The sequence below is a fragment of the Acinetobacter colistiniresistens genome, assembly GCF_000413935.1.
GTDB classification, from domain to species: Bacteria; Pseudomonadota; Gammaproteobacteria; order Pseudomonadales; family Moraxellaceae; genus Acinetobacter; species Acinetobacter colistiniresistens.
Map to the genome: position 1 here is coordinate 230,687 of NZ_KE340383.1, position 57,671 is coordinate 288,357.

A 57,671-nucleotide genomic window follows, 5' to 3' on the forward strand; every position below is an offset into this window, starting at 1 on the left:
GCGCACCAATATGTAGCACATCTGGGTAAAATACAGGTTTCAAATATTTACATTGACTTGATGCAACCACCGTCAATATCTCTTGATCAAAGATATTCAATGCCATTAAATAACTAATTCGTGCGCTCTCCATATAACGATAATATTGCACATTATTTACATGGCCAAAAGCATCCATATCCCCCCAAGCCACTGTTTGCTTATAGACAACCGGATAGACAGACAGTTCCTTCATATTTACACTCATATCTTAAAATTAAGAAAATTCACATCATTTTCAAATATTAAATTTAACTGCTTGATTAAGTCCTGATTATCACCCAGCGTCGACTTAATTCTTAAATAGCTCATTAATATATTATCAGGATATAAGTTTAATAGTTGTTCCGCCTCTGTCTGACGCTGTGTCGCCATATAAATATGCCACTGTGCAAAGGTCAGCATTGGCACACTGGTATAGCGCTGCTCAAGCTGAATAATACGTTGTTCGACATAACTATAATCTGGAATCTGCTTTAACAATTGTTGCTGGAACCACAGATAAAACACTTCAGGGTCGAATTGATCTTGTAAGAGATGTAAGGCCAAATCCTCATGCTGCACACTCATCTCAGGCATTCGGGCCAGTAACTTAAGCCAAAGTACTTTACTGCTATATGGGCGAGTCTGAATCTCATCCTGTAAAACCAAATAACGTTGCTGCAATGCCGTGAGATCATCTACTGCCGCCTGATCAAATCGAGTCAATAACTGCTGCAACCATAAATCACGATGCTCTGCATCGAGCAAGCCATATTGCGTCGTTTGCAGAAATAGCCATGGTTCTTGTAAAGCAAGTTTGCCCCATAATGCAGTAATACGCTGCTGATACGCCGTTTCAATTTCTATTAACCATGGGGAGAGTTGGTGCTGTGCAAGAAACTCCAAATGGGTCAGTGCTTTTTCGGTTTCTTTCTGCTCAAGAAAAATATCAATACGTTGCAATTCAGCTAATTCAAACGCCATCGGCGCTGATTTTTCCAAGTTCTGCAAGGCAGCTTCATAATCACCATTTTTATAATCAAATTGTGCATCAATAATATTGCTGAGTAATCCAGATTGAGTAAACACACGCTCAATAAAAACCTGCTGATCTTTGGCAGCTTCCAACAACCAGACGATGCCCAGCTGCTCATAAGGATGCAGGTCTTTAAAATGGAGAATGGTTTCTTTTTTCCGTTGCTCACGTGCCCAATATCGCTTACTCATCAGCGCTACGAGCTGTGCCAACAAACTCACGACAATCAATAAAGCAAGTAAGCCCAAGACATTACTTTGGAACTGCCATTCTCGCCAATAGATATAAACGTAGCCGCTCCCAAAGCCATAACTCAAGACTGAAAACAGCGCAAATAATACCAACCCAACAAGTAAATAAATCAACAGTAAATGTTTCATAAGCAATTATCCCAACAAACCCAAGCTGGTTAATTTTGGTGTTGGTACAGCTTGCTGATTTAAGACTTTCTCTAAACGTAGTTTCATTTGCTGGCTATTTTGATCAGGTAATTCAGCAAGTAACTGGATGACTTCTTGAACCGATTTCTGATATTCCGCAAATTGCCCTTGCTGTAATGCTTGTGATGCGAGTAACAAACGCAACTGTGCCTCTTTTAAGATAATTTTACGACTCATTAAATCTGGGCTAGACCGTTGTACTTTTTCCAACTTAAACCACTGCCACCATTCAGCTCCTGCACTCTTTTCAGGACGCACTTTCGGGTTTTGAATATCTTGCTGAATCTTTTGATCCAGTTGTTGCAATAAATGATCCAGTTGTTGCTGCTGTTGCGTCCGGCTTAACACAAATTGCTGAATCGCCTGTTTATCCTGCTCAATAGCCTTGATCAAACTGTCTTGCAAGGCAGGAGAAACGGCATATTGCAATACATGCTGCTGGATCTGATTTAATTGCTCCAAGGCATAAATAACCTGTTGCTGATCCAAGGCAAATTGAACCAGCTGCATCTGTTGTTTAATTAGCAGAATAGGAGAAATTCCTTCAACGGCCATCGGCATGGAAGCCTTGTCGGCAGGTTCAACTACATGGTTATTTTGCAGTTGGCGTTGTAGTGCTACAAACTGATCATTTAATAAAGCATAGCGCTGTTCAGTTTGGGCCAATTGCTGTTGAAGCTGGGGAAGCGTTTGAGAATATTGTGCAACATCGTAACTGAGCTTAGCCAACCACAGTAAACTCAATCCTAATATTAGATAACCAATTTTTCTCATACATGTCCTTGCCAGTCACTCATGCGTTGAATGATCTCTGATGCGGATAAATTTTCAAGCTGAATAATGTTAAAGCTTGCTGTAGTCTGCGGTTGTGAGCGACGTACCAACTGAAACAAACGTGTTCCTAAAACCAAATAGATCCACTGGGCAGTCAGTTGATACTGAGTGCATAATTGCTGCCAATAGTTCCAGCTGGCCTCACTACTGATCAGCACCACAACAGGTTGATTTAAAATTATTTTTTTTACAATTTCAGGAAATGTAGCAAAACTTTGCTTCGGACATTGCCGATGATAGAGTACAAAATTCAGGATCTCGACGCCTTGTTGCTGCAATTGCTGCATCATAAACTGTCGGCCGCCCAAGCCTCGCCAAAATGCGATTTTCTTTAGATCTGTTTGCTGCTTTAAAATTGGCAGTTGCAACATCCCCTCTGAAGTTTCTACCTCGGGCACAAAGCTCTGTATGTCAAATCGAGTCAATGCTTGTGCGGTCGCTTTCCCAACCGCAATCCATTGAATATGTTTAAGTTGATCCAGAACTATACCCGCTTGCTGTAAATAGCGCATCCCAACATCAACAGCTGTCGGGCTCACCACAACAATCGCCTGAACCTGTCTCAGCTCCAGATAAAGTTGTTGTAAAACATTAGAAAAAGGTTCAGCCACCAATTCCAGTAAAGGTAAGGCTTCAACCTGATACCCCGCTTGATCCAGCGCCTGAGTTAAAGCAGATGCACGCTCATCAGGTCGTGTATTAATAAACAGCATTAATACAGCGCTTTGAGCAATTCCCCTGCACCCTGCGCCAATAAGCGTTGTGCAAGTTGCTCACCCAATTGCTCAGCATCTGCTGTTGTACCGACCAATTGTTCTTTCAGCAAAGTCTTACCATCAACACTGCCGACACGCCCTTCGATCTGCAACTGATCATTGGCCAAAGTCGCATAACCCGCAATCGGAACCTGGCAACCCCCTTCCAGATAGGCATTAAAGGCACGTTCTGCACGGACACAAATCGACGTTTCTTCATGCTGTAAGGGCTGGATCAATTTTAATAAGTCCACATCATCTGCACGGCACTCTAGGCCAAGTGCGCCTTGACCCACCGCAGGCAAGCTCAATACGGGCGCCAAACAATGACGAATACGATCTGCCAAACCTAAACGTTTTAGGCCTGCGCTGGCTAAAATAATGGCATCATACAAACCATCATCCAGCTTGGATAAACGCGTCCCTACATTGCCGCGTAAATCGATAATCTCTAAATCTGGACGCTGCTGTAAAATCTGACATTTACGGCGCAGGCTTGAAGTGCCGACCTTAGCTCCTTGCGGCAGTTCATCAAAATGCTGATAGTGATTGGAAACAAACGCATCCAATGGATCTTCTCGTTCACAGATCACAGCCAACGTTAGCCCTTCTGGCAAGTGCATGGGTACATCTTTCATCGAATGCACCGCCAAATCCGCACGACCGTCCAGCAACGCAGCTTCTAGTTCTTTAACAAACAATCCCTTACCACCAATTTTTGCCAATGGTGTATCCAGAATCTTGTCACCCTGTGTTACAAACTTAACCAACTCTACCGTTAACTCTGGATAAAGCGCATTTAAACGAGCGCGAATATGCTCAGCCTGCCACAATGCAAGCGGACTTTGACGGGTCGCAATTTTTAAGGTTTTCATAAATTCAAGTGAGGTCTGGATCAAAGCAATTGCTCCCAACTTAACTTGCTCGCCTAAAATTGCAAGTAAAAAATCATAATGTGCTCATTCATTCAACGGAATAACACGATTTACAATTGGTGCATACATTCTCTTAAACTTGGCAAATGGCGACGGCTGACCGACAAGCGCTCTTCCAGTTCACGTAACCGTACCTGATACTGTCCTGCTGCAACCAGCTCCAATCCTTCCAGATAATCAAGCGAGACCAACGCATTACGATGAATCCGAATAAAGCGATCTGCAAATTCATGCTCTAAATCTTTCAGTGTTTCATCAATCAATACACTGCCATTTTTATGACGCACAGTGACATATTTTTGATCTGCTAAAAAGTAATAGACATTTTCCAATGGAATCAGTTCTACTCCGCGATAAGTTTTCGCAGCAATTTGATGGCGTTGAGTCTTGGTATCGTACATATCGTCTTGTTGTTGTAAACCAGTCATTTGTGCTTGTGTAAGTTGGGTTAAATGATTAAACACCTGCTGTAAGTCTTGTTGTGCAACAGGTTTGAGTAAATATCCTTGTGCTTGAAATTTAAATGCTTCCAATGCATGTTGATCATATGCCGTACAAAAAATAATGGCAGGACGAGGGTTCAGCTGACTGAGGTGTTCAGCGCATTCCAACCCATTCATTCCAGGCATTTGAATATCTAATAAAACGACATCAGGTGAATCATTTTCAATATGATTTAGCACATCCTGACCATGATGCGCCGTCGCAATGACTTCATGTCCCATTTGAGTCACCAAACGTGACAACCGCTCTACTGCGAGAGGCTCATCATCAGCAATCAGAACTCTCATCCTCTTCTCCTTGTCACCGTTAACTTCATCCATCATTTTTATGGTTAACCGGACTTATTATTTTACTTGATAGTGGTAATTCACCACCGTCGTATATAACGACACTCCCCCGTAAATCTGAAACTTGACCGTTTGCCCATAATAGGCCTTCAAGCGCTGCTCCACATTCTCGATCGCAATACCATTTCCTTTTCTCGATTTTATTGTATCGTGAGAATAAGGGTTAGTAATGACTATACTGACTTGATTTTGCAATATTTCAACCAATACACTAATGGTTGAAGGCTGCAAAACTTTTTCCACTCCATGAAAAATACTATTCTCAAGCAAAGGTTGCAACGTTAATAGTGGGATCGTCACCCGTTTTAATTCGATGGGAGTCGCCTGTATGTTCCATTCTACATTTAAACGCGCGCCTAAACGCATTTTTTCTATACTTAAATATTGCTGACACAAGTCAATTTCCTCTGCCAGACTCACCAGTTTCAGTTCCTGAAAACTGGCTCTAAACAGTCGGGACAAGTTGATCAGCATATTTTCGGCTTTATCAGGGTCAATCGTGATTAAACTCACCACACTATTTAAACTATTAAACAAAAAATGTGGATGAATGCGCGCCTGCATCGCCTGAATCCGGGCATTCAACTCACTATATTGCTGATTCATCCACTGCTCGCGCATATACAGATAACGCAGACAGAAAGCACCCAATAACACCCCATAACCTAAATGCAAGCTGGTGCCCTGAAATAAAATCTCTTGAGAAAATGAATTTGACCGTGTCGCCCAATACTGGATGAGATTGACCGCACACGTTGTCACGACAACAATCAGTTGCAGCAGAATAAAGCCAAGGCTTAGTGCAACTTTTTGACTAAACTTGGCAAAGAAGCCCTGAAAATAATCCACCAATGCCGAAAAAGACAAAATCACCCAGTTAATAAAAAACATATATTGCAAGACACGAACACCCTCCAAAGCCTGCCACGACCTTGCTTCCGCCAATGCCAACACCATCGCCAGAACATTGCTGGCAACAATTAATTCTAATAAGTGTTGCCATTGCCCAATTTTCGTAAAAAAATAGGAGCTTGATGGATTTCCCCCCTGACGAGTTTGCGATAACTTCTTATGTCGAGTTTCGGCAACTACGTTTGGATTTGCTATACTCTTTTTTATTTTGCTGAGCCGCCATGACCACATCTTCTCAATCCTCTTCTTCAGCCAGCCCAAATCAAACCTCTGGAATGTGGGGCGGTCGCTTCTCTGAAGCAACTGATGCTTTTGTTGCAGAATTTACCGCATCTGTGCAATTTGACCAACGTTTTTATAAACAAGATATTGCAGGGTCAATTGCGCATGCCACCATGCTTGCCAAAGTGGGTGTCCTGACTGAAGCTGAACGTGATGACATTATCCAAGGTTTAAGCACGATTGAAGCAGAAATTGAAGCAGGCAACTTTGAGTGGCGCATTGATTTAGAAGATGTACATATGAATATTGAGTCACGTTTGACTCAACGGATCGGCATTACAGGTAAAAAATTACATACGGGCCGTAGCCGTAATGACCAAGTTGCCACTGATATCCGTTTATATTTGCGTGATGAGATTGATGACATCCTTGGGTTATTACTGCGCTTACAAAAAGGTTTACTCGGCTTAGCAAGCAACAATACCAACACCATTATGCCCGGCTTTACGCATTTGCAAACCGCCCAACCCGTGACCTTTGGTCATCACTTATTGGCATGGTTTGAAATGTTAGTGCGCGACACTGAGCGTTTGCAAGATTGCCGTAAACGTGTCAATCGCATGCCACTTGGTTCAGCAGCGCTGGCAGGCACAACCTACCCGATTGATCGCGCCTATACTGCAGAATTACTCGGTTTTGAAGCCGTTTCAGAAAACTCGCTGGATGCGGTTTCAGATCGTGACTTTGCCATTGAATTTAACGCAGCCGCGTCTTTGATCATGATGCATTTATCACGCATGTCAGAAGAACTGATTTTATGGACTTCAGCTCAATTCAAGTTTGTAAACATTCCTGATCGCTTCTGCACTGGCTCATCGATCATGCCACAGAAGAAAAATCCAGATGTTCCAGAACTGGTTCGTGGTAAGTCAGGCCGTGTATTTGGTGACTTAATTAGCCTATTGACCCTCATGAAAGGTCAACCATTGGCATACAATAAAGACAATCAGGAAGACAAAGAACCTTTGTTTGATGCGATTGATACCGTTCGTGGCTCATTGATGGCCTTTGCAGACATGGTGCCTGCTTTGGTTCCAAATATCGAAATCATGCGTGAAGCCGCATTGCGTGGCTTCTCAACCGCAACTGATCTTGCCGACTACCTTGTGAAAAAAGGTGTGGCATTCCGTGATGCGCATGAAATTGTCGGTAAAGCAGTGGCTTTAGGCGTGGCAGAAGAAAAAGATCTATCTGAACTCACCCTCGAACAACTCCAACAATTCTCTGATTTAATTACAGCAGATGTTTTTGATAAAGCGCTCACGCTAGAAGCTTCTGTCAACGCCCGTGATCACATTGGTGGCACCTCACCAAAACAAGTCGAAGCTGCGATTGCCCGTGCGCATACTCGCCTAGAACAGTTATACGTTTAAGGATCTACAATGACTAGACAAGTATTTTGCCGTAAATACAAACAAGAACTTGAAGGTTTAGACTTTGCCCCGTTCCCGGGAGCCAAGGGCCAAGAGTTCTTTGAAACGGTTTCGAAACAGGCATGGCAGGAATGGTTAAAACACCAAACTACGCTAATTAATGAAAAACGCTTAAACGTGTTTGAACCGGATGCGAAAAAGTTTCTTGAAGAACAGCGTGAGAAGTTTTTCAACAACGATGAAAGCGTAGAAAAAGCGGAAGGCTGGACTGAAGAGAAATAAGCAGTCCCATCTAAGCTTACGATAAAAAAGAGAGCTGTTTTCAGCTCTCTTTTTACGTGATATTTACATAAGTAATAAAGCCTTACAGAGTATACACAGTTGTCTACATGACACATCCATCAGCTCGACCTATAGTTGTATCCAGAAGGACAAAGAGATACGTTGATATCTCACGTAACGCATGATATTTCTCTCCCAGACTTTCCCCCGAAGTCTGGGATTTTTTTATTTGTATGGTCTATAAATAAAAAAACCACCCAATCTTGGGTGGTCTAAAGTTATTTTATTTTTACCATTATTTCTGATGTACTTTCTGTTCAATTTCTTCGATGCTGGTATGACGTACATCCATCCCTTTGGCCATATAAATCACTTGCTCTGAAATATTACGGGCATGATCGCCAATACGTTCTAATGAGCGCAACACCCACATGACATTAATCACACGTGAAATATGACGAGGATCCTCAATCATATACGTCATTAAAGTACGTGTCGCCGATTGATATTCACGGTCAATATCGACATCTGCCATTACCACTTTTAACGCTTGTTCAACATCTAAACGGGCAAATGCATCTAATGCATCATGAATCATGACACGAACCTGATTGCCAATATGGCGTGTTTCCATATAACCACGTGGCGACTCACCTTCTTCACATAGGTTTTGTGCGATACGGGCAATTTTTGCAGCTTCATCACCGATACGTTCTAAATCCGTATTGGCTTTACTCATCGCAATCACCATACGCAAATCAATCGCGGCAGGATGACGGCGCGCAAGAATCAAGGTTAAACCTTCATCAATATCACGCTCAAACTGATTGACCGCATTGTCTTTAAACTGGACATCTATCGCTAAATTAGCATCTGTGTCTAATAAAGCATGAATTGAGTTAGCAACTTGCTGCTCTACCAATCCACCCATGGTCATAAACTTGGTATGCACATCTTGCAAGTCCTCATTAAATTGTGAAGAAATATGATGACTTAACACAGGATTGCTTGGGCTCACAGTAGGCCTCCACTAGACACATGGAAAAATGATTGGTGATTAAAACACAGGAATGATGAAAGTTTTATGACAATAGCATGGATTTAGTGCTTGTAGATTGGTGTGAATTGATATCACAAAAAAACAAAAATCTGTTAGTCTAAATACCTAGCTTGACGGAGCGCAGTTAACCAACTGCTGAGATTATCTTAATCACGTGATTTAAAGATGAGTACCGTTGAACCTGATCAGGTTAACACCTGCGTAGGAATCAAGCCCAGCAAAAACTTAGCCTTTATTTATCATAGAGATAAATCCGCCATTGTTTTTGGTCGTGCTTGATTCGTTAATGCCATACATAAGGATCATGCCATGAACCAATTAACGAATCTTTCCCCTGCTGACATTTCTGCTCAACATGAGCAAGCTGCAAAAGATTTAACCCGTATTTTACCTGCATCCCGTAAGGTTTATGTAGAAGGTTCTCGCCCTGATATTCAAGTGCCTTTCCGTGAAATCAGCTTAACCGAAACACCGACAGGCTTAGGTGGTGAGCATAACCCGCCAGTCATGGTCTATGACACTTCAGGGGCGTATACCGATCCGAATGTACAGATTGACTTAAACAACGGCTTGCCTTTAGTTCGTCAAACATGGATTGAAGAACGCCAAGATACCGATGTACTTTCTGGTCTTAGTTCTGCGTTTGGTCAAGCACGTTTGAAAGACATTCGCACTGCTGACATTCGTTTTGCTCATATTCAAAACCCACGCCGCGCACAAGCTGGTAAAAACGTGACGCAAATGCATTATGCCAAGCAAGGCGTCATTACCCCTGAAATGGAATATATTGCCATTCGTGAAAACCAGCGCCAAGGCGAAGGCGTGGATATGCGTCAACATGCAGGTCAAAACTTCGGTGCGCAGAATTTAACCGAAATTACCCCTGAGTTTGTACGTCAGGAAATCGCTGCAGGTCGTGCCATTATCCCTGCCAACATTAATCACCCAGAATGCGAACCCATGATTATTGGCCGTAACTTCCTGGTGAAGATTAATGCCAATATCGGCAACTCTGCGCTCGGTTCATCCATTGATGAAGAAGTGGCAAAAATGACGTGGGCAACCCGTTGGGGGGCTGACACCATCATGGACTTATCCACTGGTAAGAACATCCATGAAACCCGCGAATGGATCATCCGTAACTCCCCTGTGCCGATCGGGACTGTCCCGATCTATCAAGCTTTAGAAAAAGTCGATGGCGTAGCGGAAGACCTCACTTGGGACATCTTTAAAGACACCCTGATTGAACAGGCCGAACAAGGCGTAGATTATTTCACCATTCATGCTGGGGTATTACTGCGTTATGTACCTATGACAGCGAACCGTTTAACAGGGATTGTTTCTCGTGGCGGTTCGATTATGGCGCAATGGTGTTTAGCGCATCATCAAGAAAACTTTCTATACACCCATTTTGATGAAATCTGCGAAATCATGAAAGCCTATGACGTATCCTTCAGTTTAGGTGATGGTCTACGTCCAGGCTGTGTACAAGATGCCAATGATGAAGCGCAGTTTAGTGAACTAAAAACCCTAGGCGAACTCACCCATCGCGCTTGGGAACACGATGTGCAAGTCATGATTGAAGGTCCGGGGCATGTGCCAATGCATATGATTAAGGAAAATATGGATCTGCAACTTGAAGTCTGTAAAGAAGCACCGTTCTATACGCTTGGACCACTGACCACTGATATCGCACCCGGTTATGACCATATTACTTCTGCGATTGGGGCAGCAATGATTGGTTGGTACGGTACGGCGATGCTATGTTACGTCACACCCAAAGAGCATTTAGGCTTACCGAATAAGAAAGACGTGAAAGATGGCATCATCACCTATAAGATTGCTGCGCATGCCGCTGATTTGGCCAAAGGTCATCCGGGTGCACAAGTACGTGATAATGCCTTATCTAAAGCACGTTTTGAATTCCGTTGGGATGATCAGTTCAATTTAAGCCTAGACCCAGATACAGCACGTAGCATGCATGATGAAACGCTGCCGAAAGAAGCCCATAAATCGGCACATTTCTGTTCCATGTGCGGACCAAAATTCTGCTCCATGAAAATCACCCAGAATGTGCGAGATTATGCGCAAAATCAACACAATGCCAAGCAGTCAAATGAAGCTGAAACAGAAGTTGAAGCAGGTCTCAATGCAATGAAAACCGCTTATCAGGAACATGGTCAAAAATTGTACCACAAAGTGTAAATCGACTAAAAAAAGATTTTCCTGCGAATCATTCTCGGTTAGGATGAGATATGTACAATCTCATCCTGATTGAAGATGACTATTCTTGACCACGCCAGCTACTCAGCAACCGACGTTACGATAGAATCTCGAGAGCCTCTATTTCGAGGGTTTATTCAAGTTGAGAAAGTGAGTTTAAAACATCGGTTATTTTACCGAGAAGATTATTCAACCTTAATTCAACGTGAATTGGTTCATCGTCCAGAAGCTGCGGGCGTTTTACTTTATAATGACCAACAACAACGTTTTGCATTGATTGAACAATTTCGTGTCGGCGCGTTGAATGATCCTGTTTCCCCATGGCAACTTGAGATCATTGCAGGGGTACTCGATGGAGATGAATCTCCTGAAAACTGTATCCGTCGTGAAAGTCTCGAAGAATCAGGCTGTGAGATCACGGAATTAAAACATTTATTTAGCTTCTACCCTTCTGCTGGTGCATGCTCTGAATTTTTTCATTTATATGTTGCAGAAGTTAATTTACCAAAGGACGGGGGCATTTTTGGGATGCCAGATGAGGGTGAAAATATTCAACTCCATCTATTTGATTATTCCGCATTAGAAGCATTATTAAATAACGGGCGGTTGAGAAACGCACCTGTAATCATGGCATTGCAGTGGCTGTCTCAACATATACAACAAAGATAAAAATCTGAAGGGGCTAAAGACGGTGACTTTCCAAGTCTCATCATTATCGCAACAAGATTTTGTGATGATACAGATTACTGATACACATTTACTCGAGTATCCCCATTTAGAATTTGTCGGCATGCAGCCCGAACAAAGTTTTCATGCTGTAATCGACTTGATGCGCCAACAACATCCTCATATTGACCTGATTGTACACACGGGTGACTTGGCGCAATCACCAACCCCTTTAACCTATAACCGCTATGTCCAGCATATGCAAAGTTTGGGAATCCCTTTTTTTCAGACGCCAGGCAATCATGACGATGTCACACATTTCCCATTTCATGAAACAGATCAGACCCAACCAACGGTGATTGAATTAGGGCAATGGTGCATTATCTTATTGAATAGTGCACAGCCCAAGCGTATTGACGGTAAAATTGCTGAGCAACAATTACAGCAACTCACCCAATTGTTGATACAGCACCCTGATCGTCATGTGATTATTGCTTGTCACCACCATCCTTTTGCCATGCAGTCAGCATGGATTGATCAGCACAAACTTAAAAATACATCCGACTTGCTGGAAACAATTCAGCCCTTCTGCAATGTCAAAGCAATTGTCTGTGGTCATGTGCATCAAGATTCGATCAATACATGGCAAGGCGTTGAGTTCTTATCAACGCCATCCACCTGCATCCAGTTCAAACCCAAAAGCGACAAGTTCGCACTCGACGAAGAGCACCCAGGCTATCGTTTAATTCGTCTGAAAGCCAATGGTGAACTGGAAACTCAGGTCTATCGCCTGCCGACTTCACAGCGAATGAATAGTTCTGAAGTTTTGGGATATGACTAAACTTTTGATTACAAATTACATTGTCGAATTCTCACAAAATCTGGGCGAGAATGACTACCATCTTGCTCAAAAACTCTATATGATGTCGACCCTTGATGGAAAAAACCATCTCAGGTTTCTATAAAAACACTTGCATATCACCATATTTTTTGCGTATAGATAGTACGTGTAAGATGAGGAATGCCCTATATGGCGAATGACAACCAAAATCAAGTCTTGGACGAACAGACAGAAGTGCTCGACGATTTAAAATCGGCGAAACGTGTACGTAAAACCAAACCGAAGACTTCAGAAGGTGGTACAACTGCGAGCTTATTTGGTATTGCACCATATCAGCCGAAGAAAAATGAAGAATATATGTCTGAAGGACAACTTGTGCATTTCCGCCAAATTTTGAATGCATGGAAAGCAGAGTTAATGTCTGAAGTTGATCGTACTTTGAATACCATGCAAGACGAATCAAGCGCATTGCCTGATGTTAACGACCGAGCAACTCAAGAAGAAGAGTTTGCGATTGAACTCCGTACACGTGACCGTGAGCGTAAACTCATTCGTAAAATCGAACAATCGATTGAAGCCATTCAAAACGAAGACTATGGTTTTTGTGAAACGTGTGGTATCGAGATTGGCTTACGTCGTTTAGAAGCTCGCCCAACTGCGACTTTATGTATCGATTGCAAAACTTTGGCTGAAATCAAAGAAAAGCAAAACAACGGCTAATTTTTGACAACCGTGTTGAGCCATGAAGCGAAGCAAAGCGATGCTTTGCTTAATCGCTGCTCATATGTGGGTCGGTTTGCGCCATCGCCAACCGGCCCCTTGCATTTTGGCTCCCTGCTCACCGCAGTGGCCAGTTATTGCGACGCCAAAGCCAATCTAGGCCAATGGCTGGTTCGGATTGAAGATACCGATATCCCCCGCATTTATCCCAATAGCGAAACGCATATTCTCTCATGTCTCGATGCCTTTCAATTTGAGCCCGATGCAGAGATTATTTTTCAAAAAGATCGTTTTGAGATCTATGAACAGGTGCTTGAGCAACTCAAGCAATTCGATGCGATTTATGCCTGCCAATGTACCCGTAAAATGTTGGGTTCCAATCATATCTATGCCGGAACCTGCCGCGATTTAAATTTAGAGTTTACTGATCAAGCCATTCGTTTAAAAGTTTCCGATCAATTGATTTGCTTCGAAGATCGCTTGCAAGGTCTGCAATGTTCTAATTTACAGCAAGATCTGGGTGATTTCGTCTTGAAACGTCGTGATGGCATTATTAGCTATCAATTGGCCGTGGTGGTCGATGATGATCTGCAAGGTATCACCCACGTCGTACGCGGTGCGGATTTACTCGACAATACCGCTCGGCAAATCTGGCTGGGTTCTTTACTTGGGTATCCAAGTTTGAGCTATATGCATTTACCACTCGCCATGAATGAGCAAGGGCAAAAGCTGTCTAAACAAAATTTGGCACTGGCATTGGATATCAAGCAAGCACCGCAGCTGCTACAACAAGCCATTTTAGCTTTGGGTCAGCCCGCTGTTGAACTTGATCAACCTCGAATCATGCTGCAACAAGCCGTACAACAATGGGATATTCGCTTGATCCCGACTGGGGTGTATCTCTCTGGAACCTATTTATAAACAATAAAAAAGCCCTGTATAACGACAGGGCTTTCTCCATCTTAATTTCCTTAGAAATTCGATTCTTCTTTCACTGGGTTCAACTCTTGCGTTGATGCATCAATTTTTAAAATCAAACTAATCATCGCTGCACACATCATCAGAGACGTCCCTCCATAACTAATGAAAGGCAGAGTCAAACCTTTGGTTGGCATTAAGCCCATGTTCATACCCGCATTAACCAAGATTTGCATGAGGAAAATAATACTAATGCCGTAGGCTAAATAACCAGCACGTAAATAATTATGCTGTAAAGCACGATGACCAATACGAATACAGCAAGCCAGCATGGTAAAGGACAGCAGCATCACCACCGTCACACCAAAGAAACCGAACTCTTCCCCTAAAACCGCCAGCATAAAGTCGGTATGGGCTTCGGGCAAATAAGAAAGCTTCTGTACGCTATGCCCCAAGCCAGTTCCAAACCATTCACCACGACCAAAGGCCATCAAGGCATTGGAAAGCTGATAACCAACCCCCAATGGATCAGCCCATGGGTTGGTAAATGAAATCAAACGCTGGAAACGGAACGGTTCAAAGATAATCAGTGCACTGACACCTGCAAAGATCGCACCCAACATAATCAAGAACTGCGTGGCAGGTGCCCCCGCCAAGAAGAATACCCCCACCATCATTAACACGATAACGACGGTTGCCCCCAAGTCAGGCTCAGCCACGATAAAACCCACGGTTAAAGCCATCACACCACTCAGACGCAATAAACCTTTCCAGTGCGTTCTCACCTCTTTAGCACGGCGTACCACATAATCTGCAGTGAAAATCGCCATCACAATCTTGGCAATTTCAGTCGGCTGCAAGGTAAAACCACCGACCTTGATCCAACGATGCGCCCCGTTCACTTCGGAGCCTACCACCAACACCGCTAATAGCAACACAATGGTAATTAGCCATAATGGAAAGGCATTTTTAAACCACAGATTCAATGACACCCGATACGTCAGGAATGCAACCACCGCTGCCACGACAATTGAAATGCCGTGACGAATCAGGAAATAAAATGGGCTTTCATGAATATATTCCGCATAGGGCATTGAAGCCGATGCCACCATGACCGAACCGAAACACAGTAATGCAATCACACAAAAGATCAGAATATTTCGTGCCGTCATTTCTGCGGGCAGCTTGGGCAAACGATTGAGCAATTGCGAAATCTTTTGCACCGTATTTGGGGCTAAATCCGCCATAATTCTGTTCCTAGTTGTTCTTGTCATTCAACGCATGGACGCATGCCACGAATTGCTGTCCACGATCATTGTAACTTTTAAACATATCAAAGCTGGCACACGCTGGTGAGAGCAATACTACATCTTCAGCTTGCGTATTTTTCTGTGCTAATGCCACCGCTTCTTTTAAACCCTGTGCATGCTGAATGGCTGTCGCACCCTGAATCGCTTGCTCAATCACCGCTGCATCTTCACCAATCAAAATAACAGATTTCACATATTTCTGAATGGCATCACGCAAAGGTTTAAAGTCTTGACCTTTGCCTTGACCACCTAAAATCAAAGCCAGCTTACCTTTTTTCACTTCAATGGCTACCCCCAAGCCATCAATCGCGGCCAGGGTTGCACCGACATTGGTACCTTTAGAATCATTGTAATAGCGCACACCATCAATTGTGTCGACATACTCGCAACGATGTTCCAAGCCTTTAAAATGCTTTAAGGTTTCTAGCATAGATACCGTTGGCAAACCAATCGCCTCACCCAATGCCAAACACGCCAAAGCATTGGCAACATTGTGCATGCCTTGAATATACATCTCAGAGGTCTTAAGTAAACGCTCACGGCCACGCGCTAACCACATGCTGCCATCCGCATCGCGCAACACGCCGTATTGATTTAGATCTGGGGCATTCAAACCAAAGCTTTGCATCGCTGTAGCATCAGGGACTAAAGGGCGACTCAGGTTGTCATCACGGTTATACACCACTTTTTTCACGCCTTGGAAAATACGGTGTTTGGCCTTGTGATAGCCCAACATATCACCATGACGATCCAGATGGTCTTCACTCATATTCAACACCACAGCAACCTCTGCATTCAAATGTGATGTGGTTTCAAGTTGAAAACTTGATAGCTCTAAAATCAGTAGTTCTGGCTTGTCTTTGAGTAAATCCAATGCAGGACGTCCGAGATTCCCCCCCACAGCAACCTTTTTACCCGCCTCTTGCGCCATCAACCCCATTAAGGTGGTGACGGTGCTTTTTGCATTTGAGCCTGTAATTGCAATAATTGGCACGTCTGTCGCGCGGCGTAATAATTGAATATCGCCAACCACTGGAATGCCTTTTTCAATCGCTTGCTGAATTTCCGGAAGTTGAGGTGCAAGACCCGGGCTGAGAATGATTTCTTCTGCTTGTAATAACAGTTCCGTATCTAATTTGCCAAAGCTGGTACGTACAGTTGAAGGAATTTGATCATGCCCCGGTGGGGTCGCACGCGAGTCTGTTACTGCAACTTGGTAGCCTTGCTCATGCAGAAAGTTGACCGCCGACACCCCCGAAATTCCCAAGCCAGCCACAACTTTCAACCCGCCACGCTGTATTAACATTTTTGCCCCATTTTTTGCAGATCACAGAATGGCAAAAATGTTAGCACTTTACTGTTTTAAATGCTTTTTCAGTTTTAGTTTTATTCAATCTTTTTTGTGTCAGTGCGTAAAAGCTTAAATCTATCTCAAAAAGCGAATCCCCCTAAACCACTGGCTTAAATCCCTCTTGCTGGCATTTAAATTCAGCTCTCTCGCGGTAGGCATAGATGTTGCAAGACGAGAGGGTTCGATAAAACGATGTCAGCAATCGCCGCAAGGCCAATACAATCAATTGGTGTCTAAGCTGAATGATTTTTATGAAGCTAGCTTTTTCTTATTCCAAAAAAATTGCCCATCAAATGATGGGCAATCTTCTTAATATTAACGCCATTTGACCGTTTGAATGGTTTCTGGCTTTTTGGTTTCAGCCTCATCGGTTGAACAACCGCAGCCTCCACCACAACCCACTGCCATTTTAGGTTTTAACCACGTTGCCAAACGTTGCCAACCTAAACGCTGGCAAAGGTTTGACAGAGCTAGAAATGCTGAACTTGCTGTTTGAGGAAACACCTTCTTAAAGACTACAACAGCACTCCACAGCACCAATACAGCAACAATCAAGTACTCAAACATAAGCTTCTCTCCAATAGTACCCTCCCTTTTACAAAGGGAGGTGAGGTGGAATTCTTAGCCCCAAATGCGTGATGCAATTTGGTAAGTGAAGAACGACATTAAATAAGCCAAACCAAACAGATATACCGTCATGACGGCTACATGTTTCCATGAACCAGTTTCACGGCGTACGGTTGCTAAAGTGGCTAAACAATGGGGCGCGTAGATAAACCAAACCAATAATGACAAGCCTGTTGCTAACGACCAACCCGAGCCATCCGCACTGATCAGATGCGTCAAACCTTGTGCAACGGCATCATCATCTGCTCCTGATAAGGCATAGACTGTGCCCAAAGCAGCAACTACAACTTCACGTGCCGCCATGGCTGGAATCAATGCCACTACAATTTGCCAGTTAAAACCTAAGGGCGCAAAAATTGGATGTAATAAATGTCCAAGCATCCCCGCCAGACTATAATCAATCGCAGGTTGTGTCGCCCCCTCAGGTGCTTGCGGGAAAGTACACAAGAACCAGAGAATGACCGTCAACGCCACAATAATGCCACCAACACGACGTAAGAAGATTTTTGCGCGCTCTAATAGACCGATTGCAACACTTCTCATATCCGGGAAACGGTAACTTGGTAACTCCATCAGCAACGCATGCTGGGTTTTGTCTTTTTGCAAAAACTTCATCACAAATGCAACACATAGCGCACTGACAATGCCGCCCATGTATAAACCAAACAGTACAAGGCCTTGTAAATTGAAAATACCCAGTACGGTTTCACTTGGAATAAATGCACCAATCAACAGGGCATAAACAGGTAAGCGCGCAGAACAGGTCATCAGCGGTGCAACCATGATCGTGGTAAAACGATCACGTGGATCACTGATACTACGGGTTGCCATAATCCCTGGAATTGCACAGGCAAAACTTGATAACAACGGGATAAAAGAACGACCACTTAACCCCGCTTTAAACATTAACTTATCCAGTAAGAATGCTGCACGAGGTAGATAACCAGATTCTTCTAGAACCAGAATAAAGAAGAATAAAATTAAGATTTGCGGTAAGAACGCAATCACGGTTCCTGCACCAGCCAGCACACCATCAACCAATAAACTTTGTAGTACAGGGTGACTGATTGTTTCCGTCAACCATTCGCCCAACCATGGCACTACACCATCTTCGATTGCGCCCTTAAATGGTTCAGCCCATGAAAACACCGCTTGGAAAACGATAAACATCATGATCGCCAGACTCAACAAGCCCAACACTGGATGTAAAAAAATCTTGTCCAGAAAATCGGTACGCTTGTCTTCCTGATCAACAAAGTTCACCACATCTTTAAAAATCACTTCAATTTTTTGATGTGAACTGCCCGCCAGACCACTGAGTTCAGTCTGAGGAACCGAGTACTTGCCTTGGTCAAGGGCATGCAATAAGTTTTCGATACCCGAACTACGTACGGCAACCGTTTCAACCACAGGTACGCCAAGGCGCTCAGAAAGCTTTTGCGTATTGATCTGGATACCACGGCGACGCGCCTCATCCATCATGTTCAACACAACAAGGATCGGACGACCCAACTCAATAATTTCCAGCACCAAACCAAGATGTAGTTTTAAGTTGGTTGCATCCACGACACACAAAAAGGCATCTTGCTGCCCTTCTTCCACAATTTTACCTTGGCAAACATCACGGGTAATTTCTTCATCAGGACTGGTCGCCTGAAGGCTGTAGGTTCCTGGTAAATCCAGAACACGTACTGCTTTTCCAGAAGGAAGCTGAAAATGCCCGACTTTACGTTCAACGGTGACACCCGCATAGTTGGCAACTTTTTGGCGTGTACCGGTTAAGTGGTTAAATAAAGATGTCTTACCACAGTTTGGATTTCCCACAAGGGCAACACGTAACGCATCACTCATGCAGGTGCTCCTTCAAGTTGAATTTCAATTTTATCCGCTTCCGCTTTTCGTAACGCAAAACGCGTAAAACCGAGCTGGATTAGAATCGGATCTCCACCAAATATCCCCTTGGTAATCACCTGTACTTGCGTACCTGGCACAAAGCCTAAACTCTCTAAACGAACTGCAACTAAATCTGGCTGTTCTGTCTCATCGACCACGCGATTGACTTTGGTAATCATCGCTGTTTGCTTGACTTTTAATGCTGACAATCGCACCGCTTCTAACCCTTAACCCTTTTTTACTAGTATACAAGCAAATGAGAATAATTACCAAAACCAATCTCAGTGGCATTTACTTCTGTGACAGATCGACAACAATTCATTTTTCTTTTACAGTGCAAGGCAATCAAAATAAATTACGGCGCCACTCGCCCTCAAATACCTGTCCCTTTTCACCTAGTTATGCTTTCAACGCCCTATGTTAAATAAAAAGCCACGTATTCCTGCTGCAACCCACATCCCTGAACATTTGAGTTTTTTACAGGGTTTTCGGGATTATCTGGTGGCTCAAACGGTGAGCCCACATACCCGCAATGCCTACTTGTCTGATCTGGTACAATGTAGTGAATTACATCAAACAGTAGCATTACCCCAATGGTCCAGTGACGATATCGCCGATGTGCTCATTGCACTCACCAAGGCTGGTAAAAGCCCACGTTCAATTGCACGTTGCCTATCTGCGTTAAGACAGTTTTATAAGTTTTTAAGAGAACAAAAACTACGGGACGATAATCCGGTTGCAACGCATCATTCTCCTAAAATTGGACGTGCCTTGCCTAAGGATTTATCTGAACATGACGTAGAGGCGTTAATCAATGCACCAGACATCAATACGGTTTTAGGTCTGCGTGATCGCGCCATGTTTGAAGTTCTGTACGCCTGTGGTCTGCGCGTTTCAGAATTACTCAATTTACGTTTGGAACTGATCAATTTAAAACAGGGCTTTGTGCGAATCACCGGTAAGGGCAACAAAGAACGTCTGGTGCCATTGGGACAGTTTGCCTGTGACTGGATTGAAAAATATTTAGTTGAATCACGTCCGCAGCTCTATAAAAGCAGCACCGATTATCTGTTTTTAACCCAACATGGCGGCATCATGAGTCGGCAAAATTTCTGGTATGCAATTAAACGTTACGCCTTACAAGCCAATATCCAAGCAGAGCTCTCCCCCCATACTTTACGTCATGCCTTTGCCACTCACTTGCTCAATCACGGTGCGGATCTGCGCGTAGTACAAATGCTGCTTGGACACAGTGATCTTTCCACCACACAAATCTATACCCATGTCGCGCAACATCGCATGCGGGAGTTACATGGCAAATACCACCCACGGGGATAAAACCACCTTTTATCGAGGAGCCCGCTAAAATTTGATTCCGTTCACAGAGCCTATGCAAGATTTAACGAAGTGATTCATTTTTTTTGTTATGCTAGGCCCCTTATACAAATGAATTCGTACAAAAAAGGTTCTATATGTTGTTTACTCGGTCTCAGCTTGTAATTGCTTGTACATTAGCATCAACATTATTAGTCAGTGCTTGCTCAAAAGAAAACTCAGCACAAAAACAAGATGCACTCACAGCAAGTGCACCTGCGACAGGTGAAGCCTCAACCTTAAATGAACGCAATGCACAGCAGCGCTTAGTCTCTACCTTAGAAAAACATTTCAAAACCGCCAATATCAATGCCAAGATTCTTGCGGTGAAGAAAACCGAAGTTCCAAACTTATATTGGATCAGCCTCGAAGGCATGGGTTCCGTTTATGCAACTGCTGACGGTCAATACATTATCCAAGGGGATGTGGTTCGTTTAGGCGACAAGCAACTGCATAATGTCAGTGATGCCTTACAAGCAACCGAAAATAAAAAACATTTAGCGGCGCTGAAAACCGAAGATCTGATTGTTTACCCTGCACAGGGCGGTAAAGCCAAGCATGTGATCTATGTGTTTACTGATTCGAGCTGCCCTTATTGCCATAAACTGCATGAACATTTAGCAGAAATCAATGCCAAAGGCATTGAAGTCCGTTACATCGCATGGCCACGTGGCGAACAGTTCATGCCAACCATGCAAGCCATCTGGTGTAGCCAAGACCGTAAGGCTGCCTTTGACCAAGCAGCCAAAGGCTTACCTGTTTCAGCTGCAGAATGTAAAAACCCAGTGCGTGACCAATATCAATTAGGCTTAAACATGGGAGTCAATGGTACACCTGCGATCTATAACGTCGAAGGCGAGTATTTAGGTGGCTATATGACCCCTGAAGAAATCGTTCAACGCTTAAACAAATAAGCGAAAACATCACCGCAAAATTACAAAGACTCGGGCGACAGATTAAAGATGATCTTAGCCCTAGTGTCTGCGCACTTTTTTAGCTATGATCAAGCTTCATTAAAATGATTGAATATAATGGAGTGTGACGTGAAACCAGTTCGTCTGGCGATACTCGGTCTTGGTACTGTAGGTGGTGGAGCCCTTAAATTACTACAAGAAAATGCTGCGGAAATTAAACGCCGTACCGGTCGAGAAATTCAAATTACACACGTAGGCACACGCCGTCCACGTCCAGATTTACAACTCGAAGGAATTAAACAAAGTGATGACTTGATGGACATCGTACGTCAAGCTGATGTTGATGTTGTGGTTGAAGTCATGGGAGGGATTCATCCTGCGTATGAAGTCATCATGGAAGCCATTAAACATGGCAAACAAGTTGTCACCGCAAACAAAGCTTTACTTGCTGAACACGGCAATGAATTATTTAAAGCGGCAGAAGACAATGCCGTGCAAATCGCTTATGAAGCAGCGGTTGCTGGCGGGATTCCAATTATTAAAGTGATTCGTGAAGGTCTTGCAGCAAACCATATTGAATGGCTTGCTGGCATCATTAATGGCACAGGCAACTTCATTCTGACTGAAATGCGCGAAAAGGTTCGTGCTTTTGAAGATGTATTAAAAGAAGCGCAAGAACTGGGTTATGCCGAAGCGGATCCAACCTTTGATGTAGAAGGAATTGATGCTGCGCACAAACTCACCATTCTGGCGTCATGTGCTTTTGGTATTCCATTACAGTTTAATAAGGTCTATACCGAAGGCATCAGCAAAATCACTGCTCAAGATGTAAAATATGCAGAAGAGCTGGGTTTCCGCATTAAGCATTTGGGTATCGCACGTCGTGCCGAACAAGGCATTGAACTACGTGTTCATCCAACTTTGATCCCTGCAGAAGAATTGATTGCCAATGTTAATGGCGTGAAAAATGCGGTATTGGTTCAAGCCAATGCTGTCGGCCCAACCTTATATTATGGTGCAGGCGCAGGTGCAGGCCCAACAGCCTCGGCTGTAGTTGCCGATGTAATTGATATCGTACGTGATATTTCTTATACCGAAGATGGTGCAGGCACTATTCCTCAACTTGCCTTTGAAGCACTGACCAATGTGCCGATCTTAAGCCGTGAAGAAATGACCACAGGTTATTATATTCGCCTCAATGCTGAAGATCAGACGGGTGTCTTGGCAGATGTCACGACCATTCTCAGCCGTGCCGGTATTAGTATTGATGCCATCATGCAGCAATCGCGCTTGAAAGACTTGATCCCAATCGTAATTTTGACAGATCCGATTGTTGAATCGAAAATGGATGAAGCACTTGCACAAATTCAAGCATTACCTGCAATTCGTGGCGAAATCGTAAGAATTCGTTTAGAATCGCTCGATAGTTAATCAGTTTAAATCTCCCCTCACCCCTCAATAAAGAGGGGGAACTCCTCCCTTTTACAAAGGTAGGTTGGGAGGGATTTTCTCTCTACCTCATATTGGAACACCATCATGTCGAATGCCAATCGTTATACTGGTCTTGTAGATCGTTATCGTGACCGTTTACCCGTGTCTGCAACTACACGTGCAATTTCTTTAGGTGAAGGTAATACTCCACTAATTAAACTCGAGAACATTCCACGTATTATTGGCAAAAACGTCGAAATCTATGTGAAATACGAAGGTCTGAACCCAACCGGTTCATTTAAAGACCGTGGTATGACCATGGCGGTGACCAAAGCAATTGAAGAAGGCTCTAAAGCAATTATCTGTGCATCAACAGGTAATACTTCAGCAGCTGCCGCAGCCTATGCAGCACGTGCAGGCATCAAAGCATTCGTCTTGATCCCAGAAGGCAAAATTGCCATGGGTAAAATGGCACAAGCAATGATGTATGGTGCGATTACCATGCAAATCCGCGGTAACTTTGATGATGGTATGCGTTTGGTCAAAGAGGTTGCAGATCAAGCGCCAGTAACGATTGTAAACTCAATCAACCCTTACCGTTTGCAAGGTCAAAAAACCATTGCTTATGAAATCGTAGAAGCGCTTGGTCGCGCGCCGGATTATCACTGCTTACCAGTGGGTAATGCGGGGAACATCACTGCACACTGGATGGGTTATACCGAAGCGGTTGCCAACCAGCCTGCGGATCAGTTTGAACAAGTGATTTATGATGCGGCAACAGATCAATTCACAGGGCCTAAACCAGAAGGTTTACCGACTATGGTGGGTTATCAAGCATCTGGTGCTGCGCCATTCTTACGTGGTGCACCAGTGGAGAACCCTGAAACGGTTGCAACAGCGATTCGTATTGGTAACCCACAAAGCTGGAACCATGCCAAAGCTGTGGTACGTGATTCTAAAGGTTGGTTTGATGAACTGACTGATGCTGAAATTTTAGAAGCTCAACGCCTCCTTTCAATGTACGAAGGTGTGTTTGTTGAACCTGCTTCTGCTGCATCAATCGGTGGGGCAATCCGTGACCTTAAAGCAGGTAAAATTGCTGAAGGTTCGGTGATCGTATGTACCGTAACGGGTAATGGCTTAAAAGACCCAGATACTGCAATCAAGCAATGTGCTGATGCGGTGATGCTGTCAATTGATGCCACCATGGATCAAGTGAAAGATTCAATTCTTTCAAATATGTAAGCATAAGCTTCGCAATTAAAAAAACCAGTTGCCCACAACTGGTTTTTTTATCTGAATACAGGCCGTATTCTTTGTAGCAAGCATAAAAAAGCTCTTCATAACAGAAGAGCTTTTTTAACATTCATCTAGATTAAACGCGTTTTGGCAAACTGCTTAACCATGTCAATAGGTTGGTTGCATCACTATTACGTGCTTGTGAGCTTGGTGCACCCAATAAGACAACAACAGCTGGACGTGAATTCACCGTCGTGTGCATGACGACACAACGTCCCGCTTCATTAATATAGCCTGTTTTTGACAGGTTAATGTTCCAGCCACCATTACGCACCAATGCATTGGTATTATTTGATTTCAGTACACGATAACCTAAATTGAAATCATAAGTTGGCGTGGTTGAAAATTGGCGAATCAAACCATATTGCGAAGCGGTACTGACCAGAATCCCTAAATCACGTGCAGATGAAACATTATGCGGATCTAAACCTGTCGATTCAGCATAACGTGTAGACGTCATGCCCAATTGCCTCGCTTTAGCATTCATCGCTGCAATAAATGCAGGACGTCCACCTGGATAAGTCCGCGCTAAAGCAGCAGCGGCAGGATTTTCTGACTTCATCAAAGCAAATAACAGTGCTTCTGCACGATTCATGGTATCGCCTGCGCGTAAGGTCGAACTTGAGTTCTTCCCGCCTGCACCCGCGAAATCAATCGATTCCAGCGTGATTTCTTCTGACATGTTTAAACGCGCATCTGCAGTGACGACAGCCGTCATCAATTTAGTAATCGACGCAATTGGAACCGACATGTTGCTGTTTTTGCTATACAGCACCTCACCGGTCTGTGCATCCATCACCAAAGCAGCACGTGCATTGACTGAAGGCTGGCTGCTATACCCGAAAGTATCGCGAATTTGTGTCGACGACTGCGGCGCCGTTGAAGAGGTGATGGTTGACGAACTGCCATTACGCAAAGTTGTGGTAACAGAAGTTGAACCTTGTGGGCTAATTTCTAGCGGATCATCATCTTCCATAAACTGACTGGCATCACTTGCAGACCAATTCATCGAAGCTGAACCGCTCACACGCGAAGAAGCTGGATTGTTATTCACAACCAGTTCAGCAAAACTTGTTGAGCTCCAAGCCAACAAGATAGACATGCTTAAAACATGCATGATAGATTTTTTAGAATTTTTCACGACACAATACTCAACTCAGGACGCTGCACATTTGCGCTTAATACCATTATGCCTTACATTTGAACAAATCGGGTAAAGCTTTTATAGACACAATTGTGTACAACTATTCGCTAAAAACGAAGAATAGGATTGCTAATTTTGTCGTTTCATTGCAAGCTAATTTTGCTTTATGTAACAAAAAACCAGTTTTTTTTGAAAAAAGGAGGTCTTCTTGATCACTGTTCTTGTTGTTGATGATCATGAACTCGTGCGTACAGGGATTTGTCGTATGTTGGAAGACCACCCCGATGTAGAGGTCATTGGACAAGCAGAATCGGGGGAAGAAGCCATTGCTTTGGTGCGTCAAAAACATCCACAAGTGGTACTCTTAGATGTCAATATGCCAGGTATTGGCGGTGTTGAAACGACGCGTCGCTTGTTGCAAAGTGTGCCTGAAACTAAAGTGATTGCAGTCAGTGGTCTTGCGGAAGAACCCTACCCATCATTGCTTTTAAAAGGAGGTGCAAAAGGCTACATTACCAAAGGGGCACCCATTACAGAAATGGTGCGTGCGATTAATAAAGTGATGCAGGGAGGAAAATACTTTAGTGCAGATATTGCTGAACAGCTCGCCAGCTCCTATCTTTCAGATACACAACAATCTCCATTTGATGCTTTATCAGAACGTGAAATGCAAGTGGCGATGATGGTCGTCAATTGTATCAGTGCACAAGAAATTGCAGACAAGCTATTTGTCAGCGTGAAAACTGTAAATACTTATCGTTATCGTATTTTTGAAAAATTGGCAATTGACAGTGACGTCAAGCTGACTCATCTTGCGATTCGTTATGGCCTCATTAAACCTTAAAACATTTAGAATAATAGTCATCGCCTATGTTAGGGAAAATAGCAACATCGGTCTCTCAGACCATCTATCGATTAGGCGTTTGGTATAGTGGCTACCGGCTTATTATTGCCGTTAGCCTGCTATTAATTTATTTACTGACTGCCGAACAGCTTTCGGGTAATTATGTTTATCCTTTTTTATATTTCTATACTTTAATTTGCTATATCACCTTCAATATTTTTCAGCTTGCTTTACTACAACTTGTTCCGATACACATCTCCAAGCAACTGATTTTTATTTTTCTAATCGATGTGATTTGTCTCAGTTTAATTACCTTTGCTTCGGGTGGCCCCAATCTGCAACTGAGCTTGCTCTATGTCATTATTATTTTTTCTTCAGCCCTTTTACTCAATGCACATCTTTCACTGATCATTACTTTATTTGCCGTCATCATGGTGGTTTACCAACGCTTTTTAGGTGACTTCTTTGATGCCAATAATTTAACGCATCTCGGTAATAGTGTTTTTCTGGCATTTTTATTTTTTGTCGTACACGCCATTGGTCGTATTGCTGTACAACGTTTTAAAATCTTAGAAACCCTGACGTTCAATCAGTCAATTGAAATTCATCAACTGCAGAATATTAACCGCTATATTCTTGAACAGATCGAAGATGGTTATTTGGTCCTTGACGAAAGCAATCATATCGTCTTAACCAATCCTGCAGCCAATACCTTGTTAGGGATTCATCTGCCGACCTCTTTGGAAAAAACACCGCTGATCAAGTTACAGCCTGACTTGTTTGAACTGATCCAATTCAGCAAGCTTGAAGATGGCGAAGAGTTCAGTTTTGAGTCACAACAGAGCCCATACACCATCAATGTTCGGGTCAAACATCTGGTTGTACCTGAACAAGCCTTAGTGTTATTAGTTTTAAAAGATGCACAAAAACTGACACAACAAGTTCAACAGCTCAAACTGGCCGCCTTGGGTCAGCTTTCAGCCAGTATTGCCCATGAAATCCGCAATCCATTGGCGGCTATTGTACAAGCCAATGAGTTATTAAAAGACAGTGATGCTCATCAGCTGAGCATGCTGTCTCACATGATCAGCAAACAGGCCAAACGCATTGATAATATTGTGCAAGATACACTCGCCATGGCACGGAATAAGCCAACAGAACCTCAAGTCATTGAGTTAAGCGCTTTCTTTGCAAGTCTGCTGAATGAAGATCTAGCCGATGCCAAACATCGTATTCAACTGAAACAGGCTGAACAGCTCAGTATTCTGTTTGATGAAAAACAATTACGCCAAGTGCTGATCAATTTAATTCGAAATGCACTGCGACATAATTCGACCGATGCCCCTTATATTGAAGTTGAGGTCCAGCTAAAAGATGGGCGAACCTGTATCGATGTCATCGATTTTGGGACGGGTGTCTCAAAACGAGATATTTCTCAACTGTTCAAACCATTTTTTAGTACCGAAATTAAGGGAACTGGTTTAGGATTGTACCTGTCTCATACTTTTTGTGAGGCAAATCATGCAAAGCTCACCTATATAGAGCGACAACAAGGAGCATGCTTCAGGATTGAATGCTCAAAAATTCATTGATTAGATTAGGTTTCTCGGGGAAATGGCAACAAAACAACCACTCGTCTTATTGGTAGACGACGAAGAAGATTTATGTCTTTTAATGCAGATGACGCTGGCGCGTATGGGCATTAAAACACATCTCGCCTATCGGGTCGAACAGGCTAAAAAATTCTTTACTGAATTCCAGTACGATGCCTGTTTAACAGATTTAAATCTTCCTGATGGAAATGGTTTGGATCTGGTCAAACATGTAACACAAAACTATCCCAACACGCCAATTGCCGTATTAACAGCTTATGGCAATATGGATATCGCGATTGCTGCACTCAAAGCAGGCGCATTCGACTTTGTCAGCAAACCTGTCAACCAAATGCATCTGGATCAATTGATCCAGAAAGCACTGAACCGCCCGCAGCCTGAACAAGAAGCGGCAGAGACGGCCTTAGAAAACAAGCTATTAATCGGGCGTTCCGCACCCATTCAGCAACTGCGCATTGCGTTAAAGAAAATTGCACGCTCCCAAGCCCCAGTATTCATTACCGGTGAATCTGGCACAGGCAAAGAAGTGGTAGCAAATCTGGTACACCGCCTGAGTAACCGTAGCGAAGGGCCTTTCATTGCCATCAACTGCGGTGCGATTCCGACTGAATTGATGGAAAGTGAGCTGTTCGGGCATAAAAAAGGCAGCTTTACTGGTGCGACTCAAGACAAGCAAGGCTTGATTCTGTCTGCTCATGGTGGCAGTTTATTTTTAGATGAAATTGCTGAATTACCGCTAAATATGCAGGTCAAACTGCTGCGTACTGTTCAGGAAAAGAAAATTCGTCCCGTAGGTTCAGATCAAGAAATTGATGTGGATTTTCGCGTGATTAGTGCCAGCCACCAAGATTTAGAGCTGTTAGTTCAGCAAGGCCGCTTCCGTCAAGATTTGTTCTTCCGTATTCATGTGATGGATATCGTACTGCCACCTTTACGTGAGCGTGGGCAAGATATTTTGCTGTTGGCCAATCACTTTATTCAAAAGATTAGCCAAGAATGGGATCTACCCGCAAAATCACTCTCTGCACGTGCAGAACAATTTTTATTGCAGCAATATTTCCCAGGCAATGTGCGCGAATTACGCAATATTATTGAACGTGCCATTACCCTTAGTGATGATGACAACATTGATTTGGCCCATTTACAGACCGCACCTTTGCGGAACACATTGGCCAATCCAGCCGCTTCGTTTTCTACTGCGCCTGTAGAAGAAGCTGAACCAGTTCAACATTCTGCCAGCACCACACTGAGCTCAAAGAAACTTCCACCTGAAGGCTTGGAGCGTTATTTAGAGAATATTGAAAAAGAAATTCTCCTCAACGCACTCAACCTGACCCATTGGAATCGGACTTTAGCAGCGAAAAAGTTAGGTATGACTTTCCGTTCGTTACGCTATCGGCTGAAAAAATTCGGCTTAGATACCGAAGACGAAGAATGATCAAAAACAAGGCCCCGATTTTCAGGGCCTTATTTTTTATAATGTTTTTTAATACCGACTTTTTAATACCAAGTCAGTTACATGTTCGAGGTAAGCATCCTCTTTCATTTCTGCTGTTAACGGAACAATTTGATTGGGTTGAATCCCTTGCCCTTCAATCATATTGCCATTTGGCGTGTAGTAGTGCGAAACCGTCATTTGTAGCGCCGCACCACTTGGTAATGGAAAGAGCTTTTGTACCACCCCTTTACCATAACTGGTTTCCCCCACCACCCAAGCACGCTTATGTTCCTTCATCGCTGCGGTAAAAACCTCAGCCGCAGAAGCAGAACGTCGATTGATCAAAATGCCTAATTTCATGTTCTGAAATTCATTAGAGGGTAACGCTTGGAATTGCTGATCGCCTTCCGAACGGCTTTTAGTGGTGACAATAATCCCTTGGTTTAAAAATAAATCTGCCGCTTCAACCGAAGCCGAAAGTAAACCACCTGGATTATTACGCAAATCGAATACCACCGCTTTCAGCTTGGTGGAACTATACTCTTCAATCAAACGTTTAATTTCATTGGCAGTATCTTGTTGAAAAACACGTATTTTCAGCACCAAGACCTGATTGTGTAACAGAACAGGTTCAATATCAGTTTCAACTTTTTTATTACGAACCAAAATCACCGTACTGCTATTATTCTCTGGCTGTATCTGTAAAGTACTGCCGATTGAACCGTAAAGTAAACCTTGAACCTGATCTTGGTTTAAGCTCTTCAGTTCCTGATTATCGACCTTGAGAATCACTTGTCCATTGCGGAGACCCAACTTGCTCGAGTCCGAACCTGCTTTTAAATCTTGAATCTGCCAAGACTTGGCATGGGCATCATAATTTAAATTAAAATCGACTGAGGCGAGATCACCTTCTGTATATTGAATCAGTTGGCGATATTCTTCTGCAGATAAATAACGGGAATAACGATCCAGACCACTGACCAGACCTTTAATTGCTTGTTGAAATAAAGCATCATCCGATTTTTTATCAACATAGTTATCTTTGACAATGCCATAGATCTGCACAAACTGTTGAATCGACTCAATCGGGACTTCTGCATTTTGAGCAGGCGCCTCATCACCCCATCCCGAAGCGTGTGTTACAGGCGCCGCAAAAAGACTATGGCCCCAACACATCAACAAACTTGCACAGATCGCTCGGTAAATGTTGTTGTGCTGGGTCATTGCTTCACCTTATTTTAAAGTAATTAAATTCTTGCCTTGCATATCAGAAGGTACAGGAATGTGCATCAAATGGAGTAATGTTGGCGCAACATCAGCCAGTACACCACCTTCGGCAATCGTTGCTTGTGTTGGCCCCACATAAATAAACGGCACCAATTCAGTGGTATGCTGCGTATGAACTTGTCCGCTGTCATAGTCTTGCATCTGCTCTACATTACCATGATCTGCAGTAATTAACATATGCCCTTTGTTTGCCATCACGGCATCATAAACACGACCAAGACAGGTATCGACCGTTTCAACTGCTTTCACTGCAGCATCAAATACGCCTGTGTGTCCAACCATGTCCCCATTAGCATAGTTCACGACCAACAGGTCAAACTCACCTGAATTGATCGCATTCACTAATTCGTCCGTGACTTCATAAGCACTCATTTCAGGCTTTAAGTCATAAGTCGCAACATTCGGAGACGGGATCAGAATCCGTTTTTCGCCTGGATATTCATCTTCACGACCACCACTGAAGAAGAAGGTGACATGTGCATATTTTTCAGTTTCAGCAATCCGCAATTGGGTTTTGCCTAAATCTGATAAATATTCGCCAATCGAGTTTTTCAGCTCTTCTGGCATATAAGCGACAGGCGCATTAATGCTGGCTTGATAGCGAGTCAGCATCACAAACTTCGATAAATGGGGTACGACTTTACGTTCAAAACCTGCAAAATCTTTTTCAACAAAGGCCCGGGTAATTTCACGCGCGCGATCGGCACGGAAATTCATAAAGACAACGCTATCGCCGTCTTGGACTTTGGTCATTTCACCAATGCGGGTTGCTTTGACAAATTCGTCATTTTCGTTCGCGGCATAGGCAAGTTCCAAGCCCTCAACTGCGGAATTGGCAACACGGACTGCCTCACCTTCCGTCATTAAACGATAGGCTTGTTCAACACGGTCCCAACGATTGTCGCGGTCCATCGCAAAGTAGCGACCAATCATCGACACGATACGCCCCTGATTTGGATACTGTGCAAATAAAGCATCTAATTTTTCTAATGAGGGTTTTGCACTACGGGGTGGGGTATCACGACCATCTAAAAAGGCATGCAAATACACGGTTGCACCACGTTTTAAAGCCAATTCACACATCGCCACAATATGGTCTTCATGCGAATGTACGCCACCTTCTGACAACAAGCCCATCACATGCACGGCACCCTTCGCGGCTTTGGCTTTCTCAACAGCATCCACTAACACTTCATGCTCAAAAAAAGCACCCGTGCGGATATCTTTGGTAATTCGGGTAAAATCCTGATACAGCACACGACCTGCACCAAGATTCATATGACCGACTTCAGAGTTGCCCATTTGACCATCAGGCAAGCCAACATCTTCACCTGAGCCCGAGATTAGACTATTTGGATGCTTGGCTTTCATCGCAGTAAGATTTGGCGTTTTTGCCGCTAAAAAAGCATTATCGTCAACAGCTTCACGATGTCCTACACCATCCATGATTACCAGAACGTGAGGAATTTTGCCAGCATTTGCATCCGTCATAATGGACTCTCTGTTTGTCATTTGATCGGTCTATTTTACCGAAATTTAATCGAATTCTCTATGATCTCTCGATGGCTTTCATCAATACCGATCATAGAACCTGTCCATCAAGATTAGCGTGCCCGATAGAGCAGATAGCTACCAATCATAAAGATCAGCACTACAGGCAATAGCACAAACCATGCTGGAGATGGCGCATAAACCAGACTGGCATAGCCCAAGAAATCTTGTAAATAGAAGAAACCCAATCCAGTAAATAACGCAATCACCAAACGGAAACCCATCGACTGTTGGCGCAACGGGCCAAAAATAAAGGAGCAGGCAATCAAGACCAGTGTAATTAAAGAAAACGGTGCGGTGATTTTCTGCCAAAAAGCCAATTCATAGGTCTTTGGCACCTGACTATATTCTTCCATGTAACGCATGAAGCTAATCAATTGGCTAGGAGATAAATCCTCTGGATCTAATGTCACCATATGCACATATTTCGGCTGTAAGGCCAAACCAAGTGATTGCTGTTCATGATCCGTTTTAATGGCATCACCTTGCGCCAATAAATCGATTTGATGGGACTGCGATAACACCCACTCCCCATCTTTAAGAAACTGTCCCTTTTCTGCGCTCACAAAAGATTGCAAGCGATAGTTCTGGTCAAAATCGATGGTTTGAATATTACGCAACTGGCCATGTGAATTGGCATAATCAATATAAATAAAGCGTTGCCCCTCACGTGACCAATAGCCTTTTACTTCTCCCAGAGCAGCGACACTGCGTTGTTTCTTAATACTTTGTGCCTGTTCATTGGTATAGGGAATGACCCACTCGCTCAAGACAAAAGACAGGACGATTAACAGTAATGCTGAGCGCATCACCCAGCCAACAATCCGCCATAAACTAATGCCGACCGAACGCATCACAATCAATTCACTATTCGATGCAAGTGCCCCCAGCCCCAGAACCGAACCGATTAATGCCGCAACAGGCAGAATTTCATACAGATAATGAGGTGCGCCCCACATCACATACAGGAACGCTTGCCAAGCATTATAATTCGGTTTTAGCGAGCCCAACTCACCCAGATAGGTAAATAAAACTTGTAAGAAAGATAGTACCAACGTGGTTCCCAACATTGCGAGAACGGTGGTTTTTGTCACATGTTTGGCGACTATTCGACGTGCTAACATTACAACCCCACTCGCTGAATACTTTTCTTAAGTTTTGGTGCCAATTTCTGTTTACGCGCAAAAATTGCTGCAGCAATGGCATAAACTAAAAGAACAACAGGATAAGCCCAAAGATCTAATTCTTCTTTACTGATTCGGGTTTTAATCGCAATCATTAACACAATTAAGCTGGCGAAGATAAAAATCGCAGGAATCAGACGATAATAACGCCCTTGACGCGGACTCACCTCTGACAGCGCGACTGCAAGCATCAAACCGACAATAATAATAAAGGGACCAAAGATCCGCCAACCCAGTTCGCTACGTACCACCGAATCATCGCGTTGCTGCCATAATTTAGAAATCGGCAATGCTTCCACATCATCACTTTCAAATTTTACATCTTTATCACTTTCCAGACGTAAACGGTACGACTGGAACTCAGCTTGAGTATAGCGTGGCTGGTTTGGATAGATCTCGTAACGGCGCCCTTGCACCAAATCCACAACATTCGCCGTGTCATTGGCAACTTCGACACGGGTCGCCTCTTTGGCCAGAATCATCACATCTGGTTTGTCTTCTTGCTTGGCTTTTTGGTAGAAGAAAATATCTTTAAGATTCTTACGGTCTTCGGACAGCGAACCTGCATAAATGGTATATGGCCCCGAAGAAATAAACTCTTTGGGTCTCACCAAATCAAAACCCGTTCGGACAGCCTGCGTGCTGGTCAGCTTTTCAAACTCTCTTAAGCCCCATGGTCCCATCCAAATCATCAGGCTGGTTTGTACCACCAGATACACCAGTGTCATAGGTAACAATAACCGAGCCAATTGATTACGACTTACACCGCTGCCATTTAAAACCGCCATCTCATGGTCAACATAAAGACGACCAAATACCAGCATCAATGCAATGAAGAAGCCCAAAGGAAGAATTAACGTCAAAAACTCAGGCAGGCGGTAGCCAATAATGCTAAATAAAATCCCTGCATCTAAGCGGCCTTGAGCCGCAACGCCAAAATACTTGATTAAACGACCACCCATCATAATCAAGGTTAATAAACCAATGACCACGAGAGATGTCGAAACCACTTGTTTGACGAGATAACGCCGAATAATCAAAGTAATACTTCCAAAAAGACCAATTGAAGGTAACGCTAGTTTACCCGAATGTTAAAAATATAAAACCTATCGCTTGTTGCGGATTGCAACCTCATATCCGAAAGTGTTTAATGGACTTCTCTTTCTTTTTTGCTCACCAGGTTCTATACAAACAATGAAATTTACACTTCAAAACGCATTCCCAGCTCAGGCGTCTAGCGAATCTTTGTGGATTTTGGTTGATTCAGAACAATTACAACAGAACTTAAATACTTATCAAATCAATCATCTAGAAGAAACACTCAACGCAACGCAGTTCAAGGCAGGGTTTAACGAAAACTTGCCCCTGATTGCAAATATTGCCGTTCAAGCCAATGCACAACTCCTAGGTCTTGGAAAAAGTACTGAGTTGAAAGCGACAAAATTAGCAAAACTTGCACAAAGCATTATCAAATCATCACAAAATAAATTTAAACAAATTAGTGTTGATCTATCTGCCCTCCCGACAGATTTACATTCTCTATTTGTACTCAGTCTGACCCAAGCGGCTTATGGCTATGACGAATTCAAATCGAAAAAGAATGAATTTACTCTAGACACCATTCACCTGATTGCCAATCAAACAACTTTGGATGATGCGCAGTTAAATCTGCTGCAAGCAGTTCAATCGGGTCAAAGCTATGCCCGTGATTTAGGCAACCGCCCGGGCAATATCTGTTTCCCTGAATATTTGGCCGATCAAGCGCTTGCCCTTGCTGCACAATATCCAGACTTGTTAAAAGTGACTGTGTTGGATGAACAGCAAATGGCGGATTTGGGCATGTATGCTTTCCTTGCGGTCAGCAAAGGTTCAGATCGTCCAGGTCGTATTGTCACACTGGAATACAATGCCCAAATTGAGCAGGCTCCTGTCGTACTTGTGGGTAAAGGCGTGACTTTCGATACTGGTGGTATTTCATTAAAACCTGGCTTAGGCATGGATGAAATGAAGTTTGATATGTGTGGTGCTGCCTCTGTATTGGGTACCATGCAAGCGCTTTGTGAAGCTCGACTGCCGATTCATGTGGTCGGAGCAATTGCAGCTGCTGAAAATATGCCTTCAGGCCATGCCACTCGTCCGGGTGATATTGTGACCAGTATGAGCGGTCAAACCATTGAAATCCTCAACACTGATGCCGAAGGTCGTTTGGTGCTGTGTGATACCTTAACCTACATTAAACGCTTTAATCCTGCGTTGGTGATTGATATCGCGACACTGACAGGCGCTTGCGTGGTTGCGCTTGGGAAAGTCGTCAGCGGCTTATTCACACCCGATGATGAACTGGCGCAAGCGTTGCAACACGCAGGTGAACAGTCACTGGACCGTGTATGGCGTATGCCAGTGATGGAAGAGTATCAAGAATTACTCGACTCGCCTTTTGCTGATATTGCCAATATTGGCGGACCTTATGGCGGTGCAATTACAGCGGCGTGTTTCTTAGAGCGTTTCACTCGTGATTATCGTTGGGCACATCTTGATGTCGCAGGAACAGCGTGGTTATCTGGAACAGCCAAAGGTGCAACGGGTCGCCCAGTACCGCTATTGATGCAATTTTTAGCTAATCGTGTTGCAACGAAAAACTAAAAGATGGCGCAAATCAGCTTTTATCTCTTTGAAAACAGTGCAGAACGGCAAGTCGAAAGTGCTTGCCGTTTATGTCGGAAGATTCTAAATCAGCACCCCCAGATTTGGTGGTATTGCACAGATGCAGATTTACAAACTGAACTGGATGAACTGCTTTGGCGCTTTGATCCAGTCAGTTTCATTCCACACGGTATCGATCAAGTGACGAGTCCCGTCTGTATTTCAGCAGAACTCCCCCCGTCCAGTGATTGGATCGTGTTTAATTTTAACAATCATGCACTTGAACAAACTCAAGATTTTCGCCACATTATCGAGATTATTGAAAATAATGAAGCTGCGAAACAAATCGGGCGGGAAAAATTTAAAATGTATCGTCGTTTAGGCATTGAACCTCGAACATTTAAATTATAAATCGACAACCAAGAACATCATTTAAGGAGTGTCTTGTGGCATTAAATGTAGGTCAGGACTTTAAAAAACGTTGGTTAAATGCACCTGAGGCTGTTCGTCAGACCTATCAGGACGATTTAGCACGTATCTGTGATCTATTATTACCACAAACGTCGATTCAAAATTGGACTCAACACGAAGAAACAGCTCAACAACGTTCTCAGCAACATATTGATCAGGCCTATGCAGACCTTAAAGCAGAACTGATTGAACAAGCACGTATTCGCAAACAACAGGCTTTGGAAAAAGCTTTAGCTGAAAAACGCGCAGCTGAAGCAGCTTATGCTGCGCAACTGCAAGCCGATGAAGCACGCCAGTTTGAACAGCAGACTGAGAACCTCGTTGCACTACGTGGACACATCGATCAGGAAATTGCTCAACAGACTGAACGCTATCAAACCAATCCAGAACAGCCAAGTGTGGATTATGCACATGGCCAAACTGTCACGATTGACGATCAGCAAATTCTATCTGAGCTAGAAAGTGTCCGTGTGCGACTCGAGCTCGAAGCCGAAGCTTTGATTGAGCAAGCAGTGACGGTATTCCGATCCAAACTGCATGCTCTGGCGCAAGATGAAATTGAGTATGTCCTGAAGAATAGTGACTTTTCGGACGAAAAATAATAAAAAGGCCCTGTTTAAACAGGGCTTTTTTATAGATAAATTTTTATTTTAAGAAACCATTTTCAGCCAGGAATGCCATACTGATATTCGACTCAGTTTTTTGCTCTGCGGCCTTATCACCCAACAATAAACGCTCAATATAACGCGCCAATACATCCACTTCCAAATTGACTTTGCTGCCGACTTGCCAGGTACCAATATTGGTACGCTCAGCAGTGTGTGGAATTAAATTCAAACTCAGAATATTGCCACGCAGATGGTTAATGGTCAGACTAATCCCATCGACCGTGACTGAGCCTTTTTCTGCCAAGTATTTGGCTAACTCAACCGGAGCCGTCACTTCAAAATAGAGTGAACGTGCATCATGACGAACCAAGCTAATTTCACCTAGGCCATCGACATGACCACTGACAATATGTCCACCAAATCGTGTGGTGGGCAGCATCGCTTTTTCGACATTGACCGCTTGGCCGACTTTCCATTGACCCAGTGTAGTCCGGTTTAAACTCTCACGCGAAACATCAGCCGCATACCAGTTCTCGCCCCATTCAATCACGGTCAGGCAGATTCCATTGGTCGCAATCGAGTCCCCCAAATGTACATCAGACATATCCAAATCAGTTTGAATACGCAAACGGACATCACCACCTACACTTTGTAGGCTCTCAACCTTACCTAAACTTTCAATAATGCCTGTAAACATGGGAGTTTCAACCTATCTTTATTGCAGTATGTAGCACTGTAAAGAAGATACCTTAAAGCAAAGAACCCGAGATAACAAGGCATGTGCAGTGCAAACACAGGCAAATAAAAAGGGCCATCACCTGATCGCCCTTCTCATGATTCATCTGGTCTTTATTGCATTTCAGACACTTGCTTTTCAGCAGATGATTGTGGTTCTGCTTTTTGATGGACAAGGAAATGACTAAAGAATAGTTTATAGCCTAACACACCTAAACAAGCCCCCACGATTGGTGCAATGATTGGAACGATAAAATAAGGAATATCACGACCACCAGTAAATGCGACAGGTCCCCAACCGGTGAAATAAGCCACAATTTTCGGACCAAAATCACGTGCAGGATTCATGGCAAAGCCCGTGAGTGGACCAAAAGAAGCGCCAATCACTGCCACCAGCAAACCCACCAAGATCGGCGCCAAAGCACCACGCGGCAAGCCATTACTGTCATCGCCAATCGCCATAATCAACCAGAGCAGTAACATGGTGATAAACATTTCCACCATAAAAGCCTGCCCGATCGAGAGCAAATGATGTGGATAGGTCGAGAAAATTCCCGCCAGTTCCAGACTTTCGACACTGCCACGCACCATATGGTGAGTCTGCTCATAATCCACAAAGAGATTGCTATACAAGCTATAAACCAACAGCGCACCCACAGCTGCACCTGCCACCTGTGAAATAATATAAAACGGCACCTTGCGCTTATCAAAGCCAGCAAACAATGCCAATGCGATGGTCACCGCAGGGTTAAGATGAGCTCCCGAAATACCAGCAGATAAATAGACCGCCAATGCTACAGCCAAGCCCCACACAATGCTGATTTCCCACAGACCTAAACTTGCCCCGGCAAGTTTAAGTGCAGCCACCACACCAATACCAAATGATAAAAAAATTGCGGTAGCAAAAAATTCAGCTACACATTGCCCCAATAAGGTGGGTTCCGAGCGACTCATAACAACCTCTCTTGGTCATCGCTGCAAATAGGCAAGACCCTAAATTAAGCTCGGCAAACTATATTTATTTTCAAAACGGGTCAATATGATTTGGTAATTTTTTAAACGATTGATCAAAAAATTATGATCCAGAAACTAGATGATGAAGACTATAAAAAAGATTAAAAAATAAAACCTAAAGCTTTGTTTAAATTATTTATTTAAGATTTTTAAAATAAAAATATGCAGGTCAAAACAAATGATTAAGAACATATAAATCCACTAAAATTTGATGTATTTTTATTATAAAAACAAGCAGTTATCTTATAAACCGATTTATTTTATCTAATTATCCGATGCTGGCTTGAAATTGGATACAAAAACACCACTTTGTCATCCAAAGTGGTGTTCGACTTCACTTACCAAAGTGCTAGCTGAGTACTATTGCCAGTGGTATCCACCCCGCCTAGTTCAGCAAAGTGATATAACTGACCCAGCAACTGTCGCAACGGCGGACCTGATTTGGCATGAGTATCGGTAATCACAATAAACTCAAGTACGCGTGCGCGATCCGATTGACGTTGTTTACTTACACGATACCGCGGAACATCTTGTGTTAGCAGAGTCACTTTGCCGCGTTTTAAATTGGCGGTGAGCAAGTCTTTCGGTTCGATATTTCCATCAGTCGAATAGCTGGTCAAAATATAGCGGGCATTAATGGTTTCCAATAACTTTTCATACGCCTCTTTGGCATATTTTGACGAGTTATAAGGACTTGGACGCTCTTTACGCCATGCGCGATCAATCCCGCTCTTAAAGCCTTTGGTATCGGGTGAAGGTAAATCCACCTGATCCCATAAGGTCAGCGCATTGAGGACATGGTAATTACTGCTATAGGCATGTTGGTTATATGGCGGATCGAGATAGGCCACATCGACCTCAAAACCACTCATCTGATTGGCGAGATGCTGTGCATCTACACACCACATTTCTGCGGCAGGCCGTTTAGGGTCACCAATTTCACAAAAACGACTCGGTGTCAGCCACAAGAGTGATTCAATCCGCTCTAAAGCCGTTTGGGTACGTCCACCCCAGCCCTGATGGAAACTTTTAAAGACACCGCTGGTATTGCTGACAAAACTTGCCGAATACAACAGCGGCGCCAATAACGCACTCATTTCCACATCATTGATGGCACCTTGGGCTTGCCATGTTGCAATCTGCTGGCGAATCGCATCAATACGCATGCCGTTACGGCGTTTGAAGAACAAACGGTCACGAGCAGGGTCATAGACATCATCATTACGCGGACACAAGTTATGTGTGACCCAACCTTTGACCTCAGGCAAACGGTTCAGATAATCAATGGCTTTTTGATAGCCACCCAGTTCTTTAAAAGCAGGTGCATCTACACAAGCTAAAATGGCATGATTCAATGCGTGGCTATAGGGTTCCCAGTCATTGGCAATCACACGATAACCATTCTGACGTGCCAAACGCGAGACAACGCCACTCCCCGCAAAGAAATCCGCAAAAATCGGTGGATTCTTTTTCTTGCTGTTCAGTGTGCCTGTAATCTCGAGTGCCTCTAAAATGAGATGAAGCAGTCGACGCTTATTGCCCAGATAAGGCACTAACTGATGAAAAAGATATTCGTCTGTCGTACGTGCGGCATGACGACGTTTGTGATAAACCGATGGTTCTGGATTCATATCATCTCTTGGATAGGGAGCAATCTTAGGCGAATGTCTTGCCCAAGTTGGGTTACATCAACCAATTCAAAACGCAGCTGCTCTGCCATTTTGCTAAATTCAGCATTGAACATTGCCCGGGCAGATTGACCAAGCAAAGTGGGTGCAACATAACTGATCATTTCATCAACCAGCCCTTGCTGCAGAAAGGCAGTCGATAAGGTTGCACCAGCCTCAACCAATACATCATAAATTTGATAGTGTTGGGCCAAGGTCTGCAATAATTGATTTAAAGGCTGTACTGACAATTGTATCACGCCTAAATCTGCAAGTTCTTGACGAAATGGTGTCATCACCATGACAGTTTCAGGATTTTGTAAAATCTTGGCTGAAAGCGGGAGCCGTCCTTGACGATCAAGCACAATACGTTTGGGCTGAACCACCGTGCTCAGATCTATCCCGTCTAATGCACGTACATTCAGTTCACAATCATCGGCCAAAACAGTTTGAATCCCCGTCATCACCGCGCCTGAAATAGCACGCCAGTGCTGTACATCTTGACGTGCTGCCGTGCCTGTAATCCACTTTGACTCACCCGAAGCCATCGCAGTACGACCATCAAGACTGGAAGCGATTTTTAAACGCACATAGGGCAAACCTGTAGACATGGCTTTTAAAAAGCCCAAATTGAGCGTTTTCGCAGTTTCTGCACACACGCCCGTTTCAACCTCTATGCCTGCCGCTTGTAATATTTGAACGCCCTTGCCTGCAACCAACGGATTTGGGTCTGAACACGCCACTACCACTTTTTTCACTTGGGCTTTGACTAATGCCTCGGCACATGGTGGCGTTCGGCCATAGTGTGCACATGGCTCCAAGGTGACATACGCCGTTGCACCTTTGGCATTGTCACCCGCTTGGCGCAAAGCAAAAACTTCAGCGTGAGGTTGGCCTGCTTTAGGATGATAGCCCTCGCCAATCAACTGACCCTCTTTCACAATAACGCAGCCGACATTCGGGTTTGGCTTGGTCGAGTATTGACCCCGTCGCGCCAAAGCAATGGCCTGTTGCATCCAGTGCTGATGTTCAGATAAGTGTTCTTGGGTTAACTCAGACATAGTCTCTCTAATTTAAGCTTCATTTTCACGTTGTTGCATTTGCTCAATCTGATGGCGAAATGCTTCTACATCTTGGAAATCTTGATAGACAGAGGCAAAGCGAACATAAGCAACATGGTCTAGGGCAAACAAAGCCTGCATGACAATTTCACCAATGGTTCTTGATTTTACATCACGCTCGCCCAGACGACGAATCTGTGATTGAATATCGCTGAGTACCGTTTCAATTTGCTCTTGCGTGACTGGACGTTTTTGTAAGGCATGCATAAGGGAGCGACGTAGCTTGGCCTCATCAAAAGGCTCATTTTTACCGTCGGATTTGATCACACGCGGCATCACCACATCATAACTTTCAAAGGTGGTAAAACGCTCTCCACAAATGACACACTCACGACGACGACGAATCTGGCAGCCTTCGGCAGCCAAACGCGAGTCTATGACTTTACTATCAGCGGCGTTACAAAATGGACAATGCATAGTTGCGTGATTATTTACTCTCTTTGCTTAAGTGTAGCAAAGTTTCTGCAATTGCAGAACCAGTACCCTAAAAGCATAAAAAAACAGCCCGATGGGGCTGTTTTTTAAATCGCATGTTGTGCCGATTATTCGATACGTTCGCCATGTTGGCTCAGGTCAAGACCCATACGCTCATCATCTGCGCTGACACGAATACCAATCACCAAATCGATCACTTTTAGGATGATAAAGGTCACAATTGCACTATACGCGATGGTTGCCAATACACCTTCAACTTGCACCCACAATTGCCCCATAAAGGTTGGTGCAAGTGCTACATTCGCCGCTTTGATAATTTCATCGCTATAAAAGATACCGGTCAGAATCGCACCCACAATCCCCCCCACTGCATGTAACCCAAATGCATCCAAGGCATCATCGGCTTTAAGTAGGCGTTTCAATGCAGTAATACCCCAGAAGCACACCACGCCACCGATGAGACCCATGATTAACGCACCGCCAACACCGACGAAACCCGCAGCAGGCGTAATCACAACCAATCCCGCCACCGCACCAGACGCACCACCCAGTACCGATGCTTTGCCACGAATCAGACGTTCGACAATGAGCCAAGAGAATGCAGCAGCGGCAGCAGCAACTTGAGTCACTAAAATGGCCATACTTGCACGTGCACCCGCACCTAAAGCACTACCCCCGTTAAAGCCGAACCAACCGACCCAAATCAAGCTCGCACCGATCACAGTTAAAGTCAGGTTATGTGGTGCCATCGATTCACGGCCAAGACCCGTACGTTTACCTAACATATAAGCAGCAACCAAACCTGCCACACCGGCGTTGATATGGACAACAGTACCACCCGCAAAGTCTAATGCACCTGCTTTGAATAACCAGCCATCAGCAGCCCAGACCCAGTGTGTGATGGGTGCATACACCAAAATCACCCAAACTGCGATAAATGCCATGAATGCTGAATATTTCATACGATCAGCAATCGAACCACTAATAATCGCAACGGTAATAATGGCGAAGGTCATTTGGAAAATAACAAATAAACTTTCAGGAATGGTGCCATTCAGCGCATCAAAGGCCACGCCATTCAGCATTGCCTTGCCCAAGTCGCCAATGTATGCGCCTGAACCAGAGAATGCCAATGAGTAACCGGCAATCACCCAGATTAAACTTACTAGAATCGCAGCAGAGAGGCTGAACATCATGGTACTGAGTACGTTTTTCTTACGAACCATACCACCATAGAACAGCGCCAAACCAGGAATCGTCATCAACAGAACCAATGCTGTTGAAACAAGAACCCACGCTGTATCGCCTGTATCCAGTTTTGCTGTCGCAGCAGGTGCTGGTGTTACCTCGACAGGGGCTGCCGCAGCTGTTGTAGCAATTTCTGATGGTGCAGCCGTTGTATCAGCTGCTACCGTGTGTTCAACCGCAGGGCTAGATACCGCGTCTTCTGCCCAAACTGCCGCCGAACCACCTAAGAGTGCGCCAGATAGACTGAGCGCCATAAGCATTTTTTTCATTCGTGTCCCCCAACCTGATTTCGCGAGCTATTTCTATTCTTTCTAACTCAGCAAAGTTTGTGCCAATTTAGACAGCATCTGGCCCAGTCTCACCCGTACGAATACGGATCACTTGTTCTAAATTGGTGACAAAGATTTTTCCATCACCAATTTTGCCTGTGCTTGCGACACGAGTAATCGACTCAATGACCGCGTCCACCATCTCATCGCTAATTGCTATTTCAATCTTTACTTTCGGTAAGAAATCAACCACATACTCTGCACCACGATACAGTTCTGTGTGACCCTTTTGACGTCCGAAACCTTTGACTTCAGTTACGGTAATCCCTTGAACACCAATTTCAGAGAGTGCTTCACGCACATCATCCAATTTGAATGGTTTTACAATTGCAGTTACAAGCTTCATGTTTGTTTTCCTTCGGCTTATTTCACCAGTAAGGTTTTATGTTCAATTTTCATGCCAATATTTAAAGGTTGGGGGGGATTCAAATATTGGGCACAAGCTTTCTTTATAACCTATTTAGCCTTGAAGATGTAGATAGTGCATCGAAAATAAGTTTCATTTACGCCTGTTTCACTGGATTGATAAGTCACTCAAGCATCTGGCCCGAACTGTGCTAGAGGATTAGCAGAAGCAGTGATACACTGGGCAGCAAATATACATAACCGATTGAGCACTTTATGATTGAGACTCTTTTACAGGCAATTTTGCAACAAGTTGATCAACCTAAAAAAGATTTAGAAAAGAACTTACGTGCGCTATTGAATGAAAGCATCGAAAAATTGGACCTTGTCTCGAAGCAAGAACTGGATCGCCAAAGGAATGCCTTGAATACTGCGAATCAGCGTCTTGCTGAACTTCAACAGCAGATGAAAATACTGGAAGAGGTTATTCAGCATAAAAAATAGCACCAACTTGGTGCATATCGCACTGAAAAATGATTAAAAATAAAGCACTATAATGGAACAATAATAAGATGTCTTTTGCCAAGATTTATACAAGAGGCCTATTGGGGCTACATGCCCCACAAATCGAAGTTGAAGTACATATCAGCGCAGGCTTGCCTTCTTTAACGATTGTCGGCCTGCCTGAAGCCGCAGTGCGTGAAAGTAAAGATCGTGTCCGCTCCGCCATTATTAATAGCGGTTTTCAGTTTCCAACCAAACGTTTAACCATCAATTTAGCACCTGCAGATTTACCCAAAGATGGTTCCCGACTCGACTTACCCATTGCACTCGGTATCTTGATTGCATCAGGTCAACTCCCTGAACAGAGTACTGAGGGCTTTGAATTTATTGGTGAACTGGCACTGGATGGACATTTACGCCCAATCTCAGGGGCTTTAACCATTGCGATGGCCTGCCAACAAGCACAACATCGCTTACTACTGCCGACGGCAAATTTGGATGAAGCCAATCAGCTTCCAGAATTTGAAGTCTATGCAGCCGGTCATCTACAAGAGGTTTGTGCACATTTTTCGGGCAATTCCCAGATTCAAGCTGCACCACAAAGAACAACCGCAGCTGCCTCCTACTATCAATTTGATCTGGCCGATGTTAAAGGTCAACTTCGCCCACGTCGTGCCTTGGAAATTGCAGCGGCTGGTGGACATTCATTACTGTTTAAAGGACCACCGGGGACAGGGAAAACCTTGCTGGCATCACGACTGCCCTCTATATTGCCTCCGCTCAATGCACGTGAGAATCTTGAAGTCGCCAGTATTTACTCCGTCGCCAATGCACAACATACTTTTGGTCAACGGCCTTTCCGAGCACCGCACCATACTGCATCTGCCATTGCATTGGTCGGTGGTGGCTGTCATTTCCAAAGAACTATGCGACATTACAAACAACTATGCGACAAATAATCTGATAAGTAAGAAGAAAATAGATCCTAACTAAATAAGGTAGTTATAAATATTTTTAATGTTGCTTGAATTGACCATCCTGAATAAGATCATCTAATTCATCTTCAAAGTCCTCTAACTTATGTTTTAATGACTTTATTGAATGGATCAATCTTGTATTTTGTGGATGCCTTGGATTCTTTAATTTGTGATAAATTTCTAACAATTCAGATCGTTGAGAATTAAGTCTATCAATTTGAGCTTCAAGCGCCACTCTCGGTGTCCATTTAGCAAGGAGCTCTTGTTCATATTTATTTAATTCCTGATCTGACATCACTTCTAATTGTGCATTCATTTAGCTGTGTTCCATTACTTACATTCGTTTATTTTAGAATAAAACCCCACATAAAGATCAAATGTCCAATTAAAAGGAGAATCAATCTATTCAAACTCCCCCTGTTTGATGAAGACTTTGATATTAAACAATTGGATAATTATGAGAGAAGTAGATTTAGGTTCTAACTTAGTAGAGTTCTATACAAAACCTATTCGAGGTCGGCTTTTTGTAGTTGGTGACCTACATGGTTGCTATACATTACTTATGAATAAGTTAGAAGAACTAGAATTTAACTTTCAGCAGGATTTATTGGTCTCCGTTGGAGATTTGGTTGATCGCGGCCAAGAAAATCTTGAATGCCTAAGTCTTATTAATGAGCCCTGGTTTAAAGCAATCCGTGGCAATCATGAACAGATGTGTATTGAAGCAACTTTTGATAATGAAATGAAAGAAATGCATGCTTATCATGGTGGAGACTGGTTATATAAGCTACCTACTGTTCAACAACAAATTGTTGTTGAACAGTGTCTCAATTTACCGATCATTCTTGAAATTCATCATAATAATAAAGTTTATGGTTTTGTGCATGCAGATATACATATCAATGACTGGGATAATTTCAAACAAGAGGTTCTTAAAAATAACTACTTCATTGAAGGTGAACAATCTGCCATGCAAATTGCATTATGGCATAGAGGACGTGTCCGTTTTAGTACATACAATCCTATCTATAAGACTGTAACGGGAGTTGATGAAATTTATTTCGGCCATACTGTAGTCAAGGAACCTGTTAAGCATCAGAATTGTTTTTTTATCGATACTGGTGCTGTTTTTGGGGGACCTTTAACCATTCTTGAACTATAAGAGATCTATGTTAGGTTTCATATTTTAGTATCTTGACGTAAACATACTTCTTTCAGGAAATTTACATGTTAAAATGTAAAAACCAAAACACTATATATAGTATCCATAAAAACAAAAAACACTATATATGCATAAAAACAAGCTTAAACCCATTAAAACGAAACATTTTAGGAATAATTTGAAGAAAAATTTGCATACTCTTTTCTGTTCAGTTATTATTCGATTAACTTGATCTGTAAGTCAATCATCTTGGAGGTGAATATGACTCATTTCAATCCTGACATGCTTAGTATTGCACGAAACTTTCGTGGTCTTAGTCAAACTGAACTAATTGCTGAAATGGGACAGTCTATTACCCAGGCTTCATTATCTAAAATTGAAAGTGGGGACTTAAAACCCTCCGATGAAGTTATCCATAATCTATCCAATGCCCTACATTTCCCTATACGATTTTTCGAACATATTGAAAAGCTAAATGCACTGCCAATTAGTTTGCATGCATACAGAAAAAAAAGCTCTACCACAGCTAAAGCATTGAGCCGCATGAATGCTGAAATGATGTTAAAAATGGGCCATGTACAAACATTAGAATTATTCACAAATGTGCCAAAAAGAAAAAATTCCTTACCAACTTTTAAAATTGGCCTAGATATAAACACTCCTCAAGAAGCTGCTAAAAAACTTAGGTCATTGTGGGCATTAGGGAATGAACCTCTTGAAAACCTAACTGCCACTGTGGAAGATGCAGGGGTTTTAGTCTTTTTATGCGACTTTAAAGATAACAATGTTGATGGCGTATCCTTAAAAATGCATGGTGTGTCTCCATGTGTATTTCTAAATGCAAACCAGCCAAATGACAGAATACGCTTCACACTAGCACATGAACTTGGGCATTTGGTCCTCCATGAAGAGCCATCTGAGTTCATGGAAAAAGAAGCAAATGACTTTGCTGCCGAATTCTTAATGCCAGAAGAAAAAATTATTGATCAATTAGGTTCAACTAATTTAGCTCACTATCTAAGACTTAAAAAGGAATGGAAAACCTCAATGGCAGCCTTAATCTATAGGGCGTCAGAGTTAGGAACTATAACTTCAAGTCAAAGTGCCAATTTATGGCGGCAGATGGCTATGCGTGGTTATCGTAAAGTTGAACCAAATGAATTGGATCGAGAACCGACATATAGAGTAGCTTCAATGCTCTTTGACTACGCAATAGATGCAAAAAAAACATCAACATCTGTCATTAGTGAGTTATCTCAATTATTTGACTTATATGAAGATGACTTTAAAAAACTATATTATTTTGACCTAGATTCAATGGAGACTATTGAGATGGTTTCATAAATTAAAAAGCCGACTCTATTGGGTAGAGTCGGCTTGATAGATTTTCACACAGGAAAGGCATATGGCTCTAAGCCCTACGCATACCTCATGTTAGATCTGGCTGTCAGAACCCCATTCTAACATTTAGGCCCGTAAATCTCAAGATTTACCCGCTTATTTTGGTATGCGCCCTGAAAAACGAGCCGCCAAAATAGGAGGGCTAACAATGCCTACCGAAAATCAAGACTTCGTGTTTTGTAAATCTTATCGCCATAAATCTGGAAAAATTATTGTCCATCCAACTGGATATTTTAAATTTCCCAGAACTCGGCCATTGAAAGAAGAAAAGGATGCTATCCGTAATAAAAAATCGGATGATCCTGATAACTCAAACTCAATATCGTAAACAAGGTTAAATAACCTACTGCTATGCAACAAAGTTCACAGCAGTACGTTACTTAATTTTTCTGATCGCACTTAATTTTATGCCCCATTTTAGTACATGGGCTCAGAGAGAATTATGACAACTCAACAGCAGTTTCTTGACCTACTTTCCGATATTGAACCATCTACAACAACGGTTAATGATTGTTCAAGCGCACATAATACGCTTCGTGATGCTTTAAAAGTGCATAATGAATTCAGCAAAGTACATGTGCATACATTCTTATCAGGTTCTTATAAAAGAAATACGGCAGTACGTCCGACTACCATAGGCGGAATCACACAAAGGCCAGATGTAGATATTATTGCCCTTACAAATCACACAATTAATGATGATCCTCAAATTGTCCTTGATGCAGTACATACTGCATTAAAGGATATTGGATATACCGATCTTACCGTTAACCGTCGTTCAGTAAATGTTAAGTTGAAAAAAGTTGATATGGATGTTGTCCCTATCATTTCAGATGGATATGGCGGCTATCTGATTCCAGACATTCATCTTGAAGAATGGCTAGTTACCAACCCTCCAGCCCATACCGAGTGGACTGTTGAGGTGAATAAAAATGCAAATGGTCGATTTAAGCCTCTTGTGAAGCTATTTAAATGGTGGCGTCGTGAGAACTTGTCTGATTTAAAAAGACCAAAAGGATTCATTTTAGAATGCCTGGTTGCCAAGCATATGAATTACTACGAATCCAACTATGAAAAGTTGTTTGTTTATCTTTTAGAAACGATCAGGGATTCTTATGGGATTTATGCGTCACTAGGCATAATTCCACATTTAGAAGATCCTGGTGTTGCAGGCAATAATGTTTTTTCTGCGGTTACAGCAGATGAGTTCAAAACTTTTTATGAAAAGGTAGAAGAACAAGCTGTTATTGCACGAAACGCCTTAAATGAAACAGATGATGATAAAGCATTAGCCCTATGGCGGCAGGTTCTGGGTAATCGTTTTCCACGTTCGGCATCACACAAAAGTGCAAACTCTGCTGATATGGCCAGCTCTTTAATCCGTTCTGCTCTAGGTGCGGGATTAACCTTTCCATCAACCCCTGTTTATCCAAATAAACCAGGAGGCTTTGCGTAATGGAACTGCTAAAAACACCATTAGAACGCCTAGCTCAAGAACGGCAGTTATTGACTGATCTTGAGAAAGAGAAAAATAGTTTTAAGATTCAGGAGTGGAACTCAACAGACACAAATGAACTGCATTTGAACTTCTCTCTAAAGATAGGAACTATAGATTTTAATGGTGTTTTAGTATATCCAGAGCTTTTCCCAGAGCTACCAGCATATATACGCCCACAAAAATCTGGTGAAAGATGGAGTATCTTGCACCAGTATGGTGGTTCAGGAGTGCTGTGTCTAGAATATGGCCCAGATAATTGGAATACCAATATCAGTGGAGTGGATCTAGTTAGAAGTGCCCAGCTTCTTTTATTAACAGATGCAATGACTGTATTGGAGATGAATGTAGAACCTGTACCATCTAGGCATTCTGAAACAATAGGTCAAAAATTAAGAGGTGTTTCAGAAAGGTTCATTGAAACACCTATGTTACGTCACATACTCTTGGGTAGTGATTCTGAGAAAATGGACTTTAAGATTGCCATCTCAAGCTTTCGAGACAAAACCGTTATTGTTCCAACAAATATTCAGAACAAACCTCTACCTGACATCGTACCATCATTTTCTAATGAAAGATTTGAATTGTCTGGATGGGCGATACGAATTGATTCTGTTCCTCAATTAAAGGAATCCGTAAATGACCGAGTTTCATTAGAATCCTTTTTAGGCAATTTATGGCCTGCTCAAGAGGAATTCACAAATTCCATACAGCCTATATTGTTATATGACTTAAAGGGTAACTTGGAACTATTCTTGATTAATAATACAGCACCACTTTTCGTAAGTTATCCTGCTATTAATCTACATGATGATCAGAATCAAAGATTGCCAGCACAATTTAGCCATCTCAATAATACAAGGATAGCAATTGTAGGTCTTGGATCGTTAGGAAGTAAAATTGCAATTTCACTGGCACGGTCGGGCTGTAAAAACTTTCTACTTATTGATGATGATATTCTGGCCCCACACAATCTTGTCCGTAATGAACTCAGCTGGTTAGATGTTGGCTTTGCTAAAACCCATGCTGTTGAAAGAGCATTAAAACGAACAGTATTAGACATAGAAGTTGAAACGTATGAAATGCAAATTGGTGGACAGGAAAATCCTCATTTAAATTCCAATATCGCTAATGCCATTGCCACATGTAATCTGATTATTGATGCGACAGCAAGCTCACATACATTTCTAACCTTAGCTGCAATTGCTAAAAGAAAACATATACCAATGGTATGGGGTGAAATCTTTGGTGGCGGTGGTGGAGCAATGATGGCCCGTAGTCGCCCAACGTTAGATGCCTCACCTTTAGAGCTTCGCAATCATATTTATGGTGTCTTACAAACGTTGGAACCAATCCCAGAAGGCAAAGTTAATAATTACTGCTTTCAAACACAAAACCAAACATATATTGCATCAGATGCAGATGTAACGGCTCTTGCAGCGTCTATGACGCAGTTCACATTAGATACTTTATGTACAATTGATGAGCAATCCTCTTATCCATATTCAGCATATTTAATAGGGTTCCGTAAATATTGGATATTTCAATGTCCTTTTGATACTCATCCTATCGATTGTTCAGGTGCGTTAGTAACAGAATCTCCTACGGATAAACAGATATCTGAAAGTGAAAATGGCAATTCTATTGAAGAGCCTGAACCGATGAAAGGTTAATACTGATGCTGAAAATATCCATTCCTACTGATATACAAATTTTACTGATAAAAGCCCTGTTGAAGTCTGGAACCCACGAATGTGGCGGTGTTTTAATGGGTGAGCATATAGGTACAAACCATTTTAGAGTTAGCTCATTAACTGTTCAAAAGAGTGGAACGATAGCATCCTTTGTACGTGGAATTACGGATGCTATTAAAGCAATTCGCCTTTTTCATAAATCAACAAACAATAATTATCAAAAATTTAACTATTTAGGTGAATGGCATAGCCATCCTCTCTTTAGTGTACAACCCAGCAGTAAAGACCATCACACCATGAGGGAATTGGTGTCCGATCCAAAAGTTGGGGCAAATTTTGTAGTCTTACTGATTTTTCATTTAAAAAACAATCATCTTGAGGGCAGTGCTCACACCTACCTATCAGATGGTTCCTGTTACCGATCCACCCTAGATTTAGAGAGATAATAATGAGTGCGAGTCTGTTAGAAAAACAATCAACTGGTGGTGCGATTGCACGAGTAGGATTTGAATATCAGGATGCATTTGTATTAAGGAGCTTACCGCTATGGCTTTCACAAAGTGCATTTAGCCATATAGTGAGTGAAGCATTAAGTGATATAGAAGTTTGTTATTTTTCTTCGGAAAAGTCATTACATGTAATGTATGAAGCAAAAAATCACTCCTTAACGGCTACGGAATTTTGGGATGAAATAAGGCGTTTTAAAAGTCTTTTTGATACCCACCCAAAAAACTTTATTTGGTTTAATTTAGTATGCCCAAGTTATAACACCGCTATCTCACCATTAATTTCAAAAATAGACCGATTAAGAGGGGTTGGATCTTCTTATGATGACGACTCTTCAGTTTCAGTGAATGGGCGCTCGGAATACCTTGATTGGTGTGTTGGTAAAAAAATTGATTTCTCTTTAGCTGAATTTGCTCTTGATTATGTTGGTTTCATAACTTTTAATTCTGAGAATAGTGAGTCTATATTTCTAAGTGAAATTCAAGACACAATAAATATTGAACTGCTCAGGAGTCAGGTCAAACAACTAAAAGATCAGTTCAAAAATCTAATTTCTCGTTCATCTTTTGGTCCAATATATCGTAAAGACTTTGAAAGTTTTATTTGCCATGCTCTTGAAGAAGATATAAGTAGAAGTCAGTGGCTATCCGATCCTATAAAAATTAATCTTTCAGCATCATCCAGTCAGTATCAAGACTTAAACTTAGATATTAGTGATTTCAATGGTCCTGATCGTGCTCAAAAAAACTCCAGCGACTGGAACAACCTAATCAAAAAAGCAGTATCGATTGGGGATTTTATTCATAGCAGTGGTGACCGTAGAACCCTCCTTATAGATGGCAAACAAAGAATGTCCAACGCATGTATGCTTGGCTATGTTTTTAGTGCCACACGTAACTTCCTACTTGAAATAGAACATAATGGCCTCGCTTATCGCACTGATGACCATAAACAGAAAGAGGGACAATTTTTTAATAAAATCGACCCTGTTGAGCTACAGGGTGAAACTGAAGCCATAGTTACTATCGGATTTCCTACAACTATAGGTAAAGACATTGACTCTACAATGGATGAAGTAAAGAGCTTACCTAGACTGAATTTAGAAAGCTCTTATGTGATTGATAATATGGAAACTCTAAATCTTGCTGTGAGAGAGGCAAAATCCGCTTTAGTTTCATTCAAATCTGAAAATAAGTTATCTAAATTACACCTCTTTATTAAAGCACCCTCAGTTTTTGCAATGGTCTTGGGACATCGCTTGAATGGTATTTGCGATATCCAGCTTTACGATTGGGTAGATGGGCAATATATCCCTACAGCCGAACTGAACTTATAAGAAGAATTGACTAGTCGATAATATTACCAATAGAGAGGTTGATCATGAACAATCATTCTAATGAAGAAAATACTGATAACTCTTTAGATAAAAAAAAATCACCCGCATTCAAAGTTCTTGAATCCAATGCTGAAAAGTTCTTAATGGTGTGGTGGTATGGGGCGTTAGCAAAAGCTGAACGTAGAAATACCCAACCTAAAGTTCATGTGGCTTTTAGGGAACTTCTGGAAGATTACACACCCACAGATAATTTTATTTTTATTGATGCCAATATAACAGATTTGGTGTCTTGGCCTATTGGCACAGTTTGGCATCATGAACGATTGGTTGATTATCTTCCCTTAGAAATACGGGAGTTTGATATTGACCATACGGATTTTAAACATACCTATGTTCAAACATATAAGCGAGACGAAAAGACTGGGGAAATAGATCATTTCCTCTCAAACATAAATGAATTTTATATTAAGCCAAGCAAACGTGAGAATTGTATTTCTTTCTCCTTAACGGATCAGGAATATAAGGAACTTCTCGTACCTTGTTTTGAGTTTCTGGTTAGAGGGTATGGTCTATCTACTGAACTTCCTAGAATTCTGACAACATACGATGAGGCCGAACGGCATGAACGGCTCTACACTCCTCATCCAGGAGAGGAAGGCACATGGACTGTTCTTATAGGTGATGGCCTTACATTAAATGACCATGTATTTATTGCCTATTATCAATACAGTGAATATACCCAAAATGCTGTAAGGATATTATTTAGCAGTATTGCAAAACATGATGATTTTGATAAAAAAAATCATATATACCCTAAAGTAATGCCATGGCACGAGGAAACGAGAAAGATTCGAGTTTCAGGTTTCAATATTTCTGGTACCAATGCTTTTTTAGGTCTAAGAATTCTTGGAATAGATTTACCAGATCAAACCCTCATCAGAAGTGTCACAAAGGAAGTTCACCAAGTTAAGAAACCTATAGACCACAACGCACCTAAGCCTCCTGAGCTACAACTAGGCTCTGGTCAGATTAATGTATCTGAAGATCAAGGAGGGCGCAGACCATTGTCACAAACGGTTATTTTAGATCATGAATTTGAATGGTTAGGTTCAGGACCCATCGCGAAAAAAAGTAAAACAAAACATGAAAGAACCATTACTCGGTCACAAAGGAAGAAAAATATAAAAGAAACCAATACAGTTGGTACAGGGGAACCTGATAGCTCCAAGGATGTTCTTAATGCCACAATTAATCCGACCACTAATAAAGATAATGCCACAGAATTTGAAGCTCCAGAACAAGGAAGAATTATGGACCTTTGGAATGCTTGCGTAAAAGCACGCTTGTTAAATCCCAGTATTGTCAATGCAGTACACTATTATACTTTTGAAGAAGACTTTAATTACAACGATAAACCCACTCTAATGGCCTTTTCCGTCAATTCAGAAACTTTAGAAAATGAAGATATTTCAGATGGAGAAAAGCAAGCTTATAAAAATTGGTGTTATGCAAATTCAAATAAAACAGCAACTCGCGGAGCATTAGTCATTCGACTATCTCTTAAAAATTGCCCTCCAGTTTATATTTTCGATATACAACCAGCGATTTATATTTCAAATGTAGAGGGAAAAAGCATCCACAAGGAACGTGGGCATTCTGGGCTAGTATTTAGGTCAAAGACCCTAGAACAATTTGAACAGTATATTTCTGATCTCATGAAGAGCTTACCTTTGTCAGAGGGCTCTTATTCGAAAACTCTTCAGGGCTCCAATCTTGTTACCCAATTATTTGTTTTTAGGCGCTCAAAATCTGCTGGCTTTTCAGATGGTGAATCAACTTTATTGAATGCTCTAAGAAAAATTGGAATTACCAATATTCAGTTAAAGGAAAAAACAGAAGAAAAGCCCACGGTAATCCCCCCGAAAAATAAAAGGATGTAAAAGTAGAATTTTCTCTTAAGATAGAAGCAGGAGATTCTGCATGAAAACATCTAAATTTACTGACAGTCAGATCATGTCTATTTTGAAACAGGCGGAGTCTGGCACGCCTGTTACCACTCTTTGTCGTGAACATGGCATGAGTAATGCGACTTTCTATAAATGGCGTGCTAAATATGGCGGTATGGATGCCTCATTAATTGCTCGGTTGAAAGAACTTGAAGCAGAAAATGCCAAGCTAAAAAAGATGTATGCTGAAGAGCGGCTCAAAGCCGAAATCATTCAGGAAGCCATGTCAAAAAAGTGGTAAAGCCATCTTGTCGTCGTCAGATGGCGCAACAAGCTGTTGTCGATCATGCCGTCAGCATTCGCTTGGCTTGCAAGGCATTTAGTATCAGTGAAACTTGCTACCGTTATCAGTCCAAATTGAACGATGACAATGTATTAATTGCAGAGCAGCTGATTGGACTCACTGAGGAAAATACGGATTGGGGTTTTGGTCTGTGTTTCTCTTATCTACGCCATGTTGAAAATTACGGTTGGAATCATAAGCGTGTTTACCGTATTTACTGTGAGCTGGCACTGAATCTACGTATTAAGCCAAGGAGAAGACTGAAACGGCATGTACCTGAACCACTTAAGGAACCGGTTCGAGCAAATCAGGTTTGGTCATTAGACTTTATGCATGATCAGCTGATCGATGGTCGCAAGTTTCGCCTATTGAATGTAATTGATGATTACCGTCGTGAAGGCTTAGCGATTGAAGCAGGTTTCTCATTACCTACAATCCGAGTGATTCGAACACTCAATCAGTTACTGGAATATCGAGAGAAACCATCAGTGATTCGATGCGACAATGGCCCAGAATTTATCAGTCATGAATTTATCAATTGGGCAAAACAACATGGTATACGGATCGAATATATTCAACCTGGCAAGCCACAACAAAATGCGTATATCGAGCGCTACAATCGTACAATGCGTTATAGTTGGGTGAGCAAGCACTTGTTCGATACATTGGAGCAAGTGCAAGATTATGCAACACAATGGTTGTGGCATTATAACCATGAGCGACCGCACAAAGCCAATGGAGGCAAACCACCTCTGATGGCTGCTTAACCTCTACTTTTAACTTCGGTTATTTATGGGAGGATTACCTTATCTATTGAGATTAATAACCTTTAATCTCTAAATTCTTTGGTAACTTAATAGCAGATTTATATCTTTCCATTGCAAGTAATCTTTTAGACATAGGTCACCTATAATGTAAAGATTTTTATTTTTCTTGGGCTTTAGGCAGAAAAAACTGGTTATTTGCAGGATCATTACTTAGAGGTCAACGGGCAGACGAACATCATGACTTTAATTCAGTCAGCCAAACTGAATGGTCTGGATCCGTATGCCTAGTTCAGTGATGTGTTAAAAAGACTACCAACACATAAAATGAAAGACATCGAAGAGCTACTACCACATATGTGGAAGCCTGTTTGAGTCAAGTGGGTTTAATCAAATGCTTACATTTATCGAATAAAAACTGAATCTCTCTAGATGATTAACATTATTTAGTTTATTATTCATTTATTCTGATTTATAAATAACAAATCAATTTTTGGAATAAATATGGATATCAAGGGGTTAAAGGTTTTTAATGCTGTTATTGAAACAGGAAGTTTTTCAGGGGCAGCTCAGAAACTTCATTGTGTTCAGCCCAATATTACTTCACATATCAATAAATTAGAAAGTCTATTAGGTGTAAGATTATTGGTTCGATCTCCTAAAGGTATTTGTCTAACCGCTGAAGGTGTTAAACTTAAAAAATATAGCGATCAGATCTTAGATCTTGTAGATGCAGCATCGGATGATCTTAGTTCTGACAATAATACATTACAGTCATGTCCACTTGATATCGGCATTCTACAAACTGTTAACCAACGTAATCTTATTGATTGTATCCAGCATCTAAACAATAAAACGAAACAACCATTATCAATAAAAACTATGTCTTTAAACCATTTAAAATCAGAATTGATCGCTGGAAATATTGATTGTGGATTAATTAATGAAGAATTAATTCATCCTTGTATCTATAATATTCCTTTATGGAAAGAAACGGCTGTACTTTGTTATAACAATAAATTATTTCCACCACTTACCCAATATTCTAAAGAAATTAATCTTATCGCTTATCCAAAGGGTTGCTATTACCGCCAAATTGGTGAGAAAATTTTATTAAATCAAAATATTAATTTCACAACAATTGATTTCGACAATATTGACAATATATATCAGGCAGTTCTCAATGGTTTAGGGTATGCAGTGTTACCCCATAGTTATATTGAGAGAATGAATAATGATCTTATTACTTTACAAGAGATCCATGATACTGATAGCTCAGTACAAATATGGTTCTCATGTCAAAATCGTTACTTATATAATTTTAAAGAGCTTTATTTACTTCATGACATTCTTATTCACAATGTTTCAGCTAGATGTTAGGTTAATAAGGAAGATCATGTTCTTCCTTATTATTAAAGAAATATAAAATTAAATAGATTTACTTTTGTACCATTCATCTACAAGTGTACTGACTAATTTTTGCATTGAGAGAGGACGTCCCATACCTACACCTTGCC

Annotated in this window: 55 protein-coding genes, 2 pseudogenes and 1 riboswitch (2 of these 58 running past the window's edge); of the genes and pseudogenes, 30 read left to right on the forward strand and 27 right to left on the reverse strand. The window is 42.3% G+C overall.

Features of this window, described 5'->3' with window-relative positions; genetic code table 11:
• From F907_RS01430 to F907_RS01400, 7 genes are all read right to left on the reverse strand, one after another.
• Positions 1-235: the 5' portion of an acyl-CoA thioesterase gene (locus F907_RS01430; protein ID WP_016653254.1), read on the reverse strand. It extends 203 nt beyond the left edge of the window; the window shows 235 of its 438 coding nt (coding positions 1-235); it begins with the start codon at positions 233-235; its stop codon lies off the left edge, out of view.
• 8 nt (positions 236-243) lie between these two features.
• The gene (locus F907_RS01425; RefSeq protein ID WP_016653255.1) at positions 244-1,437 is read right to left on the reverse strand and encodes a hypothetical protein; all 1,194 of its coding nucleotides are present in this window, start codon (positions 1,435-1,437) and stop codon (positions 244-246) included.
• A gap of 6 nt (positions 1,438-1,443) precedes the next feature.
• Positions 1,444-2,271, reverse strand: coding sequence for a hypothetical protein (locus F907_RS01420; protein WP_016653256.1), 828 nt, complete (start codon positions 2,269-2,271; stop codon positions 1,444-1,446).
• The gene (locus F907_RS01415; protein ID WP_016653257.1) at positions 2,268-3,044 is read right to left on the reverse strand and encodes a uroporphyrinogen-III synthase; all 777 of its coding nucleotides are present in this window, start codon (positions 3,042-3,044) and stop codon (positions 2,268-2,270) included. The genes F907_RS01420 and F907_RS01415 overlap by 4 nt, the downstream gene beginning before the upstream one ends.
• On the reverse strand, positions 3,044-3,961 hold the full coding sequence (hemC, locus tag F907_RS01410; protein WP_032862429.1) for a hydroxymethylbilane synthase: 918 nt from the start codon (positions 3,959-3,961) through the stop codon (positions 3,044-3,046). The genes F907_RS01415 and hemC overlap by 1 nt, the downstream gene beginning before the upstream one ends.
• Before the next feature lie 110 nt (positions 3,962-4,071).
• Positions 4,072-4,812 carry a LytR/AlgR family response regulator transcription factor gene (locus tag F907_RS01405; RefSeq protein ID WP_016653259.1) on the reverse strand — a complete coding sequence of 247 codons (741 nt, stop codon included), beginning with the start codon at positions 4,810-4,812 and terminating at the stop codon, positions 4,072-4,074.
• A gap of 57 nt (positions 4,813-4,869) precedes the next feature.
• Positions 4,870-6,015, reverse strand: a complete 1,146-nt coding sequence (locus F907_RS01400; protein WP_016653260.1) for a sensor histidine kinase — start codon at positions 6,013-6,015, stop codon at positions 4,870-4,872.
• On the opposite strand from F907_RS01400, the gene argH reads away from it, so the two are divergent.
• Positions 6,006-7,439: an argininosuccinate lyase gene (gene argH / locus F907_RS01395; RefSeq protein ID WP_032862408.1), complete on the forward strand. Its 1,434-nt coding sequence runs from the start codon at positions 6,006-6,008 to the stop codon at positions 7,437-7,439. The two genes, F907_RS01400 and argH, sit on opposite strands and share 10 nt — an antisense overlap.
• A 9-nt stretch (positions 7,440-7,448) precedes the next feature.
• A complete protein-coding gene (locus F907_RS01390; RefSeq protein WP_005278388.1) occupies positions 7,449-7,721 on the forward strand; it encodes an oxidative damage protection protein in 273 nt (90 codons plus the stop codon).
• Between the two features lie 295 nt (positions 7,722-8,016).
• Here F907_RS01390 and phoU read toward each other — a convergent pair whose 3' ends face one another.
• Positions 8,017-8,739: a phosphate signaling complex protein PhoU gene (gene phoU / locus F907_RS01385; RefSeq protein WP_004773981.1), complete on the reverse strand. Its 723-nt coding sequence runs from the start codon at positions 8,737-8,739 to the stop codon at positions 8,017-8,019.
• A 146-nt stretch (positions 8,740-8,885) separates the two neighbouring features.
• Positions 8,886-9,006: riboswitch (TPP riboswitch) on the forward strand.
• An 84-nt stretch (positions 9,007-9,090) separates the two neighbouring features.
• On the opposite strand from phoU, the gene thiC reads away from it, so the two are divergent.
• The 5 genes from thiC to gluQRS all read left to right on the forward strand — a co-directional run bounded on the left by thiC (position 9,091) and on the right by gluQRS (position 14,152).
• Positions 9,091-10,986: a phosphomethylpyrimidine synthase ThiC gene (gene thiC / locus F907_RS01380; RefSeq protein ID WP_016653262.1), complete on the forward strand. Its 1,896-nt coding sequence runs from the start codon at positions 9,091-9,093 to the stop codon at positions 10,984-10,986.
• Positions 10,987-11,061: 75 nt separating this feature from the next.
• Positions 11,062-11,673, forward strand: a complete 612-nt coding sequence (locus tag F907_RS01375) for an NUDIX domain-containing protein (protein ID WP_005278384.1) — start codon at positions 11,062-11,064, stop codon at positions 11,671-11,673.
• A gap of 22 nt (positions 11,674-11,695) precedes the next feature.
• Complete coding sequence (cpdA, locus tag F907_RS01370; protein WP_005278382.1) at positions 11,696-12,511, forward strand: 3',5'-cyclic-AMP phosphodiesterase; 816 nt, start codon at positions 11,696-11,698, stop codon at positions 12,509-12,511.
• 189 nt (positions 12,512-12,700) lie between these two features.
• Positions 12,701-13,231 (forward strand): RNA polymerase-binding protein DksA, encoded by a 531-nt coding sequence (gene dksA / locus F907_RS01365; RefSeq protein WP_016653263.1) that lies wholly within the window; start codon positions 12,701-12,703, stop codon positions 13,229-13,231.
• 12 nt (positions 13,232-13,243) lie between these two features.
• Complete coding sequence (gene gluQRS / locus F907_RS01360) at positions 13,244-14,152, forward strand: tRNA glutamyl-Q(34) synthetase GluQRS (RefSeq protein ID WP_016653264.1); 909 nt, start codon at positions 13,244-13,246, stop codon at positions 14,150-14,152.
• 50 nt (positions 14,153-14,202) lie between these two features.
• Here the strand turns inward: gluQRS and ftsW are convergent, their stop codons facing one another.
• From ftsW to F907_RS01335, 5 genes are all read right to left on the reverse strand, one after another.
• On the reverse strand, positions 14,203-15,396 hold the full coding sequence (ftsW, locus tag F907_RS01355; protein ID WP_005240208.1) for a putative lipid II flippase FtsW: 1,194 nt from the start codon (positions 15,394-15,396) through the stop codon (positions 14,203-14,205).
• A 10-nt stretch (positions 15,397-15,406) separates the two neighbouring features.
• Positions 15,407-16,765 carry a UDP-N-acetylmuramoyl-L-alanine--D-glutamate ligase gene (murD, locus tag F907_RS01350; protein ID WP_016653265.1) on the reverse strand — a complete coding sequence of 453 codons (1,359 nt, stop codon included), beginning with the start codon at positions 16,763-16,765 and terminating at the stop codon, positions 15,407-15,409.
• A 360-nt stretch (positions 16,766-17,125) separates the two neighbouring features.
• Positions 17,126-17,377, reverse strand: coding sequence for a DUF6587 family protein (locus F907_RS01345; RefSeq protein WP_005278371.1), 252 nt, complete (start codon positions 17,375-17,377; stop codon positions 17,126-17,128).
• A 54-nt stretch (positions 17,378-17,431) separates the two neighbouring features.
• The gene (gene feoB / locus F907_RS01340; RefSeq protein ID WP_016653266.1) at positions 17,432-19,288 is read right to left on the reverse strand and encodes a ferrous iron transporter B; all 1,857 of its coding nucleotides are present in this window, start codon (positions 19,286-19,288) and stop codon (positions 17,432-17,434) included.
• The gene (locus F907_RS01335; protein ID WP_004656347.1) at positions 19,285-19,545 is read right to left on the reverse strand and encodes a FeoA family protein; all 261 of its coding nucleotides are present in this window, start codon (positions 19,543-19,545) and stop codon (positions 19,285-19,287) included. Before F907_RS01335 ends, feoB begins: the two co-directional genes overlap by 4 nt.
• 202 nt (positions 19,546-19,747) lie before the next feature.
• Here F907_RS01335 and xerD point away from each other — a divergent pair, with 202 nt between their 5' ends.
• The 4 genes from xerD to thrC all read left to right on the forward strand — a co-directional run bounded on the left by xerD (position 19,748) and on the right by thrC (position 24,294).
• Positions 19,748-20,668 (forward strand): site-specific tyrosine recombinase XerD, encoded by a 921-nt coding sequence (gene xerD / locus F907_RS01330; RefSeq protein WP_016653267.1) that lies wholly within the window; start codon positions 19,748-19,750, stop codon positions 20,666-20,668.
• A 134-nt stretch (positions 20,669-20,802) separates the two neighbouring features.
• Positions 20,803-21,618: a DsbC family protein gene (locus F907_RS01325; RefSeq protein ID WP_005278366.1), complete on the forward strand. Its 816-nt coding sequence runs from the start codon at positions 20,803-20,805 to the stop codon at positions 21,616-21,618.
• 129 nt (positions 21,619-21,747) lie between these two features.
• Positions 21,748-23,049: a homoserine dehydrogenase gene (locus F907_RS01320; RefSeq protein WP_016653268.1), complete on the forward strand. Its 1,302-nt coding sequence runs from the start codon at positions 21,748-21,750 to the stop codon at positions 23,047-23,049.
• Between the two features lie 105 nt (positions 23,050-23,154).
• Positions 23,155-24,294, forward strand: a complete 1,140-nt coding sequence (thrC, locus tag F907_RS01315) for a threonine synthase (protein WP_016653269.1) — start codon at positions 23,155-23,157, stop codon at positions 24,292-24,294.
• 130 nt (positions 24,295-24,424) lie between these two features.
• Here thrC and pbpG read toward each other — a convergent pair whose 3' ends face one another.
• Positions 24,425-25,489: a D-alanyl-D-alanine endopeptidase PBP7/8 gene (pbpG, locus tag F907_RS01310; protein WP_127472516.1), complete on the reverse strand. Its 1,065-nt coding sequence runs from the start codon at positions 25,487-25,489 to the stop codon at positions 24,425-24,427.
• Positions 25,490-25,700: 211 nt separating this feature from the next.
• On the opposite strand from pbpG, the gene gacA reads away from it, so the two are divergent.
• The 3 genes from gacA to F907_RS01295 are packed head-to-tail and all read left to right on the forward strand — an operon-like array spanning position 25,701 to position 29,387.
• On the forward strand, positions 25,701-26,336 hold the full coding sequence (gacA, locus tag F907_RS01305; RefSeq protein ID WP_016653271.1) for a response regulator transcription factor GacA: 636 nt from the start codon (positions 25,701-25,703) through the stop codon (positions 26,334-26,336).
• Positions 26,337-26,362: 26 nt separating this feature from the next.
• Positions 26,363-27,928, forward strand: a complete 1,566-nt coding sequence (locus F907_RS01300) for a sensor histidine kinase (protein WP_016653272.1) — start codon at positions 26,363-26,365, stop codon at positions 27,926-27,928.
• A gap of 22 nt (positions 27,929-27,950) precedes the next feature.
• Positions 27,951-29,387, forward strand: coding sequence for a sigma-54-dependent transcriptional regulator (locus F907_RS01295; RefSeq protein WP_016653273.1), 1,437 nt, complete (start codon positions 27,951-27,953; stop codon positions 29,385-29,387).
• A gap of 48 nt (positions 29,388-29,435) precedes the next feature.
• Here the strand turns inward: F907_RS01295 and F907_RS01290 are convergent, their stop codons facing one another.
• The 4 genes from F907_RS01290 to lptF form a co-directional block, all read right to left on the reverse strand.
• On the reverse strand, positions 29,436-30,611 hold the full coding sequence (locus F907_RS01290; RefSeq protein ID WP_016653274.1) for a S41 family peptidase: 1,176 nt from the start codon (positions 30,609-30,611) through the stop codon (positions 29,436-29,438).
• 9 nt (positions 30,612-30,620) lie between these two features.
• Positions 30,621-32,165 carry a 2,3-bisphosphoglycerate-independent phosphoglycerate mutase gene (gene gpmI / locus F907_RS01285; protein ID WP_016653275.1) on the reverse strand — a complete coding sequence of 515 codons (1,545 nt, stop codon included), beginning with the start codon at positions 32,163-32,165 and terminating at the stop codon, positions 30,621-30,623.
• 113 nt (positions 32,166-32,278) lie between these two features.
• The gene (gene lptG / locus F907_RS01280) at positions 32,279-33,349 is read right to left on the reverse strand and encodes an LPS export ABC transporter permease LptG (protein WP_016653276.1); all 1,071 of its coding nucleotides are present in this window, start codon (positions 33,347-33,349) and stop codon (positions 32,279-32,281) included.
• Positions 33,349-34,449, reverse strand: a complete 1,101-nt coding sequence (lptF, locus tag F907_RS01275) for an LPS export ABC transporter permease LptF (protein ID WP_016653277.1) — start codon at positions 34,447-34,449, stop codon at positions 33,349-33,351. Before lptF ends, lptG begins: the two co-directional genes overlap by 1 nt.
• Positions 34,450-34,603: 154 nt before the next feature.
• On the opposite strand from lptF, the gene F907_RS01270 reads away from it, so the two are divergent.
• From F907_RS01270 to blhA, 3 genes are read left to right on the forward strand one after another with little or no spacing between them, the layout of a single operon-like run.
• Complete coding sequence (locus F907_RS01270; RefSeq protein WP_016653278.1) at positions 34,604-36,052, forward strand: leucyl aminopeptidase; 1,449 nt, start codon at positions 34,604-34,606, stop codon at positions 36,050-36,052.
• Positions 36,053-36,055: 3 nt separating this feature from the next.
• Entirely contained in the window at positions 36,056-36,463 is a 408-nt protein-coding gene (locus F907_RS01265) for a DNA polymerase III subunit chi (protein WP_016653279.1), read from the forward strand.
• Between the two features lie 35 nt (positions 36,464-36,498).
• Complete coding sequence (gene blhA / locus F907_RS01260) at positions 36,499-37,125, forward strand: cell division protein BlhA (protein WP_016653280.1); 627 nt, start codon at positions 36,499-36,501, stop codon at positions 37,123-37,125.
• A 43-nt stretch (positions 37,126-37,168) separates the two neighbouring features.
• Here blhA and F907_RS01255 read toward each other — a convergent pair whose 3' ends face one another.
• From F907_RS01255 to glnK, 7 genes are all read right to left on the reverse strand, one after another.
• A complete protein-coding gene (locus F907_RS01255) occupies positions 37,169-37,828 on the reverse strand; it encodes a riboflavin synthase (RefSeq protein ID WP_005240240.1) in 660 nt (219 codons plus the stop codon).
• A 152-nt stretch (positions 37,829-37,980) separates the two neighbouring features.
• A complete protein-coding gene (locus F907_RS01250) occupies positions 37,981-38,820 on the reverse strand; it encodes an MIP/aquaporin family protein (RefSeq protein WP_005278331.1) in 840 nt (279 codons plus the stop codon).
• Positions 38,821-39,218: 398 nt separating this feature from the next.
• Positions 39,219-40,511 (reverse strand): DNA adenine methylase, encoded by a 1,293-nt coding sequence (locus tag F907_RS01245; RefSeq protein ID WP_004656375.1) that lies wholly within the window; start codon positions 40,509-40,511, stop codon positions 39,219-39,221.
• Positions 40,508-41,608, reverse strand: coding sequence for a bifunctional diaminohydroxyphosphoribosylaminopyrimidine deaminase/5-amino-6-(5-phosphoribosylamino)uracil reductase RibD (gene ribD, locus F907_RS01240; RefSeq protein WP_016653281.1), 1,101 nt, complete (start codon positions 41,606-41,608; stop codon positions 40,508-40,510). Before ribD ends, F907_RS01245 begins: the two co-directional genes overlap by 4 nt.
• A gap of 12 nt (positions 41,609-41,620) precedes the next feature.
• Positions 41,621-42,085 (reverse strand): transcriptional regulator NrdR, encoded by a 465-nt coding sequence (nrdR, locus tag F907_RS01235; protein WP_004656377.1) that lies wholly within the window; start codon positions 42,083-42,085, stop codon positions 41,621-41,623.
• 125 nt (positions 42,086-42,210) lie between these two features.
• Positions 42,211-43,620, reverse strand: coding sequence for an ammonium transporter (locus F907_RS01230; RefSeq protein ID WP_016653282.1), 1,410 nt, complete (start codon positions 43,618-43,620; stop codon positions 42,211-42,213).
• Between the two features lie 67 nt (positions 43,621-43,687).
• Positions 43,688-44,026, reverse strand: coding sequence for a P-II family nitrogen regulator (gene glnK / locus F907_RS01225; RefSeq protein ID WP_004656379.1), 339 nt, complete (start codon positions 44,024-44,026; stop codon positions 43,688-43,690).
• Between the two features lie 275 nt (positions 44,027-44,301).
• Here glnK and F907_RS01220 point away from each other — a divergent pair, with 275 nt between their 5' ends.
• Positions 44,302-44,529, forward strand: a complete 228-nt coding sequence (locus F907_RS01220) for an accessory factor UbiK family protein (protein ID WP_005278325.1) — start codon at positions 44,302-44,304, stop codon at positions 44,527-44,529.
• A gap of 68 nt (positions 44,530-44,597) precedes the next feature.
• A pseudogene (locus F907_RS01215) lies at positions 44,598-45,443 on the forward strand (YifB family Mg chelatase-like AAA ATPase); the annotation flags it as partial.
• A 100-nt stretch (positions 45,444-45,543) separates the two neighbouring features.
• Here the strand turns inward: F907_RS01215 and F907_RS01210 are convergent.
• Entirely contained in the window at positions 45,544-45,822 is a 279-nt protein-coding gene (locus tag F907_RS01210) for a hypothetical protein (RefSeq protein ID WP_000993734.1), read from the reverse strand.
• Positions 45,823-45,963: 141 nt separating this feature from the next.
• On the opposite strand from F907_RS01210, the gene F907_RS01205 reads away from it, so the two are divergent.
• From F907_RS01205 to F907_RS01155, 11 genes and pseudogenes are all read left to right on the forward strand, one after another.
• Positions 45,964-46,668, forward strand: coding sequence for a metallophosphoesterase (locus tag F907_RS01205; protein WP_001209420.1), 705 nt, complete (start codon positions 45,964-45,966; stop codon positions 46,666-46,668).
• A gap of 261 nt (positions 46,669-46,929) precedes the next feature.
• On the forward strand, positions 46,930-48,012 hold the full coding sequence (locus tag F907_RS01200; RefSeq protein WP_000148670.1) for a helix-turn-helix domain-containing protein: 1,083 nt from the start codon (positions 46,930-46,932) through the stop codon (positions 48,010-48,012).
• A 205-nt stretch (positions 48,013-48,217) separates the two neighbouring features.
• Positions 48,218-48,397: a hypothetical protein gene (locus tag F907_RS01195; RefSeq protein ID WP_001141890.1), complete on the forward strand. Its 180-nt coding sequence runs from the start codon at positions 48,218-48,220 to the stop codon at positions 48,395-48,397.
• Positions 48,398-48,511: 114 nt separating this feature from the next.
• Positions 48,512-49,525: an SMODS domain-containing nucleotidyltransferase gene (locus tag F907_RS01190; protein WP_000211631.1), complete on the forward strand. Its 1,014-nt coding sequence runs from the start codon at positions 48,512-48,514 to the stop codon at positions 49,523-49,525.
• Positions 49,525-51,237, forward strand: a complete 1,713-nt coding sequence (locus F907_RS01185; RefSeq protein WP_004756392.1) for a ThiF family adenylyltransferase — start codon at positions 49,525-49,527, stop codon at positions 51,235-51,237. Before F907_RS01190 ends, F907_RS01185 begins: the two co-directional genes overlap by 1 nt.
• A gap of 5 nt (positions 51,238-51,242) precedes the next feature.
• Entirely contained in the window at positions 51,243-51,704 is a 462-nt protein-coding gene (locus tag F907_RS01180; protein ID WP_004756394.1) for a Mov34/MPN/PAD-1 family protein, read from the forward strand.
• A gap of 2 nt (positions 51,705-51,706) precedes the next feature.
• Complete coding sequence (gene cap4 / locus F907_RS01175) at positions 51,707-53,101, forward strand: CD-NTase-associated endodeoxyribonuclease Cap4 (protein WP_004756395.1); 1,395 nt, start codon at positions 51,707-51,709, stop codon at positions 53,099-53,101.
• A 44-nt stretch (positions 53,102-53,145) separates the two neighbouring features.
• Positions 53,146-55,041, forward strand: coding sequence for a hypothetical protein (locus tag F907_RS01170; RefSeq protein WP_005249671.1), 1,896 nt, complete (start codon positions 53,146-53,148; stop codon positions 55,039-55,041).
• Between the two features lie 40 nt (positions 55,042-55,081).
• Positions 55,082-56,157 (forward strand): IS3 family transposase gene (locus F907_RS01160; protein ID WP_111804964.1). Its coding sequence is split into 2 segments (ribosomal slippage): positions 55,082-55,334 and positions 55,334-56,157, totalling 1,077 coding nucleotides; the frame shifts between segments, so codons are not numbered across the junction.
• 167 nt (positions 56,158-56,324) lie between these two features.
• Positions 56,325-56,529, forward strand: a pseudogene (locus F907_RS18690) (transposase domain-containing protein); the annotation flags it as partial.
• 129 nt (positions 56,530-56,658) lie between these two features.
• The gene (locus tag F907_RS01155) at positions 56,659-57,534 is read left to right on the forward strand and encodes a LysR family transcriptional regulator (RefSeq protein ID WP_004756399.1); all 876 of its coding nucleotides are present in this window, start codon (positions 56,659-56,661) and stop codon (positions 57,532-57,534) included.
• Positions 57,535-57,582: 48 nt separating this feature from the next.
• Here F907_RS01155 and F907_RS01150 read toward each other — a convergent pair whose 3' ends face one another.
• Positions 57,583-57,671, reverse strand: the final stretch of a protein-coding gene (locus F907_RS01150; RefSeq protein ID WP_004756400.1) for an NAD(P)H-dependent flavin oxidoreductase. 973 nt of this gene lie beyond the right edge of the window; 89 of the gene's 1,062 nt are visible here — the last part of the coding sequence; its start codon lies off the right edge, out of view — the gene reads right to left on this strand; the stop codon is at positions 57,583-57,585.

Excerpts from the sequence above, each read along its gene's own strand:
- F907_RS01195 (WP_001141890.1), top strand. The coding sequence starts at position 48,218 with ATGCCTACCGAAAATCAAGACTTCGTGTTTTGTAAATCTTATCGCCAT.
- F907_RS01345 (WP_005278371.1), bottom strand. The coding sequence starts at position 17,377 with ATGTTTGAGTACTTGATTGTTGCTGTATTGGTGCTGTGGAGTGCTGTT.
- ftsW (WP_005240208.1), bottom strand. The coding sequence starts at position 15,396 with ATGGCGGATTTAGCCCCAAATACGGTGCAAAAGATTTCGCAATTGCTC.
- F907_RS01300 (WP_016653272.1), top strand. The coding sequence starts at position 26,363 with ATGTTAGGGAAAATAGCAACATCGGTCTCTCAGACCATCTATCGATTA.
- F907_RS01390 (WP_005278388.1), top strand. The coding sequence starts at position 7,449 with ATGACTAGACAAGTATTTTGCCGTAAATACAAACAAGAACTTGAAGGT.
- F907_RS01270 (WP_016653278.1), top strand. The coding sequence starts at position 34,604 with ATGAAATTTACACTTCAAAACGCATTCCCAGCTCAGGCGTCTAGCGAA.
- F907_RS01405 (WP_016653259.1), bottom strand. The coding sequence starts at position 4,812 with ATGAGAGTTCTGATTGCTGATGATGAGCCTCTCGCAGTAGAGCGGTTG.
- F907_RS01170 (WP_005249671.1), top strand. The coding sequence starts at position 53,146 with ATGAACAATCATTCTAATGAAGAAAATACTGATAACTCTTTAGATAAA.
- F907_RS01205 (WP_001209420.1), top strand. The coding sequence starts at position 45,964 with ATGAGAGAAGTAGATTTAGGTTCTAACTTAGTAGAGTTCTATACAAAA.
- F907_RS01265 (WP_016653279.1), top strand. The coding sequence starts at position 36,056 with ATGGCGCAAATCAGCTTTTATCTCTTTGAAAACAGTGCAGAACGGCAA.
- lptG (WP_016653276.1), bottom strand. The coding sequence starts at position 33,349 with ATGTTAGCACGTCGAATAGTCGCCAAACATGTGACAAAAACCACCGTT.
- gpmI (WP_016653275.1), bottom strand. The coding sequence starts at position 32,165 with ATGACGGATGCAAATGCTGGCAAAATTCCTCACGTTCTGGTAATCATG.
- F907_RS01290 (WP_016653274.1), bottom strand. The coding sequence starts at position 30,611 with ATGACCCAGCACAACAACATTTACCGAGCGATCTGTGCAAGTTTGTTG.
- murD (WP_016653265.1), bottom strand. The coding sequence starts at position 16,765 with ATGTTAATACAGCGTGGCGGGTTGAAAGTTGTGGCTGGCTTGGGAATT.
- F907_RS01250 (WP_005278331.1), bottom strand. The coding sequence starts at position 38,820 with ATGAGTCGCTCGGAACCCACCTTATTGGGGCAATGTGTAGCTGAATTT.
- F907_RS01255 (WP_005240240.1), bottom strand. The coding sequence starts at position 37,828 with ATGTTTACAGGCATTATTGAAAGTTTAGGTAAGGTTGAGAGCCTACAA.
- dksA (WP_016653263.1), top strand. The coding sequence starts at position 12,701 with ATGGCGAATGACAACCAAAATCAAGTCTTGGACGAACAGACAGAAGTG.
- F907_RS01180 (WP_004756394.1), top strand. The coding sequence starts at position 51,243 with ATGCTGAAAATATCCATTCCTACTGATATACAAATTTTACTGATAAAA.
- hemC (WP_032862429.1), bottom strand. The coding sequence starts at position 3,961 with ATGAAAACCTTAAAAATTGCGACCCGTCAAAGTCCGCTTGCATTGTGG.
- F907_RS01375 (WP_005278384.1), top strand. The coding sequence starts at position 11,062 with ATGACTATTCTTGACCACGCCAGCTACTCAGCAACCGACGTTACGATA.
- F907_RS01230 (WP_016653282.1), bottom strand. The coding sequence starts at position 43,620 with ATGAAAAAAATGCTTATGGCGCTCAGTCTATCTGGCGCACTCTTAGGT.
- F907_RS01190 (WP_000211631.1), top strand. The coding sequence starts at position 48,512 with ATGACAACTCAACAGCAGTTTCTTGACCTACTTTCCGATATTGAACCA.
- F907_RS01155 (WP_004756399.1), top strand. The coding sequence starts at position 56,659 with ATGGATATCAAGGGGTTAAAGGTTTTTAATGCTGTTATTGAAACAGGA.
- F907_RS01420 (WP_016653256.1), bottom strand. The coding sequence starts at position 2,271 with ATGAGAAAAATTGGTTATCTAATATTAGGATTGAGTTTACTGTGGTTG.
- F907_RS01295 (WP_016653273.1), top strand. The coding sequence starts at position 27,951 with ATGGCAACAAAACAACCACTCGTCTTATTGGTAGACGACGAAGAAGAT.
- ribD (WP_016653281.1), bottom strand. The coding sequence starts at position 41,608 with ATGTCTGAGTTAACCCAAGAACACTTATCTGAACATCAGCACTGGATG.
- F907_RS01200 (WP_000148670.1), top strand. The coding sequence starts at position 46,930 with ATGACTCATTTCAATCCTGACATGCTTAGTATTGCACGAAACTTTCGT.
- nrdR (WP_004656377.1), bottom strand. The coding sequence starts at position 42,085 with ATGCATTGTCCATTTTGTAACGCCGCTGATAGTAAAGTCATAGACTCG.
- cap4 (WP_004756395.1), top strand. The coding sequence starts at position 51,707 with ATGAGTGCGAGTCTGTTAGAAAAACAATCAACTGGTGGTGCGATTGCA.
- xerD (WP_016653267.1), top strand. The coding sequence starts at position 19,748 with ATGTTAAATAAAAAGCCACGTATTCCTGCTGCAACCCACATCCCTGAA.
- argH (WP_032862408.1), top strand. The coding sequence starts at position 6,006 with ATGACCACATCTTCTCAATCCTCTTCTTCAGCCAGCCCAAATCAAACC.
- feoB (WP_016653266.1), bottom strand. The coding sequence starts at position 19,288 with ATGAGTGATGCGTTACGTGTTGCCCTTGTGGGAAATCCAAACTGTGGT.
- glnK (WP_004656379.1), bottom strand. The coding sequence starts at position 44,026 with ATGAAGCTTGTAACTGCAATTGTAAAACCATTCAAATTGGATGATGTG.
- F907_RS01415 (WP_016653257.1), bottom strand. The coding sequence starts at position 3,044 with ATGCTGTTTATTAATACACGACCTGATGAGCGTGCATCTGCTTTAACT.
- F907_RS01185 (WP_004756392.1), top strand. The coding sequence starts at position 49,525 with ATGGAACTGCTAAAAACACCATTAGAACGCCTAGCTCAAGAACGGCAG.
- F907_RS01400 (WP_016653260.1), bottom strand. The coding sequence starts at position 6,015 with ATGTGGTCATGGCGGCTCAGCAAAATAAAAAAGAGTATAGCAAATCCA.
- F907_RS01325 (WP_005278366.1), top strand. The coding sequence starts at position 20,803 with ATGTTGTTTACTCGGTCTCAGCTTGTAATTGCTTGTACATTAGCATCA.
- F907_RS01210 (WP_000993734.1), bottom strand. The coding sequence starts at position 45,822 with ATGAATGCACAATTAGAAGTGATGTCAGATCAGGAATTAAATAAATAT.
- F907_RS01425 (WP_016653255.1), bottom strand. The coding sequence starts at position 1,437 with ATGAAACATTTACTGTTGATTTATTTACTTGTTGGGTTGGTATTATTT.
- F907_RS01245 (WP_004656375.1), bottom strand. The coding sequence starts at position 40,511 with ATGAATCCAGAACCATCGGTTTATCACAAACGTCGTCATGCCGCACGT.
- F907_RS01220 (WP_005278325.1), top strand. The coding sequence starts at position 44,302 with ATGATTGAGACTCTTTTACAGGCAATTTTGCAACAAGTTGATCAACCT.
- thrC (WP_016653269.1), top strand. The coding sequence starts at position 23,155 with ATGTCGAATGCCAATCGTTATACTGGTCTTGTAGATCGTTATCGTGAC.
- thiC (WP_016653262.1), top strand. The coding sequence starts at position 9,091 with ATGAACCAATTAACGAATCTTTCCCCTGCTGACATTTCTGCTCAACAT.